Below are 53,622 nucleotides of genomic sequence, written 5' to 3'. Positions count from 1 at the left end.
ATGAACGACCCGGTGAACCCGCCCAGCAGTCCCGTCGCGACGCAGGGGCGGTCCATGGCCGTGAGCAACTGCGCGGCGTTGATGCCCTTCCCGCCCGCGTCGAACTGCGCCTCGTCGGCCCGCATCACACGGTCGGGAGCCATCTGCTCGTCGAACTGAATCGTCTGGTCGACGGCGGGGTTGTAGGTGACGGTGACGATCATGTGCTGACCTCCTCGACGGTCACGTCGGCGTCCGCGAGTGCCGTGGCGAGCGCCCCTGACGGGCTGGCGTCAGTGACCAGCAGGTCGACCTGGTCCAGATCGGCGAAGCTGACGAAGCTCCGGTCGCCGAACTTCGACGCGTCGGCGACCAGCACGACCCGGCGGGCGCGCTCGACCATGATTTCCTTGACGGCCGCCTCGTCTTCATTTGGCGTCGACAGCCCGGCGGCGCTGTCGAGGGCGTTCGTCCCCAGAAACAACAGGTCGAAGTTCATTCGCCCGATGGCTCGCTCGGCCATCGGGCCGACGAGCGCCCGGGTCCGCGGTCGGAGACTTCCACCGGTGAGTTTCGCATCGACGTCTCGCTCGGCCACCTCGGTGGCGAGTTCCGGCATATTCGTCGCCGCGACGTAGTCGGTGTCCGGAATCGCACGAGCGACTTCCATCGTCGTCGAGCCCGCATCGAAACAGACCACATGGCCCTCACGGACTTCCTGTGCGGCTCGCTCGCCGATGGCCTGTTTCTCCGCGTAGTGGTCAACCTCGCGCTGGCCGTACGGTCGTTCGGTCCCGGCGGAGGACGCCGGTACTGCGCCGCCGTGGGACCGCTTGATGCGGCCTTGCGACTCCAGGTCCCGGAGGTCACGGCGGATCGTCGCCTTCGAAAACTCGAGTTCCGCGGCCAGTTCCGACACTGAACAGCCGTCTCGCTCTGTCACCAACTGGACGATAGTGCGCTTTCGCTCGGCCGGGAGCATTCTCTCTGCTGTGATTGTTTCGCTTCGGTTTTACCTCTTTCTATCGGACCGTGCTTGTTTCTGCCCGGATAGAACGCGAGAAAACTGCCTACAGCTCGTCGATTACCGCGGCGGTCACGTCCTCAGTGGATGCGTCGCCGCCCAGATCCGGCGTTCGGGGACCCGAGTCGAGCACGGACTCGACGGCCGACCGGACAGCATCGCCCTGCTCGTCGTATCCGAGGTGGTCGAGCAGCATCGCGGCGGAGAGAATCATCGCCGAGGGGTTTGCGATACCCTCGCCGGCGATGTCCGGCGCGGAGCCGTGGACCGGCTCGAACAGCGCGTTCTCCTCGCCGATGTTGGCCGACGGCAGCAGACCGAGGCCGCCGACGAGGCCAGCGGCGAGGTCCGACAGCATGTCGCCGGCGAGGTTCGGACAGATGACGACGCCGTAGTCCTGCGGGTTCATCACGAGGTGCATCGCGAGCGCGTCCATCAGCGCGGTGTCGTAGGACGCGTCCCGGTCCTCGCCGACCGCCGAGGCCGTATCGAGGAACAGGCCGTCCGTGGTGCGCATGACGTTGGCTTTGTGGGCAATCGTCACATCGTCGTACCCGTTCCCCTTCGCGTAGCTGAAGCCGTACTCGGCGATTTTCTCGGAAGCGTCCTCGGTGATGACCCGGGTGCAGGTGGTGACGCCCTCGGAGATTTCGCTCTCGATGCCCTTGTAGACGCCCTCGGTGTTCTCCCGGATGAACACGATATCGGTGTCGGGCTGGACGGCGTCGAGCCCCGGATACGAGCGGGCCGGGCGGACGTTGGCAAAGGAGCCGACGACCTGCCGGAGGGGCAAGATGACGTCGGCCGCCGTCTCGCCGGCCGCGCCGAACAGCGTCGCGTCGGCGTCGGCCGCCAGATCGCGCGTTTCTTCGGGCAGCGCCTCGCCGGTTTCTGCCTTCACTGCGTCGCCGGCCGCACCTTCGACGAAGTCGAAGTCGACGGCGTCGATGGCCTCAAGCACTTCGACCGCGGCGGGTGTGACCTCCTGTCCGATCCCGTCGCCGGGAATAACGGCTATCTCGTGTGTCATAGCAGGAGGCACGTAGTCGGCCGGTGAAAGTGGTTCGGTTCGCCGTCTCACACGTAGCGCTCGGGCGGTGGCAGCGTCCGTCGAGCGGGAGTTTCCGGAGCGGATCCGAAGCGGTTGACTCCGGGGTCCGCCATACTCGTGGAACGCGTCAGCGGTGGACCGTCTCGACCCGGCGAGCCGGACGATGGCTCGGGGCCGAGACAGGGATGGCAGCGCGGTGGCACGGCTCCCCAGCGAGCGCATCGAACTGCTGGAGGGCCGAAGCGACGGGAACAGCGCGTCGCCAGGGACCGTGCGCACCCGAGTATTGTGGTGGTTAATATGTATTTACTACCACAACACTATGGAAACTACTGATACCGTAGATACTACAGATACAAAGTATACTATCGATACTATCGGTCCAGCAGGGACCACTACTGTCGAAACAACGATACCAAGCGCCGGTCACGGCAGAGGGTGGCTTAGCTCAGAGTTTGTGTCGGAAGGCGTGGAGGACGTTCTCGCCAGTCTCGGTCAGTTCCACCTGTTTCGTCCGGCCGACATCGTTGACTTCGATGTAGCCGTCCTCGACCAGTGGGTCGACGATGTTGGCGTTCAGCAACGCGAATTTCGCCTTCTCGTTTGCCGGGTCCGCGTCGTCGATGAACGAAAGCCCGGCGTCCTCGGCGAACCCGATGAGGTCTGATTTCTTGGCGGTGTAGGTGTTCGTGTTCGTCCGCTTGAGATAGTCCAGTACTGCGACCTGATCGCGGGAGATGGCTTCGATGGGGTACGACGGGAGGACCTCCGCGCGCTCCATGCCGCGAGTGAGTGGCTCCGCTGAAATCGGCGGGACGTGTTCCTCGGGATGGACGTAGTAGGCCGTCGCCGCCGTCGCCATACACGCGATAGCGCTTCCGATAGCCGCCACTTTCGGCCCGCTGGAGACGTTGACGCGCACGATATCTTCCGGATGGTCGGCGGTCAGCGTCGTCACGACCGCCAGCACGTCGTAGAGGTCGTGTAGATCCGCGCAGTGCAGGTCGACGCTGACACCGTTGGCGTCCAGTTCTTCGACGAGTGCCTGCTGGTACGGCGTCAGCCGTGACGGCTCCGTCGTCGCTGTGAGGAGGTACACGTCGTCAGCGTTGTGCTGGTGAATCGGTTCGGCGATCCGGTCGCGTTCGTGCCCCAGCGGCGCGATGTGTATCTCCCGAATCTGGTCCATGCAGGAAGAACGCGCCCCGCACAGCTATTGGTCTTGCCATCTCCGGGACAGAAGATCACTGGACGACCGCTGCGGCGGTATCGTCCGAAATCCAAAATAGCGGGCGTCGCTCAGTCGTCTGCTTCGAGCTCCGACCGCGTCTGATCGAGGTACGGCAACTGCGAGGCCGTCTCCTCGATAGCGTTCCGGTTGGCCTTCATCAGCGCCGTCGTGTCCCAGTTGCCCTCGACGAGGGCCTCTCGCTGGGCGCGGTCGACGCTGACGTTGATCTCGTTGTCGCCGTAGGTGACTGTCTCCGCCCGCACGTCGACCTCAATCTCGCCGTCGGGGTTGTCATCAACCCATTGCTGGAGCGCGTTGATCGTCTCGTGGTCGGCAGTGACCGTCGGGATGCCAAGCGCCAGACAGTTCCCGGCGAAAATCTCGGCGAAGCCCTCACCGATGATCGCGTCGATGCCCCATCGCATCAGGGCCTGGGGCGCGTGTTCGCGCGAGGAGCCACAGCCGAAGTTGTTGTTGACGACCATCACGTTCGAGTCCTGGAACCGCTCCTCGTTGAACGGGTGGTCCTTCTCGTTGTCCTCGTCGTCGAACCGCAGGTCGAAGAAGGCGAACTCGCCCAGCCCGTCGAAGGTGACGACCTTCATGAACCGCGCCGGGATGATCTGGTCCGTGTCGATGTCGTTCCCGCGAATCGGGATGCCAGACCCCTCGACGTAATCGACCGACGGGATGTCTTCAGTGGGGTCACTCATGCCAGAGCCACCTCCTCTAGGTCGCGCACGTCAGACACCTCGCCGGTGATGGCCGCGGCGGCCACCATCCGTGGGTTCATCAGGACGGTCCGGCCGTCCTTGCTGCCCTGCCGGCCGACGAAGTTCCGGTTCGAGGAGGAGGCACAGGCCTCGTCTCCCTCCAGTTGGTCCTCGTTCATGCCCAGACACATCGAACAGCCGGCGTTTCGCCACTCGAAGCCGGCTTCCTCGAAGATGTCTTTCAGGCCTTCTTCCTCGGCGGCGCGCTGGACGCGCTGGCTGCCGGGGACGACGAACGCTCGCACGTCGTCGGCGACTTCGCGGCCCTTGACGATGCGGGCCGCCCGTCGCAGGTCAGGCATCCGAGCGTTGGTACAGGAGCCAAGGAAGGCAACGTCGATGTCGTAGCCCTCCATCGTCTCGCCGGGCTCGACGCGCATGTGTTCCTGAGCGCGACGGGCGGTGTCGACCTTGTCGTCGGCCAGCGACTCGGGTTCCGGGATCGGATCGTCGATACCGATGCCCTGACCGGGCGTGGTTCCCCATGTGACGACGGGGTCCAGTTCGCTCGCGTCGATCTCGACGACGTCGTCGTATTCGGCGTCGTCGTCCGAGCGGATGGACTCCCAGTACGGCTTGAGTTCCTCGAACTTCTCGGGGTGCTCCTGGAAGTAGTCCGTGCCTTCGAGCCACTCGTAGGTGGTCTCGTCGGGGTTGACGTAGCCCGCGCGAGCGCCGCCCTCGATGGACATGTTACAGATGGACATCCGGCCTTCCATGTCGAGGTTCTCGATGGTCTCGCCGGCGTACTCGTAGACGTAGCCGACGCCGCCCTCGGTCCCGAGCCGACGGATGATCTCGAGGATGATGTCCTTGGCCTCGACGCCCTCGTCGAGTTCGCCGGTGACCTCGATCTTGCGGACCTTCTGTTTCTCCATCGCGATGGTCTGGGTCGCCAGCACGTCCCGAATCTGGCTGGTCCCGATACCGAACGCGAGCGCGCCGAAGGCCCCGTGGGTGGAGGTGTGGCTGTCGCCACAGACGATGGTCTTGCCGGGCTGGGTGATACCCTGCTCCGGGCCGATGACGTGGACGATACCCTGGTCGCCCGTCGTTGGGTCAGAGAACTGGATACCGGCGTCCCGGACGTTCTCTTCGAGTTCGGCCATCATCGTCTCGGCCGCGTCGTCGCTGTAGGGCCGGTCCTGATTGGCGGTCGGCACGATGTGGTCGACCGTCGCGTGAGTCAGGTCCGGGCGCGCGACCTCAAGCCCGCGCTCTTTGAGCATCCCGAAGGCCTGCGGGCTGGTAACCTCGTGGATGAGGTGCAGCCCGACGAACAGCTGGTCCTGGCCGTTCGGCAGGGTCGTGACCTTGTGCTGGTCCCATACCTTGTCGTACAGCGTTCCCTGGCTCATACTGTCTCGTCCCGTCCTTCCGTTCCGCGCTCGTACGCCCGAGTGACACCCTCGTCGGGTGCTTCGTGGTCGATGTCCTCCATCGTCTCGTCAGTCTCCTCCTCCGCGTCGCGTTCGCCGCCGTCGGCGGCCACGACCGGGCCGCGGCGAAACACCGCGCCGAAGGTCCCGTTCGTCTCGGGGTGGGTGTGCTCGATGCTGCCCATCGTCGTACGCGATTCGCTCTGTTCGCCGTCCATCGTATCCGTGTGTTCCTTAGTCATCTGCTGGGGCTTCTGTCTTCTCTGCGTCGGCGTCCTCTCCCCACGCGAACAGGTCGCGCAGGTTCTCGCCGACGGCTTCGATCTGGTGGTTCTGTTCTGCGTCGCGGTACTGCTTGTAGGCGGGCCGGTTGGCCTGGTTCTCGTTGATCCACTCGCGAGCGAACTCGCCGTTCTGGACTCTTCGAGGATTTTCTCCATCCCTTCGCGGTCGATGACTTCCTCGCCGCGGGTCAGGCCACCGTACTCAGCGGTGTCGGAGACGGAGTTCCACATGCCCATGTGGCCGCCCTCGTACATGAGGTCGACAATGAGCTTCAGCTCGTTCAGACACTCGAAGTAGGCCATCTCCGGCGCGTAGCCGGCGTCGACCAGCGTCTCGAAGCCGGCCTTGACCATCTCGGTGACGCCGCCACAGAGGACGGCCTGCTCGCCGAAGAGGTCCGTCTCGACCTCTTCCTGGAAGGAGGTCTCGATGACACCGGCGCGGGTGCAGCCGATGCCCTTCGCGTAGGCCAGGGACTCCTCTTTGGCGTTGCCGGTCGCGTCCTGATAGACCGCGATGAGACCGGGCGTCCCCTCGCCGCGTTCGTAGGTCCGGCGGACGAGGTGGCCGGGCGATTTGGGCGCGACCATCGTCACGTCGACGTCTTCCGGCGGTTCAATCTGGCCGTAGTGGATATTGAAGCCGTGCGCGAACTGGAGCGTGTCTCCGGCGTCCAGTTCGTCCTCGATGGCCTCGTAGACGGCCGGCTGAATCGTGTCGGGGACGAGCATCACGACGCGGTCCGCCTCGCCGGCGGCCACGTCGGGCGTCTCGACGCGGAGGCCCGCGTCCTCGGCGTCGGCCCACGACGAAGAGTCTTCGCGGAGACCGACGATTACGTCGACGCCGGACTCGTGAAGATTCAGCGCGTGTGCGTGGCCCTGCGACCCGTAGCCCAGCACGGCTACGGTCTCGTCGTCGATAGTCGATACGTCAGCGTCCTCGTCGTAGTAGACTGTTGTGGTAAGTTCGTCAGACATCTTTCTCTAGTGTTTTCGGGCCGCGTTCCAGTGCGGCGGCCCCGGTTCGCACGATTTCCTGCACATCGAACTGCTTGAACGCCTCGATGGCGGCGTCGATTTTCTGCTTGCTGCCCGTGATTTCGACGGTGACCGAATCGGTCGACGCGTCGACGGCCTGCCCGTTGTACATGTCGGCAACGGCGTTGACGTCGTCTGGCTTCTCGCCGCTGACTTTCACCAGTGCGAGCTCTCGCCGGACGGCCTCGCCTTCGAGTTCCCTGACCGAGACGACGGGCACGAGCTTCCGCAGTTGCTTTTTCGCCTGGTCGATTCCCGGTTCCGGTTCCTCGATGAGAATCGTCATCCGGGCTGTGTCGTCGTCGACCGTTGGCCCGACGGTGAGGCTTTCGATGTTGAACTGGCGTCGGCTGAACAGTGCCGACACCTCCGAAAGCACGCCCGGTCGGTGCTTGACCAGCGCGGACAGCACCGCCTGGCGCGGTTCGTGGGTCACTTCGGCCTCGGGATCGACGCGGATTCCCTGCGTGTTGCGTCGGCCCTTCGGGCGCATCCGTTCGTCCGGCGCGGGGCCTGGCATTCCTCCAGTCATTGTTAGATCATGTCCAGCTGGTCTTCGTTGAGCGCGAACAGGCCGTTGTCACCGCCGCTGGGGACCATCGGGAAGACGTTCTCCCCGGGGTCGATGTGGGCGTCGATGACGCTCGGGCCGTCGTAGTCGCGTGCTTCCTGTATCGTTTCCTCGACGTTCTCGTAGGATTCGAGCGTGAACCCGCGCGCGCCGAAGGCCTCGGCGAGCTTGTCGAACTGCGGGATCCACGGGTACTCGGAGGCCATCCGGCGACCCTCGTAGAAGCCGTCCTGCCACTGGCGGACCATCCCGACCGCCTCGTTGTTCAGGACGACGTAGGTGATATCGAGTTGCTCCCGAACGGCGACCGATAGGCCCTGAACGGTCATCAGGAACGAGCCGTCGCCGTCGAAGCAGACGACCTCCTGGTCCGGCGCGGCGAGTTTCGCGCCGATAGCGGCGGGCACGCCGTAGCCCATCGTCCCGAGGCCGTGGGAGGACACCCAGGTGCGGGGCTCGGTGTACTCCCAGAACTGGGAGGCCCACATCTGGTGTTGCCCGACGCCGGTACAGACGATGGTGTCGTCCGGCGTCATCTCCGAGAACTGCTCGACGACGTACTGTGGCTTCAACGGCTCGTCGTCGGGCGTGTCGTAGTCCATCGGGTACTCCTCTTTCCAGGTCTGGCACTGGTCGCGCCACTCGTCGGCGTCCGGTGCGCGCGGCATCGCGTCGAACAGCTGCCGGAGCACTTCCCGGGCGTCGCCGATGAGCGGGTAGTCGGCGTAGACGTTCTTGCTGATTTCGGCGGGGTCGATGTCGACGTGGATGACCTCCGCGTCGGGGGCGAAGGAGTCGACGCCGCCGGTCAGGCGGTCGTCGAAGCGCGTCCCGATAGCCAGCATGCAGTCGGTGTTGCTAATCGCCATGTTGGCGTAGCCGGTGCCGTGCATCCCGGCCCACTCCAGCGAGAGTTCGTGGTCCTCGGGGAAGCTCCCGATGCCGGGCATCGTCGTGATGACCGGGATCTCGTACTCCTTGGCGAACTCCCGGAGCGCGCTCGACGCGTTCGCCTTGATGACGCCGCCGCCCGAGAGGATGACCGGACGGTCGGCCTCGGCCAGCGCCTCGGCGGCCTCCTGGACGTCCTCGTCGTCGGCTTCCTCGGGCACCTCGTAGGTCTCCGGCGTCTCCGGCCTGCCGGGTTCGACCTCGGTTTCGCCCTGGGTCACGTCCTTCGGGAGGTCGACCAGCGTCGGCCCCTGCCGGCCGGCGTCGGCGAGCGCGAACGCTTCGCTGACGTCGTCGCCGACGGTGTCGGAGTCGGCGGCGAAGTAGCTCTCCTTCGTGATCGGCTGGGTGATGCCGACCGTGTCCGTCTCCTGGAAGGCGTCGTTGCCGACGAACTCCGTCGGGACCTGGCCGGTTAGTGCGATGACGGGGTCCGAGTCCATGTTGGCGTCGGCGATGCCGGTCACGAGGTTCGTCGCACCGGGGCCGGAGGTGGCGAAACAGACGCCGGGGTCGCCGGTGACGATTCCGTACGCGTCCGCCGCGTGTGAGGCCCCCTGTTCGTGGGCCATCGTGACGTGGTTGATGTCGGAGTCGTACAGCGCGTCGTAGACGGGCATGATCGCGCCGCCCTGGACGCCGAAGACGTAGTCTGTCCCGGCGTTTTCAAGCGCACGGATGACCGATTGCGCGCCCGTCGTGACCGGCTCCTGTTCTGGTTCTGACTCCGTTTCTTCCGCTTCCTTGGGGACGGATGCACGTTCGCTCATCGTGTCAGCCCTCCGTCTGTTCGTGTTCGGGGTCGATACCGCGGTGATGTGTATGCTGCGTGCATGACTGGTGACTCTGTGGTGTTCAGGCGAATCGATTCGGCCGGGGGTGAAAATGTGAAATGAGGGGCTATAGTGCCCCTACAATACGCACGCCGAGAATAGCGGTCGCGGTGCTGGCGGGTGGTCGAACCTGACGCCCAGCAGCCGCGGTCATCACATCCAAATGCAGTTCGTCCCGAATAATAAACGTTCTGTGATAGCTGTTGGCGGACAGCCACTCGGAACCGGGTACTCACCGGTAGCTGCTCACTCGTAGTGACGGCCGGAAGCGAGGTCATCGGCCTACGCCCGGACCTCCTCGCTCTCCTCGGTCACGCCGATCTCCTCGGCGAACCGTTCGAGCACCGACATGGTGACCTGTTCCTCCGCGCCGTACTCCTTGACGCGGCGGGTCACTTCTCTGACCTCCGCCTCGGTCGGGTCGTAGCCCGCGTCGACGAGCCGTTCCCGGACCGAGTGGGCCCCGGTGTGCTTGCCGAGCACGAGTTCGCGCGTGGCCCCGACCATCTCGGGGGTCATGACGCCCGGCTCGAACGTGTCGGAGTTCTCGATGACACCGGCAGCGTGGATACCGCTCTCGTGGGAGAAGGCGTTGCGCCCGACGACGGGCTTGTTCGCCGGCACCCCGATGTCGGATTTCTCCTCGACGATCCGCGATAGCTCCGTGATGCGGGTGGTGTCAATTCCGGTGTCGACGTCGTAGAGCGACTCCAGCGCCATCACGACCTCTTCGTAGGCCGCGTTGCCGGCGCGTTCGCCGATCCCGTTGACCGACACCTGCGCCTGGCTGGCTCCGGCCTCGAAGCCGGAGATGGCGTTGGCCGACGCCAGCCCGAAGTCGTCGTGCGTGTGCACGTCGATGTAGGCGTCGGTGCAGTCGTCGACGATCTCGATGAGGTCGTAGAACCGCCGCGGCGTGGCGACCCCACAAGTGTCCGGAATGTTGATCCAGTCCGCCCCCGCCGCGGACGTAGCCTCGATGACTTCGACGAGGAAGTCCTCGTCAGTCCGAGTCGCGTCCATCGGGGAGAACATGCACTCGACGCCCGCGTCTTTGATCATCTCGACACAGTCGACGGCAGTGTCGAGTGCCTCCTGACGGGTCGCATGCATGGAATCCTGCAACTGTACGTCCGACGTCGAGACGAAGGTGTGGACCATGTCCACACCAGAATCCAGAGCCGCCTCGATGTCTTTCTCGACCACACGCGCCAGTCCGCAGGTCGTCACTCGCGTGGACTCGGCGATGTCGCGTACTGCCTCGAACTCTGCATCGGAGTTGACGGGGAACCCGGCCTCGATGACGTGGGTGCCCATCTCGTCGAGCAGCGCGGCTATCTCGCGTTTGTCCTCGTAGTTGAACGACGTACGTGGTGACTGCTCACCATCGCGCAGCGTGGTGTCGAAAATCCGTGCGTCTGTAATCTCAGACGTGGAATCCAGTGTGCCCTGGAAGAACTCGATCCGCCGGAGATTCCGACGTGCCCTCGTTGTTGGACATAAGCACCCGTAACTGGATGCTTCCACTATTTATACTTGTCCATAAGGCGGTGATGCGTACACACGTCACACAGGTACGACCGCGGCCAGTGCGACTGCCGCGCGTCAGACAGGTGGGGAGGATTTTTGCTCTATCCGCCCATGTGTGTGGCTATGAGTGATTTCGAGGGGCTGGACCTACAGGCCGTGGAGGACCAGATGGATGAGGACCGTGATGGGGCCGGTAGCAATCGCGTCGTGCTCGGCGTTCTTGACGGATCGGAATCGCCCGACCAGTGGATCGACACCATCGAGAACGGGTCGGTACTGGTCCTCAACGTCGAGGGCGACCTGAACGAGCTTGCAGCCGGGTTCGCCCGACCGGTCCGCGAGGCCGGCGGCGAACTGATGCACTTCCGCGGGTTCCTGATTGTGACGCCGCCGGGGGTCAGCATCGACTCTGAGCGGCTGGATTGAGCGACACAACAGGCTGCATCCACCGAGCGGTGCTGTCGTGGGCGATACATTTCTCTGTGATGTCTATCGAAACCACGGGCGTAGCGATTTCGGCCGACGACAGAACAGCTAGCACGACCGCTCACGGCGAGAGCAGTCGCTGCAACAGGCCGTGCCACACGCGAATACCGTGGTTCCACGCTTGCCAGTAGGTGTCAAAGAAACGAGGGGAACCACTGTCAGTGTGGCGCGGTCGGGTCGTGATCTGGGTGTGGCAATCCGGGCAGCGGTAGTGCGTACTACCACACCGTTCGACCACAGCCCAGTCACCGTCGTACCTGCTCTGGTGCCCACAGTCCGGACAGAACAGCGTCGCCTTCGCGGGGACATCGTGTTCAGTCCGGGAGTCAGTCAGGGACATCCTCGACTCGAACGTGGCTCTCGATACGAAAAGAACCTACCTATGAGGGGCCTATACGGCTACTAGTACAGGGGGAGGTCATTATATTCGCATCCAGCGAGTGCATCCCCGAATATCACTGGGCGGCCACGCCGACACCAGCGGCCGCCTACGCTGATACCAGCGTCAGGTAGTGGCCGTCCCGGTCCCTGATTCGGACGCCCTCGTCGACCGATGTGACCGCAAGCGCGTCGTCAGCGACTTCCCTTGCCGTCGATTTCGGGTCTTCGGCAACGACGCCGAAGTCCACGTGGACGCCGCCGCGGGCGTCGGCGATGCCGAGCCGTGGTGACCACAACTCTAGGTCGAGGTCGCCGGTCGACAGCCTGACCCGGCCTTCGTCGCGGCCGTCGTCGACCAGTTCGAACCCTAGCGTGGTGTAGAACTCCACCGCCGAGGACAGGTCCTCGACTTCGAGGACGAGTTCGAACAGGCCGGTGACGCCATCGCCGTCGACCGCCCGCTCGCCGAGTTCCACGCAGTTGCCCTGCGGGTCGTAGAAGTACAGCGAGCGCGCGTCCCCGAAGGTGTGTTCGACCAGGTCGAAGCGCTCGTCCAGCCGGCCGTACCAGTCGTCGTACTCCCGCTCGGGAATGGTCAGTGCGTAGTGGGTGTGGAGCCCGCCGCGCGGAACCGTCCCCGGCGCGCGGAGCCTGAGTTCGGTGTCGCCGGCCGCGAGCACGGCCTCGTCTGGGCTCTCTGAGAGTACGTCGAGTTCCAGAAAGGCCTCGTAGAACGCCGTTGCACGGTCCGGATACTTCACCTCCAGTGTGAGCCAGGCGGGCGAGGAGAGCATATCGGTGCTTCGGCCGCCACCGACAAAGCCGCTGTGGACGACGTTTCGAAGGCGAAACAACCCCAGCACGCGAGTTTCCCGTTCTCGACCATTTATTCACGTCAGGCCCGTACAGAGGCGTATGCCAACCAACACGCAGGACGAAACGGCGGCGTGGCTGGAGACGAACCGCTGGGAGCGCGGCGTGAGCTACATTCCGTATCCCGACGAAATGATGGTCCGGGCGAGTCACGTCCTCAAGACGGATGCCGGCGTGTTCGTCGTCGACCCGATAGACGTCGACGGTATCGACGACCTGTTCGCCGAGTTCGGCGACGTGGCCGGCGTCGTCATCCTGTTAGACCGGCACAAACGCGACAGCGCCGCCGTTGCGAACCGACACGACGTGTCGGTGTACATCCCCGAGTGGATGTCGGGTGTCGAGGAAGACATCGACGCGCCGGTCGAACGCATGCACCGACAATTGCCGGGCACGGACTACGGCGTCCACAAGATTATCAAGAACACGTTCTGGCAAGAGGCCGCGCTGTATGGCGACGAGGACGATACGCTGGTCGTCCCCGAGGCAGTCGGGGCGGCGGACTACTTCCTCGCCGGTGACGAGCGACTCGGTGTCCACCCAATGTTGCGCCTGTTCCCTCCGAAGAAACTCTCCCGGCTGGACCCCGAGCGGGTCCTGGTCGGTCACGGAGAGGGTGTGATGGAAGGTGCCGCCGAGGACATCGCGTACGCGCTCCGCGGGTCGCGAGGCCGGACGCCGGGCCTGTACGCGAAGAACCTCAAGTCGCTCGTGCTCGGCTAAACCGACGGAAGCGACGCTGTTTTACCCGACCCGTGCGAAGGTGTGGCGTGGTCTACGTCACACGCGGACTCGTCGAGACGCTGTTACGGCTCGCCAGCGAGGCCGAACCTGACGACGTGACGATTTCGCTGGCCGTCACGCCGGCCGGAGAACTCCCGGATGCTGACTTACCGGACGAGACACCGGTGTTCACTGACTTCTATCTCCCCTCAGCCGGGGCCTCGGTGAAGGCGGTGTTCGGCGTCGACCTTGGAACGCCGGCCGGCCAGACACAGGGCCGATTCGTTTCCCACCCCGACGGGTACATGGGCGTCAGCAAGACCGACGACCTGCACGAGGTGATCTTCGTCGGCATCCCGCCGTGGGATATCGACGCCTTCGGAGCCTTCGACAGATCCGGGCAGGAACAGGAGGTCACGGTTCTCGACGTCGAGCCTCCGGAAAAGTATCCGCAGTAGCGTTCCGTCTCCGGAGCGGTTACTCCAAGTAGCCCAGGTCCCGCAACTGGTCGGTGATATCCTGGAACTGCGCTTCGGTCAGTTCGCCTTCCCGCTGGTGCTGGACGACGATACTCCGGAGCAGGAACCGAACGAGATCAGAGGTGCTGGAGAAACTCGTCCCCTCGATGGTCTCTTCGACGCGCTCCGCGAGGTCCTTCGGAATCGATACTGTGGTGTAATCGGACATATCGGCACGGAAGCGTGCCGGCGGGATATGCGTTGTGTCCCAGCTTACCGCGGGTCCGTGGCCTCAGTGTCGAACTGGCCCATCGTGGCGTGATTGGTCGGCGAGAACATCTTCGGCGCGCGGCGGGACTTGCTCTCCGCGTCGTCGAAGGGCAGCGTGGTTGTCGGGTACGAGTCGTCGTTTCGGGGGGTCGTGATTCGTGTTGTCATCCTGGGGGTCGTGTCGGCCGGCGTCTGTGGTTTGTGGGCAGTGCAGTGTGAGGGTCGCGTGAGGGGCGTACATCGGATACAAGCATTGAGTATCACCACCTTTTGCCCCATCCATAATAAATGTTCATGATGGAGCCGCGGAATATAATGTGTCATGGTAACGAACATCTTGATAGAAGATAACGCAGTCACCAACGGAGGCCAGGATAAAACTGCTTCCCAGACTGGAGACGCTAACGTGGCCTGTCTGTCCTGTGGCGGCCAGATGGAACGGCGCTGAAACGACCGGCTCAGACGACGAACTGAATCTCGTACTCAGTCAGGTTCTCGTAGCCATCGGCAGTGACGACGGCGATATCTTCGATTCTGACCCCGCCGACATCGGGGTCATAGAGGCCGGGCTCGATAGTGACGATGTGTCCCGGTTCGAGTTCGCCGCCATTCGGTGCCAGCCGTGGAAGCTCGTGGACGTCCAGCCCGACGCCGTGGCCCGTGCTGTGGATGAACCCTGTCTCCGTTCGGTCGTCATCACGCAACGTCGGCTCGCCGGCGTCCTCGTACACGTCACAGACAGCGTCGTGTACGTCTTTGCCGGTCGCACCGGGTTCCAGCGCATCGAACGCCGCTTCCATCGCCCGCTCGGTGAGGTCGTACCACTCCCGCACCGTCTCGCTTGGCTCGCCTTTGACGAACGTCCGCGTCATGTCGGCGTGGTACTTCGTCGCCTTGTCCTTCGGGAAGATGTCGATGATAACCGGCTCGTGGGCGACGAGCGGCCCGCTCCCAGAGTCGTGAGGGTCCGCAGCGTCCGCCCCGCAGGCGACGATAGTCTCGTCCAGCGAGCAGCCGTGCCGGAGCAGCGTCACCTCGATCTCCTCTTTCACCCGCTCGCTCGTCAGCGTCTCGCCGTCAATTTCGAGCGTGTCGTCCTCGGCAATCTCTGACGCCTCAAGCAGCGATTCGGCCGCCTGCATCGCCGCCTCGTTGGCCCGCTGTGCCGTCCGGACGTAGTCGACTTCGGTCTCGGTCTTCGTCGCGCGGATCTCCGTGACGATGCCGTCGGTGTCGGCCGTCACGTCGACACCACGTTCGCGCAGGCCGTCCGCAGTCCGGAGCGGGAACCGCGGGGGTACGGCCACGCTGTCCACATCGTAGGACGCGAGGAAATCCGCGAGGACGTGCGAGACTGCCTCCTCGGGACCGTACTCCTCGACCTTCTTCTGGTGGTCGAAATCGACGTACCGTTCGACGGTCTCGGCTCGCGATTCACGCTTGGCGCGACCGAACTCCAGACTCCGCGGGAAGAGGAGATGTGTGTCGCCGTCGTACAGCGTGATGAACGGGTCCGGCGCGTCGAAGCCAGAGAGGTAGTACTGGTCTGACACCTCGGAATCCGCATCGAGGAGGTAGCCGTCGACGCCGGCGTCATCGAGATATGCGTCCAGTGCTGCGAGGTCAGGTTCCATACGTGTCAGTCTGGCCCCCATCCCCATATACGTCTCCCACTGAGCCGCTCGGCGGCCCGACATATGGCCACGAATGGCATACCGATGCAGTTTGGCCGCTCATTTATTGACGGTCCAGCCCCTCAATACTAGTAATGAGTGACTTGTCCGGTGAAGACGTAACTGTCGTCGGTGGCGGCATCGGTGGCCTCTCCGCCGCGTGCTATCTGGCGGACGCAGGCGCGGACGTCTCGCTACTGGAGAAAAACGAGCAACTCGGGGGCCGCGCCTCCCGGCTGGAGGTGGACGGGTTCCGGTTCGACATGGGTCCGTCGTGGTATCTGATGCCCGACGTGTTCGAGCGGTTCTTCGCGTACTTCGGGAAAGAGCCACGCGATTACTACGACCTCCAGCGGCTCGACCCGCACTACCGCATCTTCTTCAAGGACGGCGACCGGATCGACGTGACCGGCGACAACGCCGAGATGGCCCGGAAGTTCGAGGAGTACGAACCCGGCGCGGGCGAGGCGTTCGAAGACTACCTCGCGACGAGCGAACGTCACTACGAGACGGCGATGAACAAGTTCGTCTACGAGGACCGCTCGGAGCTGCGCGACTGGATTGACCTCGATGTGATGACTGCCGCTCCGGTCGGGCTCCAGCTTATCGGCTCGATGCAGGGCCACGTCGAGGACTACTTCGAGCACCCGAAGCTCCAGCAGATCATGCAGTACACGCTGGTCTTCCTCGGTGGCTCTCCGCGGACGACGCCAGCGCTGTACAACATGATGAGCCACGTCGATTTCAACCTCGGCGTGTACTACCCCGACGGCGGCGTCGGCGCGGTCGTCGACGGCCTCGTCGAACTCGGCGAGGAACTCGGCGTCACCTACGAGACCGACGCCGAAGTCGACGAGATTTCCCGGCGGAAGGATGGATTCCTCGTGGAGACAGTCCACGGCGACACGACCCACCCCGACGAAGTGGTCGTCAACGCCGACTACGGCCACGCCGAACGGGAACTCCTGCCCGACCACGAGCGCCAGTACGACGACGATTACTGGGACGACAAAACGTACGCACCGTCCGCTTTCCTCATGTACATGGGTGTCGAGGGCGACGTGGAGCCCCTGAAGCACCACACGCTCGTCCTGCCGACGGACTGGGACCCCCACTTCGACGACATCTTCGACGAGCCCGCGTGGCCCGATGACCCGGCGTACTACCTCTGTGTGCCCTCGAAAACCGACGACACCGTCGCCCCAGACGGGCACTCGAACCTGTTCGTTCTGGTCCCAATCGCGCCGGGCCTGCACGACGGCGACGAGATCCGCGAGGAGTACCGCGAGAAGGTGCTTGCCGACATCGCTGACAACACCGGCGTCGACCTGCGCGACCGCATCGTCTACGAGAAGCAGTTTGCCGTCTCCGACTTCGGCGAGCGGTACAACGCCACGGAGGGCACAGCTCTCGGGCTGGCACACACACTCCGCCAGACCGCCCTGCTGCGACCCAACAACCGCTCGTCGGCCGTCGACGGCCTCTACTTCACGGGGTCGTTCACGACGCCCGGCATCGGCGTGCCGATGTGTCTCATCAGCGGCGAACACACCGCAGAGGCGCTCATCGAGGATATCGCCTGAGTAATGCCCGAACTCCCGACCGACCGCATCACCGCCGTCATTCCGCCGGAGGAGACGCTGGTGGGGTACCTGTTGCGGCTCTCCCGGCCGCGGTTCTGGCTGTACCTCGGCGGCCCGGTCATCGTCGGCGTCAGCTACGCGGCCGACGGCCCGGGCGAACTGTTCTCGCCGCTGGCTATCGCGCTGTTTCTGTACTTCACCATTCCCGGGAACGTGTTTCTCTACGGGGTCAACGACATCTTCGATGCCGACATCGACGAGCACAATCCCAAGAAGGACGAGGGCCGAGAGGTCAGCTACCGCGGTGACAGCGCCGTCACAGCCATCGTCGTCGCAAGCGGCGCGCTCGCGTTGGTGTTCGTCCTCGGGCTGCCGATGCTCGGGGTCGTGGCCCTGCTCGCCTGGGTTGCGCTCTCTGTCGAGTACTCGGCCCCGCCGCTGCGGTTCAAGACGACGCCGTTCCTTGATTCCATCTCGAACGGGCTGTACATCCTGCCGGGCGTCATCGGCTACGCCGCTATCGAAGGAGCGGCCCCGCCAGCGACGGCGGTCGCCGGCGCGTGGCTCTGGGCGATGGGGATGCACACCTTCTCGGCGATTCCCGATATCGAACCCGACCGCGAGGCCGGCATCCAGACGACGGCGACGTTTCTGGGCGAGTCAAACACCTACTACTACTGCGTGATGTGCTGGCTCACGGCCGCGTTCGTGTTCACCTACACCCACTGGGTGTTCGGCCTGATACTGCTCGTCTACCCCGGCCTCGTGTTCGGGATTCTCGGCATCGGCGTCGACATCGACGAAGCCTACTGGTGGTACCCCGCCATCAACACCGTCGTCGGCATGGTGTTCACACTCATCGCGCTGTGGGTGATGCTGTATGGGTAGCGGCGAGGACCGGACCATAGCGGGCTGGACGCTCCCCGAGACAAGGACCGACGCGACCGCGCAGTTCGACCAGTTCGTCACCGAGAACCGCTTTACCATCGCCGTCGTTTTCCCGCTCGTCGGCGCTGTCACCCTGCTTGCCAGCGCCGAGGGACTGTTGCCCGACCCGCTCGCGTTCAACCCCTACTTCGTCCTGTTCGGAACGTTCGTGATGCGGTTGCCTCTCGTGGCCGGTGTCTTTCCGCTCGTGGACCGCCGGGCCGGGCTGGCGCTGGTCGCGCTGACGCTCTACTCCTACGGCATCGAACTCGTCGGTGTCCGGACCGGCTGGCCCTACGGCGAGTTCACGTACGGCGTCGACCTTGGCCCGATGCTGCTGGGCGAGGTGCCGTTCGGGCTCCCGGTCTTCTTCTTCCCGCTGGTCCTGAACGCCTACCTGCTCGTCCTGCTGTTGCTCGGCAACAGGGCGGCGTCAACCGCGGTTCGGCTGCTGGCGACGCTGGCGACGGTCATGCTCGTCGACCTCGTGCTCGATCCGGGTGCCGTGGCAATCGGTTTCTGGACCTACGAGATGCCCCAGTTCTACGGCGTCCCGTGGCAGAACTACACCGGCTGGCTCCTCTCTGGATCGGTCGCCGTCCTGCTGTTCGACCTCGGGTTCGACCGTGCGGGGCTCCGACAGCGACTCCGGGATTGCCCGTTCATGCTCGACGACCTGGTGAGCTTCGTCCTGCTGTGGGGCGGTATCAACCTCTTTTATGCGAACTGGGTGCCTGTCGGCCTGGCCGCGCTGCTGGGGGCCGGCCTGCTGTGGACGGACCGCTTCGACTTCGACCTCTCGGAGACGCGGCTCGGTCGGGCCGTCTGGCGGTAACCTCCGGGCTCGCTGTCGCTCTCCCGACCACGACAGTGAGACAGGCCAAGCGTTTAAGCGACCGCGTAGGTAGGTGGACGTATGGAGCGAATCCCGTTCGGAATCCGGCAGCTCGACTCCATCATCAACGGTGGAGCGCCCGCCGGGAGCGTCGTCCTGCTGTCCGGCGAGGCCGGCGCTGGCTCCCGGGAGTTCATGCATACGAGCGCACTCATCAACGGGCTCGAACAGGTGGACGGGGAGTTGCACGACCTCTACTACGGCGACCGCTCGGCCGACGCTGTTGCCCCGGACGAAGTCCACTACATCTCCTTTACAACAAGCGAGTCGCAACTGGTCAGCGAGATGCGGCTGGCGATGGACGACGACGTGGTCGACAAGGGAAGCCAGGCGGTCGAGTTTCACGACCTCTCGGAGCGGTACTTCCACATCAGTCCGGTGCCGCGAGAGTGGTACGCCAGGGAGACCGCGTCAATCACCGACCTCCGGGCGCGCCACGAGCGGGATGACCTGCTCGGCACGCTCGGGATGGTATTGAACGACGTGGCGGCGAACAATCTCGTCGTCATCGACTCGCTGTCTGACCTCGTTAGCGCGACGGACGAGGAAGTCAGCTGGTCGGACGTCAGCTCGCTCGTCCAGGGAATCCAGAAGGCAGCCCACCAGTGGGGGGGCCTTATCCTCTTGCACGTCAATCCGGAGACGATATCGTCGACCCGACACGGGCAGCTCGTCGACGCATCCCACGGCACGATGGAGTTCGCGTGGGAGTCCGGCGGTTCCACCCGGGCTCGGACCCTCGTCGTCCAGCAGTTCCGCGGCGTCCTCTCGCAGATAGAGGACGAGGACATCGTGCAGTTCGAGACCGAACTGGGCGATGCCGGCTTCGATATCAGCGACGTGCGCAAGATTCGGTAGCGATAGTCGGCAGCAGAGATGCCCGTAACTGTCGGAAAAAGACAACGAGCCGCGTGCTGACGGTTCGCTCCCGCTCTCGGTATCTGAAATCGGCGACAAACCCTTATCAGTCTTGTTCGTCAAGAGTGTCGTAATGTCCTCCGAGTCGACTGATGACGGAGGAGTGTACGTCGAGCTATCTGCAGATCTAGACGAGTGGCTGACCGAGCAGGCCGAGACGCTCGGCGTGCCTCGCGACGCCGTCATGGAGCAACTGCTGGCCGCATATATGACAGCGGCCGACTCGGACGATGAGATGGACGACCTCATTCAGCCATCGGCGGACGAGTTGGATGCCGTCGTCGCCGCAACCGTGGACGAGAAGCTGAACGGCTCAGTCGAAGCAGCGACCGAGAGCGCTGTCAGTTCCCAGCTCCCCGATATCGTCGACACGGTGGAACGCCAACTCGCAGAGCGGTTCGACGCGCTCGAAGCGGACTTTCAGACGAAGATCGAAGACGTCCGCGAGCGCGTCGTGCAGGTCAAACGGGAGGCCGACGCGAAAGCGCCGGCCGACCACGGCCACGAAGAGTTCGACCGCATCGATGCACTCACACAAGAGATCGAAGATATCGAGGCGGAACTCGCCGCGCTTCGGGGCGACGTGACCGAGTCGCTCGAAACAGAGAACGAGCGAGTCGCTGACATCGACAGCCGACTCGACGATGTCGAAGACAAACTCACCCGCGTCGCCTGGGTCGTCAGCGACCTCCGCGACGACCAGGGCGGCCGGGACCAGAATCAGAAAGCGGTCGACCGGCTGAAACGCGCCGCGGCCCAGGAGAACATCTCGACGGCACGCTGTTCGAACTGTGACGAGCAGGTCGAGATCGGACTGTTGACCGAACCCCAGTGTCCACACTGCAACACGACGGTGTCGGACGTCCGGCCTGAGGGCGGCATTATCCGCTCGAAGGCGCGGCTAGTGGCCGCAGCACAGCTTGAACCGGGAGAGACCAATGAGTGACGACGAGCGAGACCCCTTCGAAGAGCTCGACCCGGATGACGACCGCGAGGGCGACCCGTTCGAGCGCCTCGGTGCGGGGCCTGACGACGCGGACGGCTCGGCAGACGCACGCCAGCCACCCGACGACGGTTGGCCGGGCAGCGAATCGAGCGACGAACCGGCCGACGGTGCGTCCGAGGCGGAACCCGATGCAACCGATGCTGACGACCTGCTCTCGGCTGTCGACACGGAAGAGTTCCGTTCAGATTCGGCACCTGAATCGGACAGTCCCCTTTCGGGGTCCTCACCCGACCCGGACGACCCCTTCTCGGGAATGGACGAGCGCGGCGAGGACCCTTCGGGAGCGGCGAGAGCGCGTTCGAGCGGGTCGACGTCGATCACATCGACGCGGACAAGGTGTGGGCGGAAATCGCCGAGGACGGCGACGACAAGACTACACCCGAGAGCCGCTACGCGGAGGTATCGAAACACCGCTACTGTGAGCAGTGTGAACACTTCTCCGCACCGCCGAACGCGCACTGCACGAACGAGGGGACCGAGATCATGGAGTTCCTCGACATGGAGACGGTCCGGCTACTGGACTGTCCGGTCGTCGCCGAGCAACACGAGATCGAGGACGAGCAGTAACGGCTTTTTGCCTCGGTGTCCGACGGGCGTGTATGCAGTTCTGCGACGACTGTGGTTCGATGATGCACGCCGACGGTGACGAGATGGTCTGTCAGTCCTGTGGTGCGCGAGTTACCAAAGACGAGGACCGCGCGGCCGAGTTCGTCAGCACGGACGAACAGAGCGGCGACGAACTGATAGAGACCGAGGAGGGCTCGAACTTCGAAGGGAAGCCCACGGCTGACGACGTGACCTGTGAGGAATGCGGACACGGGAAAGCGTGGTACACCATCAAACAGACCGGGTCGGCCGACGAACCGCCGACGCGCTTTTTCAAATGCCAGGAGTGTGGCCACCGGTGGCGGGAGTACAACTAGAGCAGCGAATCCAGAATCCGGAGCTCTTCCTCCTCGGATATCTTGTCGGAGTCCATACACGCGTGGACGACCTTGTGAACGAGTTCGGGCTCCTGAAACGGCTCTGGCGAGCCGCCGCCGTCCGTGACGGTTTCGACCTGTCCTTCGAGTTCAGCCAACTGTGCGGAGAGGTCCTCGACGGTTGACTGGAACGTAGTCAGCGTGGTGTTCACCTCGCCGGCCGCTGTCTCGACTTCCGTTGGCGAGCGGTCGCCGTCGTCGGGCGCAGTATCAGGGCCTGACGCTTGACTGTCGGCTCCGTCGGGGTTGTCTGTTGACTCCGGCGATTGGGTATCGGGTGTCTGGGTTTCTGCCTCGTCCGAGATCGTCGCTGATTCGGCTTCTCCGTCGCTGAACACGGCGTTTGCGAACGCTTCTCGGTTCGCCCAGTCGAACCCGTCGATCCCGTTGACGCGGTTGCTCACCGTCGAGGCAGTGACGCCGAGCTTCTCCGCGAGGTCCCGCTGGGACGCGGTGGGGTGTTTCTGGATTGCTCGGATCGTCTCACGTTCTGTCGACGAGAGGTCCGCAGGGGCTGGATATGACTGTGACTCCGTCGACGGTTCACTCTCTGACTGGGCGGCCGTTTCCGTCTCGTCGGCCTCAGCCGGGTCGCCGTGTTCCTCAAGAACTCGCTCGACCAGTTCCGCTGTTGCACTCGGTACTTCGGCCGCAAGCTCTGCGATGGATGCCTCGGGGTTCTCAGCCGCTACATCGAGTATTTGCTTGTGACGCATCGATTTAGGGGCCGTTCGGCCATTCGTTGATTTGCTCATTGATATCACCACGTAGGGATGGTACCGCCACCCGATCCCCCAACCTGATACACATTTGACTGAAACCAATGGAATTGTCAAAAGCTTTTGGTTAGTCACAAACATTAATTAAGATGTTATTTAATCTGACATCACCTGCCTCATCAGCGACACAGACTACCCAGATCGAGGAGACAGGTCTATTCCGGCCGAACTGGAATCAGTCGGTCAAAACTGAACCCGTACCTTCTGAAAGCATTTATCCGGGGCAGGGCAACGCAGAGCCATGTACCGCCGTCGCGTTCTGGCACTCTGCGGACTGGCTATCACCGGTGCAGGATGTCAGGGTGAAACCGAGGACACCGGGACAGTGACGCCGATGCCGTCACCAGGCGTCAGCGAAACCGACATTGGGTCGCCGCCCAGTGTGACCGTCACGGACGCCGTGGTGGCGCCAGGCGTCGTGATTCCTCGCACTGACTCTATCAGCGTTGAACCGACAGGCGGCCAGTTTCTCGTGCTCACGACGACCATCGAGGGCTCGGGAGTGGACCGGGGCGCGTTCTCGCTCAGATTCGATGGGTCGACGTACAGCCCCGAGACGTTCAGGAACGGTCTGTATCGCGACGGCGAGTGGGGCCGACAGTTCACCGAGGCCGGTGGGCCGCTGGTCTTCGACCTGCCCGAAACCGGCTCAGCTAGCGACGCCCGACTGTCTTGGCCCGGCGGGGAGTGGACGATGCCGAAGACAGTTCAGAACAGACTCGAAGCACCGTTGCCGTCGTTCGACGTTACTCTCGACGGACCGGAGCGTGTCACTGAGCCAGCCATGCCGACGCTTGAGATAACAGTCACGAACACGGGCGACACCGCAGGTCGGTACGTCCTCGCACTCAACCGAACCGGCCCACGCGTCGCCTACGCGCCTGTCGGCCGGTTTGATAGGGTACTGGAGCCAGGAGAAACAGCGGGTATCACGCACGACGCTAAGACACCGTACGTCGACGATACGGAGCCGCGTGAAGTCACGTATCATCTGCGGGCCCCGGACGATAACAACGACGCGACACACCGGATCAAGCCGGTCGACGAGGAAACCGCGACCGAGTCGTAGCGACTCATCGGTTCGAAAGCCGTCTTTCCGTCGCAGAAAGTCACCGGACAGCCGTGTGTTGGCGCAGGAGCGCCGCCTCAGACCCCTTCGAGGTCGGACCGGTACTCGTTGATCTGGTCGTCGGCGTCGTCGATGGCTTCGGTCACGTCTTCCGCGTCGCCACTGCTGAGGTCGTTGAGCGCCGACTGGATGCGGGCGAGTCGGCCGTGGTCCGGGCCGCGTTCGTCGGTCGCGAGGGAGTCGAGCTGGGCAGCGAGTTCGGCGAGGCGCTCGCTCGCCTCGTCGCTGTCAGTGTCTTCGGCCGCTGATTCGAGCAGTTCACTCGCGGACGCGAGTTCGTCGCGTGTCATACGTGGGGATTTACAGATGGGGACTAAAACGGTTCGGCTTACGGAAGTGGGTTTATTTAAATAGATCAGTGGGCATCGAGCAACCGGGCATGACTGGCCGGTTCGCTGCCATCGCGATAGCGATGACCTGTGGTCGACAGGACAGGAAACGTTTACCCCGCACCCGCCCGCAAACGCGCCATGGCGAATTTCCTCTTTTGTTCGTTGGACGCGGCGCTCATCGGTGACATCGCCTGGCAGGTCAGCCGGGAGGGACACGACGTCCGGTACTACATCGAAGCCGACAGCGATCAGGAGATCGCCGACGGGTTCGTACCGAAGACCGACGACTGGCGGGGCGACCTCGGCTGGGCCGATGTCGTCGTCTTCGACGACATCTGGGTCGGCGGCGACATCGGCACCGGTGAACTCACACGGGAACTCCGGGCCGAAGGCCACGCCGTCGTTGGCGGGACACCCAACACAGATGCGCTCGAAGAGGACCGCGGCTACGCGATGGAGGTCCTCGAAGACCACGGTGTCAACACTATCGAGCATCACGTCTTCGAGGACTTCGACGCCGGCATCAAGCACGTCCAGGAGAACCCTGCGCCGTACGTCATCAAACCGCTCGGGGAAGTCCAGAACGTCAAGCGACTGCTCTACGTCGGGAACGAGGACGACGGCAGCGACATCGTCGATGTGCTTCGAGCGTACAAGAAGGCGTGGGGTCACCGGATGAAAGGGTTCCAGCTCCAGCGGAAGGTCGAGGGCGTCGAAATCGCCGTCTGTGGTTTCTTCAACGGCGAGTCGTTCGTCGAACCGATCAACTTCAACTTCGAGCACAAGAAGCTGTTTCCGGGCAACATCGGTCCCTCGACCGGCGAGATGGGTACTTCGATGTTCTGGGCCGGCCGGAACGAACTGTTCGCGGAGACACTCGGCAAGGTGGAAGGCTGGCTCGCCGACGAGGGGTACGTCGGCAGCATCGACATCAACTGCATCGTCAACGAGGACGGTATCTATCCGCTGGAGTTCACGCCGCGGTTCGGGTACCCCACAATCACGCTCCAAGAGGAGTCGTTCGAATCAGAAACAGGCCAGTTCTTCCTCGATCTGGCGAACGGGCGCGACCCCGAACTGGAGGTCCACCGCGGGTATCAGGTCGCGGTTCGGGTCGTCCTCCCGCCGTTCCCGTTCGACGACCAGAAGACGTACGACGAGAACTCCCGCAACGCCGCGGTCGTCTTCGGATCCGACAGCCGCGAGGGCATCCACATCGAGGACGCGAAGCGCGTGCCCGTCGAGGGCACGGACCGCGCGACCGGCGAGAGAAGCGAGTCAGGAGCGGCGGTCGACGGGCAGTGGCGCGTGGCTGGCGAGAGCGGGATGCCGCTGGTCGTCACGGGCAAAGGCGATACGATGCAGGGGGCGCGGGAGCAGGCTTACGGGCGCGTCGACGATATCCTCATTCCGAACTGTTACTACCGCGACGACATCGGCGAGCGGTGGATAGAGGGCGACGGGGACCGCCTGCAGGCATGGGGCTATCTCGGCCCTGCTGTGTAGCGACGTGCAGGATAGCGTTCCTGTCTGACCGAGCTTTGGCACGCGCCGAACGTGGACCTTTATGTGTGTAACACATACCCATGATTGACGAATGGACGCACAAACTGAACGGTCGCCGCTACACGTCTCGCACACCGACCACGACGACGGCTGGACGGTCGCTGTCGACCTCGACTCGCTTCAGGTCAGCGACGACCATGTGACAGTCGATATCATCGGGACGGAAGCCATCGTTGCCGTCGACGCCCCGCACCTCCAGACGGAGTTCGACGTCGACCTGCCGGCCGCCGGCGCGGTCCAGACACTCAGAAACGGCGTGCTCACGCTATCGAAGCGGAGCTAGCGCTGTCGCGGGCCACTTGTTCAGCCGCAGTCTCGCAGTTGTGACAGCAGCACAATACGACGTGACTCCACAAGGAATTTGAGCGTGATGCTGGAAGCGTTCAGTGATGACCACCCCTCCCGACCAGGACCCGCCGACGGTTCTGGGCTCGGTGCCACCGCTTCGTGCGTGGATTCGAACGTTTCTCATCGGCCTCTGTATGGGCAGCGCGGACGGGGTCCCCGGTGTTTCCGGGGGCACAATCGCGCTCATCGCCGGGGTCTACGAGCGACTCATCGCCGCGATTACCGCCGTTACGCCGGGCCGCGTAATACGGTTCGTTCGCGCTCTCACGCCGCTAGACGGCGGTGTTGATTTGCGCGGTGCGTTTGCCGAACTCCTCGAACTCGACATCTGGTTCCTCCTCGCGCTGGTCGCCGGCGTCGGTACCGCCGTCGTCATCGTAACACACATCGTCACCGTCGCCAGCCAGGAGACGCCGGCGTTGCTTTTCGGCTTCTTCTTCGGCCTCATCGCCGCCTCCGCGGTGGTGTTGCTGCGCAGTCTCACGGTCGAGTCGCCGTTCCAGATAGGGGCCGGCGTCCTCGGGTTTCTGCTTGCGTTCTACGTGTCCGGCGTCTCGAACACCGCCGCCGACGGCGGCAGTCTCGCACTCGTCTTCATCGCCGGCATGATCGGCGTCAGCGCGATGATTCTGCCCGGCATCTCGGGATCGCTGTTGCTCGTCATCCTCGGGCAGTACGACAGGATGTCAATGGCGCTCGCCGACTTCGTGGACGCGCTCATTGCGCTCGCCACCGGCGGGCCAGCCGAAGACGTGACAACGACCGCCGTGCCGGTCGTGACGTTCATCGTCGGCGGGCTGGTCGGCCTGTTCACCATCGCACGCGTCGTCCGTCGGGCACTGGAGTACAACCGCCGGGCAACGCTGGCCTTCCTCGTCGCGCTCGTCGTCGGCGCACTCCGCGCTCCGGTCGTGAAGGTCCGGAGTGAAGTCGGCTTCTCGACGGACGTTCTCATCGCGTTCGTCGCTGCCGCCGCTATCGGCGCGGCCTTCCTGCTCGCGCTCGACTGGTACGCCGTCGACCTCGACCTGGATAAGATCTAAACAGGTTCAGAAGCCCCAGGCGCGGCGGTACTGCGGCGGCCCCTCTATCTCGTCGGTCGCGTCGAGTTCCCTCGCGGCATTCATCGTGAAGTACGGGTCCCGGAGGTGCTCGCGGCCGACGATAGCCATATCGGCCCGGTCGTTAGCGATAACGGCTTCGGCCTGTTCGGGGGTCGTGATGCCGCCGACAGCGCCGACGGCGATGTCCGACTTCGTTTCCTCTCGGATCCGCTCGGCGTACCGGAGCTGGTAGTTCGGGCCGGCGTAGTCGGGGCGGGATTCGGGGTGGATGCCGCCGCCGCTCACGTCGATGAGGTCCACGCCGATGTCGGCGAGTCGGTCCGACAGTCGCACGGAGTCCTCGACGGTCCAGGAATTGCGGTCGGGAAGCCAGTCCGTCGCGGAAATACGGACGAACACCGGCTTGTCGTCGGGCCAGACCTCGCGGACGGCGGTCGTGATTTCACGGACCAGTCGCGTGCGGCCCTCGAAGTCGCCGCCGTAGTCGTCCTCGCGGTGGTTCGTCACCGGCGAGAGGAACTGATGCAAGAGGTAGCCGTGGGCGGCGTGGACCTCTGCGACCTCGAAGCCGGCGTCGAGCGCGTGCTCGGCGGCGGCGCGGAACGAGTCGATGACCGCCTCGATGCCGTCCTGATCGAGCGCTGTTGTCGGCGGAGCCTCACCGTCTTCGTACGGCCAGGGGTCGTCACTCGGTCCGACGACTTCCCAGCCGCCGTCGTCGGGTTGGAGCGGGTCGTGGCCGTCCCACGGTCGTTCGATAGAGGCTTTCCGCCCAGCGTGGGCTAACTGGATGCCCGGTACGCTGCCCTGTTCGGTGATGAACTCCGTAATCGGTTCCAGCGCCGCCGCGTGCTCGTCGCTCCAGATACCCAGGTCCTCCGGGGAGATGCGGCCGCGGGCTTCGACAGCAGTTGCCTCGGTCATGACCAGACCCGCGCCGCCAACGGCACGAGAGCCGAGATGCGTGCGGTGCCAGTCGGTGGCGAGGCCGTCGCGGGCCTCACAGGAGTACTGGCACATTGGAGAGACCATGACGCGATTCGGGACTGTCGTCTCGCGGAGTTCCAGCGGTGAGAACAGTGCAGTCATCGACGGGGGTTTGCTGCCGAGACAGATAACCGCACTGGCGGCTGCAAGAGTCGTCGTTAGTGCCGGTAGCTCGTACTGAAAGGCCACATAGCTCGGCCTCTATTCAGTCAGTGAGGCACCGGTGTTCCGGGGCGCGACGACGCGAACCGTTCCGTCGACATCGGCCGCATCGAGTGCCAGCACACCCGCGTCACGGGCCTCCGATTCGTAGTCCGCTGTCGTCAGTCCCCAGACGGTTGGCCCCCAAGAGCTCTGGCCGGCCCCGGAGATGACCGGGGCGCTCGCCAGTGACTCGACGAGTGCGCCGGCTGGCGGGCGGTAGACGCCGCCCTGTTCGTCAGCGTACCACGCGCCGTTGAGTCGGCCCAGCCGCGCCGCGGCCTGCCCGAAGTCGTCGTGGTCTCTGGTGGCAATCGCGGGGAGCAGCCGCCGGGTCAACAGCGTCGAGATCTCGTCGGCGATGCCGGGGTCGGCGCGCTCGACGGCCTGCCGCATGCTCTGGTCCTCTGCTGCTCCGCTCTGGCCGGGGTCGGTGTCCGGGACGACGATGACAAAGCGCCAGTGTGCGGGGACGTGGTGATGGGCCAGCACCGGCGGCACGTCCCAGTCACCTTCTGTTGGGGGTTCGGCCGTGAACCGCTCCGTTGGGTGCCCGCCGTCGATGACGAACCCACCCGATTCAAACGCGGCCACGCCGACGCCGCTCCGGCCGCCCCGTCCCAGTTGCGGCGCGTAGGTCCGTGCGTCAGCGGTCCGGTCGTAGGCCCGAACGACGGCGATGAGCGTCGCCAGCGAGAGCTGGGTGCCACTTCCCAGGCCGACGTGTCGCGGGAACCGCTCCTCGACAGAGACGGCCGCGCCAGGTACGTCGAGCGCATCGACGACGCGCCGGACGTACGGTTCGGTCGCCGGGTCGTCACACTGGACTGTGTCGGCTCGTGTCGCCTCGACGGTCAGCCGCGGCTCGTCGAGGGCAAGCCCGACACCGCCATAGAGGCGCTCGTGGGCGAGCGAGAGGTTCTGAAACCCGAAATGAAGTCGCGCAGCGTCGTGACCGTCGGCATACCGCGGCGGAAGTTCCCGACGGAAAAGAACCTGCTGTCACCGGTGGGTTTCGCCGTGCTCTCATGTGGGACGTTAGCGTGAGTACAAGTTATTTAAGGTTGCCCATGGCCTCGGTGAAATATGAGCAATCAGGAGCGGCAAGAACGTCCGGAAAAAGACCCGGACCTGCGGAGTACCGAGGTGACGGAGGGATACGAGAAAGCCCCCCACCGCGCGATGTTCCGCGCGATGGGCTACGACGACGAGGACCTCTCCTCGCCGATGATCGGCATCGCGAACCCCGCCGCCGACATCACGCCATGTAACGTCCATCTCGACGACGTGGCTGACGCTGCCTACGAGGGTATCGACGACACCGAAGGGATGCCGATCGAGTTCGGGACCATCACAATCTCCGATGCCATCTCGATGGGGACCGAGGGGATGAAGGCGTCGCTCATCTCCCGCGAGATAATCGCAGACTCCGTCGAACTCGTCACCTTCGGCGAGCGCATGGACGGTATCGTTACCATCGGCGGCTGTGACAAGAACATGCCCGGGATGATGATGGCCGCAATCCGGACGGACCTGCCCAGCGTCTTCCTCTACGGCGGCTCTATCATGCCCGGCGAGCACGACGGCCGCGAGGTCACTATCCAGAACGTCTTCGAAGGTGTGGGCGCGGTCGCCGACGGAGAGATGAGCGAGGGCGAACTCGACGAGATGGAACGCCACGCCTGCCCCGGTGCGGGCTCCTGTGGCGGGATGTTCACCGCCAACACGATGGCGTCTATCTCCGAAGCGCTCGGCTTCGCGCCGCTGGGGTCGGCCTCTCCGCCGGCCGAACACGAGTCCCGCTACGAGGAGGCCCGCCGGGCCGGCGAACTCGCCGTCGAGGTGGTGCAGGAACGCCGCAGCCCCTCGGATTTCCTCACCCGCGAATCGTTCGAGAACGCCATCGCCCTGCAGGTCGCGGTCGGCGGGTCGACCAACGCCGTTCTCCACCTGCTCGCGCTCGCGGCGGAGGCCGGCATCGACCTCGATATCGAGACGTTCAACGAGATCAGCGCCCGCACGCCCAAGATCGCCGACCTCCAACCCGGCGGCGAGAAGGTCATGAACGACCTCCACGAGGTCGGCGGCGTCCCGGTCGTGCTGAAGGCGCTGAACGACGCCGGCCTGCTCCACGGCGACGCACTCACCGTCACTGGCAACACAATCGAGGAAGAACTCGAACACATCGACCCGCCGGCAGTCGAAGACCTCGATGTGGACTACCTCCACACGGTCGAGGACCCGATCCACGAGCGCGGCGCGATCCGCATCCTCTCGGGCAACCTCGCGCCCGACGGTTCGGTCATCAAGATCACGGGCGAGGACCACCTCCATCACGAGGGTCCGGTCCGCGTGTTCGAACAGGAGGAGGGGGCTATGGAGTACGTGCAGGAAGGCCGCGTCGAGTCCGGCGACGTGATCTGTATCCGCAACGAGGGGCCACAGGGCGGCCCCGGCATGCGCGAGATGCTGGGCGTGACCTCAGCCGTCGCCGGCCAGGGTCACGCTGAGGACGTGGCGCTGTTCACCGACGGCCGCTTCTCCGGCGCGACTCGGGGCTTCTCTATCGGCCACGTCGCCCCCGAGGCGTTCGTCGGCGGCCCCATCGCCGCGCTGGAGGACGGCGATACCGTCACCATCGACATCGACGACCACGAACTGTCGGTCGACCTCACCGACGAGGAGATCGAGCAGCGCCTCGAAGACTACGACCCTGAACCGACGTACGACAGCGGCGTGCTGGCGAAGTACCACAGCGACTTCGGCTCCGCGGCGAACGGCGCGGTGACGAACCCCGGCGCGAAGTGGGACTGAGACTGTCCCGAATTTCGCCACCACGAACATCGTACAGTAGTCACAGCCAACAGTGTGAGAAACCGACGACAGTGGCGTCAGGTGGCGGGTCGACTGACGAACGCCGCCGAAGCAGGTCGCTGGCAGAACTAGGCGCCGTCAGAACCGAACGGAGTCGTCAGCGTGGCGGCACAGACTTACGTCCGTGTGACCGTGATGAGCCCCTCTTTGAGCGCCGCTTCGAACCGCTCGTCCAGTGTCATCTGATCCCAGCCGTCCGGCTGGTCCTCTGTGGCGATCTCGGAAAGTGACTCGACCAGCGACCTGTGGAGGAACCGACCGTTCTCGCCGCACTCGCTGCAGGTCCTGATGATCGACCGAACCTCGAAGTTCCGCTCGACGGCGTCCTGGCATCGGGCGCACACGTACGTTTCGGACACACCTGACTATACGCCGCCCGGATACTCGGATGTTGTGAATCCTTTCAAGTGTGTGTCAGTATTGACTATCGACTGCCCCGTCAACGGCCCGTTGTCTCGAATATCACGCCACTGTTCTCTGGTCGGGAGACAACCATCGTGACATGAGATGGGCCTATAGCGAGCATTTCAGTTCACGTAACGGGGCAATCCGGAAGTCGGCTGGTTGCTTCGGGCAGCGGTGTCCAGTATCGGCCGGAGGGGTCGTTCCGCTGTTGTATCCTGTTTTATTTTCAACATGGCTGCTAAACTTATTTACAATCCCGGGACAAATCATGGGCGTGTTGATGTCCCCGCCGACAGTCCTCCTCATCGCTGCTGAGACTACTGCCGGAGAGCAGTTACGGGCGGCACTTGAACAGGCAGCAATCGACGCAACGGTCGAGACGACAGAGCCCGAGTGCGTCGATACGACACTGCTACGTACCGCGGTTGACTGCCTCGTCGTCCCGGTGACGTGTGGAGGGATGGCGGGCGGTCATCTGGCGGCGGCAGCCACCGGGCTCTACCCGAACCTCCCGGTGATCATGTACGGCAGTGAGGCGGACCGTGGTGACCACATTCGGACGGTCGACGGCGATCTTGGGTCGCCGGAACTGGCAGCCGCAGTCGGTGCAGCACTCGAAGACAGCGAGACGATGGCCGCCCGACCGGCTTCCCGGCCGGAGACGATTCTCGCCACGATGTTCGAACGGTACTCCGAGCACCTGTACGTGAAAGACGATGACCGGCACTATCTGTTGCTCAACGATTCGTCGTACGCCCCGCCGGAACTGCTCGGCCGGCGGGACGAAGACGGACTCCCCGCCGGGGCGACGTATCTGGATGCAGCACGCGGCGACGACCTGCAAGTCATCAACGACGGGGCCGACGTCCTCGACGTCCACGAGTTCTCGCCGTCGATGGGGAAACACCTCCAAACGTCGAAGATCCCCTGGTACGACGAGACCGACGAGCTAATCGGCCTCATCGGTATCACGCAGGATATCACCGACCAGAAAGAGCGCGAACGTCTCCTCAGACAACAGAACGAACGTCTCCGGAAGGTGGCGCTGCTGGCCGCACACGAACTCCGAAACGAACTCCAGGTGTCGACCGGCCATCTCTCGCAGGTCGAGGCCGACGACGAACACATCGACGCTGTGGAGCGTTCTATCGACCAGCTCTCCGGTATCGTCGACAAGGTCGTCTCGCTGGCGTCGAGCGACTCGCCAGCGTTCGAGCCCGAACAACAGTGGCTCTCGACGGTCGTCTGGGACGTGTGGAGTTCGCTATCGCTCGAAGCCGCATCGCTCGAAGTGACATCGGACAGGAGACTGCTGGCGGACGCGGAGTCGATGCGCCTGTTTCTCGAGATTCTGCTCTCGAACGCCGTCGAACACGGCGGCCCCGACGTCGCGATTCGCGTCGGTGCCACGTCTTCGGGCTTTTTCGTCGCGGACGACGGGCCTGGTGTCGACGTCTCGCCACCGGAGCGGGTGCTCGAAGCGGGGTACGCATCAGAGAAACAAAACAGCGGGTTCGGGCTCTACATCGCCAACCGGATCGCGAAAGAACACGGCTGGTCGCTGTCCGTCGATGACAGCGAGGCGGGCGGCGCGCGGTTTACCGTGACCGACGTGGAACGACCGGACTAGAGTTCGAACGTTTCGTCGCCGTCGAGGACGTGGACCTCGGCGTCGCTACCGGTGCCTTTGACCTCGTTCACGAAGTCTTGCGTTTCGATTTCGATTGGTGGGAACGTGTCGTAGTGCATCGGGAACGCGTGGTCGACGTCCAGCCAGTCGACGGCGACGGCGGCCTGCATCGGCCCCATCGTGAAGTGGTCGCCGACCGGCACCGCCGCAGCGTCCGGTTCGAGGAACGGCCCGATGACGTCGCGCATCTCCGTCATGAGACCGGTGTCGCCGGCGTGGTAGAACGTCGTCGACTCTGCGTCGCTGACCTGTGTCGGCTTCGTATCGGAGATGATGAACCCGCCCGGCATCCCGCCGCTCGCGCCGTAGCTGGTTTCCATGCCGTTCGTGTGGTCAGCCCGGTGCATCGTGACGAACGCGTCGCCGATTTCGACGGTGCCGCCGAGGTTCATCCCCATGCCACCGACGGCGTCGAAGTCACCGAAGTTGTCCTCGCAGTACTCGACGATTTCCGGCGTGGCCACGAGCCCACAGCCTTCATACCGGTCCACGTCGCCGATGTGGTCGGCGTGGCCGTGGGTCAGCAACACGTAGTCCGGGTCCAGTTCCTCGGGGTCCGTGTCCGTCTTGGGGTTATCGAAGAACGGGTCGATGAGCAATTCGGTGTCGTCGACTGTTACGTGCCACGTCGAATGGCCGTACCATGTGAGTTCCATGTCGGATGCACGCTACTCCCGGCGCATACTTAATAGTACACCGGGCCGGGTTAGGATTCGTCGTTTTCGTCCGGGCGGATTCGCGAGAGCCGCATCGCGTTCCCGGTCACGGCCGTCGTCATGCCGGCGTCGCCCGCGAGCACGGCGACCCAGATGGGGACGAGGCCGAACGGTACAGCGAGTGCAAGGCCGGCCTTGACCGCGAGACTGGCCCAGATGTTCTGGCGGATGACGCCGTTGGCGTCGTTGGCCAGTTCGTACAGGTACGGGAGCTTCGAGAGGTCGTCGCTCATGAGGGCGATATCAGCCGTTTCGAGGGCCGTGTCTGTTCCGGCGGCCCCCATCGCGACGCCGACGGTCGCGCTCGCCAGCGCCGGGGCGTCGTTGATACCGTCTCCGATCATCGCTACCCCCTCCTCGTACTCCTCGACGAGGCCGTCGATAGCGGCGACTTTCTCGTCCGGCAGGAGTTCCGCCCGGTAGTCGTCGACACCCACTTCCCGAGCGATAGCCCCAGCAGTGCGCTCGTTGTCGCCGGTGAGCATCACCGTCCGTTCGACGCCCAGGTCGCGGAGCCGGGAGACTGCGGCCTCCGCTTCCGGGCGCACCTCGTCGGCGACCGCGATGATCCCCTCGATCTCGTCGTCCGTGCCAACGATGACGACCGTCTTCCCCTCGGCCTGGAGTTCGGGAACAGTGTCTTCCAGCAAGTCTATGCAGTTGTTGCGCTCACAGAGCTGCTGGGCCGTTTTCGTGACGACACCGCCATCGGTAGTGGCGTGGACGTGTGAGAGATCGAAGCCGAGGTCGTCAAACAGCCCCGGCTTCCCGGCGTAGTGGGGCGTCCCGTCGATGTCCGCCCGGACGCCCTTGCCGGTGATGCTCTCGAAGTCGTCGACATCGGCGCTCTCCACGCCAGCGGTCCCCGCCTCAGCGACAATGGCCTCGCCGATGGGGTGTTCGCTGCGCTGTTCGAGCCCACGGGCGCACTGCAGGACTTCATCCTCGGTGTTCCCGTTCAGCGGGATCACGTCGGTGACGGTCAGTTCGCCTTTCGTCAGCGTGCCGGTCTTGTCGAAGGCCACCACGTCGACCGCGCCCATCGCTTCGAGGTGGTTGCCGCCCTTGATGAGCACGCCGTTCTTCGCGGCGCTGGTGATGCCCGAGACGACCGAAACGGGCGTCGAGATGACGAACGCGCAGGGACAGGCCAGCACAAGCAGGGTCAGGCCGTACACGACGGCGGTCGACCACGCCACGCCGAGCACGGCGGGGGTCGTCAGCGTCACGAGGACGGCGAAGGCGACGACGACTGGCGTGTAGTACGCCGAGAAGCGCTCGACGAACTGCTCGCGCTCGGTCTTGTTCGACTGGGCGTCCTCGACCATCTGGACGATGCGTGAGAGGGTATTGTCGCTGGCCGCCGCCGTGACCTGTACTTCCAGATACCCCTCCTCGTTGATTGTCCCGGCGTACACCTCGTCGCCCTCGGTCTTGTCGACTGGGACGCTCTCGCCGGTGATCGGAGCCTGGTTGACCGCGCTGGTCCCGTCGATGACCTCGCCGTCCATCGGTATCTTCTCGCCGGGCCTGATGACGACGACATCGCCGACCTGCACGTCGTCGACGGGCATCACCTGCTCCATGCCGTCACGTTTGACCGTCGCTTCGTCGGGCGAGAGGTCCATCAGTTCCGCCAGCGAGTTCCGCGCACGGTCCATCGAGTAGCGCTCCAGCAGTTCCGCGACGCTGAACAGGAACGCCAGCGTCGCGGCCTCGAAGTACAGCGCCTCGCCGAAGGCCAGACTGGCGGTGAGCGCGCCCAGGATGGCGATGGACATCAGCAGGTCGATGTCCAGGTTCCGGTTGCGCAGTGAGTAGTAGCCGCTACGCAGGATTTCCTGGCCGCCCGTCGCGACTGCGATGAGAAACAGAATGTCGGCGGCGTGCAGCGGCGACCCGAAGACGCTCCCGACCTGCGTGTTCGCGCCGGCCAGCAGGAACTCGAAGAGGAGGCCGACGGCGACGAACACGCCGCTGACCCACGTCTTCAGCGCCCGCGAACTGGTCCAGAGCGAGCCGTTTTCGTCCGTCTGCCCGGTCGCCGTGTCGTCCTCGCCTGTCGTCTCCGTGACCTCGTACCCGGCGCTCTCGATTGCCGCCACGAGGTCGCCCTCCGTCGTCGCGTTCCGGTCGTACGTGACGACGGCCGTCCCGGTAGTCGGACGCGTTTCGACGGCTCTGAGACCGTCAACCCTCCCCAGCGCGCTTTCGACCTTGCCGGCACAGGATGCACAGTCCATCTCCGGGACGCCGAACCGGAGCGTCTCGCCGCCGTCGTCTGCGACGCTGTAGCCCGCCGCCTCGACGCGCGCCGCTATCGCGTCCACGTCCGTCTCGGCCTCGTCGTACTCGACGGTGAGCCGACCCGTCGCTACCTGCGGGTCGACGGCCTCGATGCCCGCCAGTTCGCGGACGCTCGACTCTACCTTTCCCGCACAGGAGGGACAGTCCATCTCCGGGACGGACAGCTGTGCGATGTGGCTCCCATCGTGTGAGTCCGTTGCTGTCGGGTGATTATCGGTATTCGAGCAACTACATCCATCGCCATCCGAACAGCCGCCGGACTCCGTCATTACCGGTGCTAGGCTACCCGTTCTTATTAATTCAACTGCTAAAACCTGCGCTCTAAGTGGGATTGATTAATAAATGAATCCAGTTTTGTTATTAACCTAGCCGGCATCGGCCGCACTGTTGGCCGGCCTGGCTCAGACACTTCCCTCAGTCGAACGGCGTCGTCCGGGTCGGCTTTCCCTGTGCGTAGCGGATCCAGCGTCGCATATGTCGGCCGACCGCCCAGAACAGTACCACAGTCATCGCCAGTAGGGCCGACAGGAAGACGATTCCCAGCCGTATCGGCTCCTCGGTCGGGAGGCCGATGAGCAGTACGATTGTCCCGACGAGTGCCATCTCGACACCACATCGCAGACCGGGCAACACGAACCCCGGCGTCGGCGTTTTCGTTCCCGATGAATCCTCTGCCATGCCCCCCCGTATGCTATCGGGACGATTGTAGTTTGTGCCCGTCTTCGGGGCCGAACTGAAAGTCACGACACACCGCAATCGAGCACCCGGGTGCGGTAGAGAGACCCGACCGTGCCTTTTTCGCAGCCCAGGCCTACGCCCCAGTATGAAACAGTCTTTCACGCGCCGGGCGATGTTAGGGGCCCTCGGGACGGCCGTCGCGGCCACGGCTGGCTGTCAGAGCCCCGGGACCAGCAGCAATTCGGACGGTACCGCCCCCGACCCGTCGGGGTCGGCCGACGCGGTCGTGCAGTCCGACAGCGTCTACACCGACGTCTATCAAGAGGTCGCTGATGCCGTCGTCTCGATCAGGGTGTACGCCGAAGACTCGCGTGGTGGGCAGGGGAGCGGCTTCCTCATCGACGACGAACACATCGTCACAAACGAACACGTCGTCGCGGGCGGGGACGAGTACTACGTCCGCTTTGCCGACACCGGCTGGCGTTCCGCTTCCGTCGTCGGCGCGGACGTGTACAGCGACCTGGCGGTCCTCCGTATCGGCGCGACACCGGACGTGACACCTCTCTCGTTTGTGGAGACCGAGCCGACAGTCGGGACCGAAGTCGTCGCTATCGGGAACCCGTTTGGCCTCTCCGGCTCGGTGTCCGCGGGCATCGTCAGCGGCGTCGACCGCACGCTCCAGAGCGCGAACAACTTCTCCATCGCGGACGCGGTCCAGACCGACGCACCGGTCAACCCGGGGAACAGCGGCGGGCCGCTGGTCACGCTTGAGGGCGACGTGGTCGGTGTCATCAACTCCGGCGGCGGCGACAACGTCGCCTTTGCCATCTCGGCCCCGCTCGCCCAGCGTGTCGTGCCGTCGCTCATCCAGACCGGCGACTACGACCATCCGTACATGGGTGTTGGCCTCCAGAGCGTGTCGCCGCGGATCGCCGAGGCGAACAACTTAGACCCCGGGTCCGGGGTGTACATCACCCGTGTCGTCAGTGGTGGGCCAGCGGCGGGCGTCCTACAGGGAAGCGACGGGGAGACGACGATTTCGGGGACGGAGATTCCCACTGGCGGTGACGTGGTCAGACAGATGAACGACACGCCGACGCCGACGCGGCAGGCGCTTGGAAGCTTCCTCGCGCTAGAGACCAGCCCCGGCGAGACGGTCGACGTACTGATCGAGCGCGACGGGACACAGGAAACGGTCGAACTCACGCTCGGCTCGCGCCCGGAGCCGTAACGAGCGTCGGCGGCCGAATCTGCTGCTCCGACCGTGGTTACCGCGTCCGGAGCCCGCCCTGTTCGTTACGGCTGCCACCGGCCAGGACGTAGCTGACGGCGGCAGCGAGGGGCAGTGTCACCGGGAGCCCCGCGACGAGCAGGCTGATACCGAGGCCCCTATTGCCGAACACGTAGAGCGCAACGCCGGCCGCAGTGACCACGACGAAGTCCGCGATGGTCGCCAACGCGGCCAGTCGGAGGCGGGCCGCGCGGTCGGAGAGTTCGCCCGCCGCCGCTCGGTCGCGGTGCCACAGCAGGACGTAGCCGGCGAACAGTCCGGTCAGACCGGCCGACACGCCTACCGGGAGGCCGATGAGCAGTGAGAACTCTATCTGCGGTTCGAAGCCGGCGGTCACCGAGACGGTCGTGACGGCAAACGCAAGGACGCCGAGGAGCAGCGCGACGACGATGCGGACGTGCGTGTTCATACGTATCAACTGCACGACTGTCCACAAATAGTCCATCGCTGTCACAGAACAGAGTGTCGGGCGGTACTTCGCACAGCGGCCTGTTCCAGCCCATCGCGTCGGCTTATTCTAACGGTTCGGCGGCGTCCTGTTCGACCAGCGGGTCGGCGTTGTCGGCCGGCAGCGTCACCACGTCGTCCGTCGAGAGGTCGTACTCACGCTGGTCGACGCCGAATATCTCGCCCACGTCGTCCGTGATGCGGACCGTCCGTCGGTCCACGTCGGCGGTCCCAGCGGTGTCTGAACCGGCTGGTGACTGCGGTCCGCTGTCGGCGTGTGCCGGGTCCGCCGCCGGGCCGGGGTCGGACTCAACGCCGGGCTCGGCCGGAGGAACCGGCACGTCGTCACCGGCGGCCGGCACGTCTGCTTGGTCGGGCTGACTGTCGGCAGTGGGATTGCTGCCCGTATCCAGGTCGGGCGGCGGCGTCGGTGTGTCGGGTTCCTCCGCGGGCTCCGACTGGTCCCCGCCGCTGCCCATCATGTCAGCCGCGTTGACACCCGTGTTCGGCGTCGATGGCGGCTCGGGCGGGTCGGCCGTGTCGGCTGCCGGTTCGTTCGCCGTTTGGCGTGGCTCCGGGTCGGGGGCCTGTCGCTCGTCGGATTTCGGCTCGTCGCCGACCGCGCCGGTCGGGGCTTCCCCCGCGATGACGTCAAGGACGTGGCCCCGGTTGGACTCGATAGCCTCGACCATCGTCTCGAACAGGTCCCGCTCCTCGCGTGTGAGGCCGTCGTCCTCGGTCGGCATGTCCGCCGCGGCCAGCGACGCCATCTTCACGATCTTGCCGACGCGCCGTTCGTAGACGGCTTCGACGGTCTGTTCGGCAGTCTTAATATCGTCAGTCAGGCGGTTGACCTCGGGCGAGTCGAACGGGTCCTCGGCGCGCTCGGCCGCGCGGTCGCGCTCCGACCGAAGCTGTTGAATGAACTGCCCGGCGTCCTCGTAGAACGTCTCGCGCAGCTGCTGGAGCTGGTCGGTCTGGCGTTCCCGCGATTGGACGGACTGGAGTTCGTCTACGTTCATTCTTTCCCCTTCTCGGCGCGGCCACGGGCCATGAGAAACACGCCCACGTGCTCTGGTACAGTCTGATTACCCGCCTCCAGTGTAAAGCTATCGCCATCCAGTTCGACGAGGCCGCCGTCGGTCACCTCGACGGTGATGTCGTGGCCCCGGAACGTCTCCGGAACGGGGTCGACCAGCGGGTCGAACGCGTCGATATCCCCGCGGTCGATGCGCTGGACTTCCAGCCCGCTGCCGCCGTGCAGCGAGCCGGGCAGGCGAATGAGCCGGTTCGTGTCCGTCGTCACCGGTTCGTCTATCGGCGCGTTGTCCGCCGCGACAACTTCGTGCAGGAGAATCTTCGCCAGCTGGTAGAACGCGGGGTGGACGTCGATGTTGCCGGCTTCCAGCTGTTCGTAGTTCGACCGGGCCGCGTTCAGCGCCGCGGTCGCCTTCCCCTCGCCGATGCCGTCGTACTCCTGCAGTTGTTCGAGGGCGTCCGCCTCGTCCATCTCGAGCAGGTCGTCGACGACGGCAAGCATATGCCGGTGCGCGCGGGCGCTCCAGCCGCCCTCCGTCGAGAGCGTCCGCTTCTGTGCCGGACTGGACCGGCCGGCCGTGCCGGCGACGGACTCCTCGTCGACCAGTTCGTCGAACTCCAGGCCGATACCGCGGACGTAGTCGACGATCTCCCGGCGCGCGTCCCGTTCGAGGTGACGGATGCGCTCGTCGCGGACGTGGACGTGGTAGCCACGACCGCCGGAGAACACGACCGTCAGGTCTTCAAACCCGAAATCGTCCTCCAGAAAGTCGAGCAGCCTGAGTAGTGCGTCCTTGCACTTAGCGAGCATCTCGGCGTAGCTGTCCTCGCCAAGCACCACGGAGGGCAGGTGGTCGGCGTCGAGGTCGAACACGAGGTCCGAGGAGCGCCAGCCCTTGTCCGACATCGTCGAGGCGCTCGGTTCGTCGTAGCGGCCCGCGGAGAAGTAGACGTGGCGGGGCTTCCGGCGGCCGAGGAAGTCCTCGATCTCGCCGAGGTCCAGCAGCGAGCGATGGCGGACCATCGTCTCGCCGGGGCCGTCGGTCCAGGGAATGAACCCCCATTCACGTTCGTTCGCGGCCGGCGGCGGCGTTACGGACGCCTGTCGGTAGTGATCGCCGAACCGGCCACGGAGGTACGCGCGGGTCCGCTCTTCCATCGGCTACCTCGTTGGGGAGGTCCCTTGAAAAGCGTTCGCTTAGCTACGCAGGAACTTCGACAGTTTGTCCGTAATCGAGTCCTCGCCGAGCTTGAGGTAGTAGGCGTCGCCGCCGTCCTCGTAGTAGTTGTCGATGCGCCGCCGGATCTCGAAGCCGATGTGTTTGTAGAAGCCGATAGCCTCCCGATTCGTCGCCCGGGCGTGGCAGGTCACGCTGCCGTAGTCCTCGGCGACGCGGGCGACGAGTCGCTTGCCGAAGCCGTGGCCCCTGTACTCGTCGTCGACTGCGAGAAAGAGAATGTAGCCGTCGCGTCGAACCGCGGCGAAGCCGATGAGGCGGTCCTTGGACCGGTCGATGTAGAGATAGGTGGTCGACCGTCGGTAGGCGTCGCGAAAGAACCCCCGCCGCTGTCGCAGGACCCCGTCGGATTCGCGGATGTTTTCCTTGAGCCGCCACGCCGCGTCGACGTGTTCGTCGTCCCCGCGTTCGACGATCTGTGTCTCGATGTTGACGCTCACTGCCGTATAAGTAGTGGAGGCGTAGATATAATTCCACCGCCTACAGAGGTGGGCTGTCGAACCGGCAGGGAACGAACGAAGGATTAGGTAGCTAGCCCACGAATTGTCAGGCATGAAGACGCGTATCCCGAGTCTCGCCGGAACTGTCGCGCTCGTTCTCACTCTCTTTTCGCGACCCGCGGCGGCGCACGTCGACTACGTGACCGGGGGGCCGGGGGAGGCCCTCGACGCGGTGGCGTTTGCGATATCCGTGCTGTCGAACCCGGTGAACGCGGCCGTTTTCGTCATCTCGGGCGTGGCCGTGACCGTCGGACTCGCGACGTACCTCTGGGTTCGGCCGACGATTGCGGACATCGTCATCCTCCGGGACGTACTCGTCGGCTACGCGGACCTCGTCCCGTGGATGCTCCGACTCAGCGTGGGGCTGCCGCTCGTCGGCGCTGGCTTCCAGGGATACCTGTTCGCTCCCACAGTAACGTTTGACCCGACCACGAACCCGCTCGTCCGTGCCCTGTTTATCGGGCTGGGGTTCACACTCCTGTTCGGGCTCGCGACCCGTATCGTCACGACTATCGGGCTATTGACTTACGGGTGGGCACTGACCGTCGACCCGGGCGTCGTTCTCGCTATGGAGTACGTCCCGGCCTTTCTGGCACTGTTGATTCTGGGCGGTGGTCGCCCGAGCGCCGACCACATGCTCCAGCAGGTCGCCAGCACCGACGGGACCTACTACGGCCGTGTCGACCCGGTCCACTATCTCAAGGGCTTTCTCGACTCGGCGACGGCACCGTACCGCGAGTACGTCCCGGTCATCGTCCGGGTCGGCATGGGTGTGACGTTCATCTACCTCGGACTGTTCCAGAAACTCGCCGACCCCGGCCAGGCGCTCTTGGTCGTCGAAAAGTACGACCTCACCGCCGTCGTCCCCGTCGACCCCGGGATGTGGGTGCTCGGGGCCGGCCTGACCGAGATGCTGGTCGGTCTGGTCTTGATCTTCGGGTTCATGACTCGTGGGGCCGCGGCCGTCTCCTTTGTCCTGTTCACCACGACGCTGTTCGGCCTGCCTGACGACCCGGTACTCGCACACATCACGCTGTTCGGAATGGCCTCGGCGGTGTTTACGATGGGTGCCGGGCCGCTCTCCTTCGACGACTGGTTCGGTCGGCCAGCACAGAGCGACCGTGAGACCGTCGCTTCGGCGGACTGACTGGTCTACAGCAGTACCGCCGTCAGTTCGCGCCGTCCCACTGGTCTAGCTGGGTCCGGTTCCCGCTCGCGTTGTGGTATATCGTAATCGTGTCCCGGGCACCCACCCGCCGCTCGTAGGCGTTCCCGCTGCTTAACTGTGCGATATCGCCCCGGCCAATCATCGCGTCGGGCTCCCGGTTCGCCACCTGCGCCCAGGTGACCGTTCTGCTCGGCCCTTCGAATTCGACGTTCCCCGCCTCGAACTCGTCGCCGCGAGCGTGTGTGACGATGAGCAGTTCGTTGTCCTCGACGTAGTCGTAGCTGAAATTCGCCTGCGGGCCACCGCTGTCGTCGTCCTCGATGACGAGGACGTTCAGCCCGACGATAGCCGTCACGAGTAGTGTCAGTCCGATGAGTACGGCGACGCCGATGCCCTCTGTCATTCCGGCTGTGTCAGTGCTGAACCGTCCCATGACCGTCTATCACCCCTAATGTGAGACGGCGTTAAATGCTGTTCGACGGCGAGGGGAAGACACATATCGGTTCAACTCACAGCCACCGGTATGATAGACGAGACTGTCGAGGAGATCTCGGAGATGCAGACCCACAGTTCCTCCGTGGTCGCAGTCAAAGCCGCCCAGGCGCTCCGGGACCTGACTGACAGGGAGTACCCGACGGTCGAGGACTACCTCCGCTCGCTCGACCGGAACAGCAGCGCCCTCCGGCGGGCGAACCCCTCCCATGCCTCCCTCCATACCACTCAGCACAAAATCGTGACCACTGTCTCGGATGCGGACCCCGACGATGTGGCGACTGCCAAGGAACTGACTACCGAGGCTATCGACGACGTTGTCGAGTCGGTGGAGTCGTCGAAAGACCGCGCCGCTGCACGCGCCGTGTCGGAGATCGCTGACGACGACGTGCTGTTGACCCACGACTTCTCCTCGACGGTCCTTGCGGCCATCGACGACGCCATCGAGGCCGGCCACAGCTTCGAGGTGTACGTGACGGAGTCGCGACCACGCTTCCTCGGTCGAAAGATGACCCGCCACCTCTCTGACCGGGACGGCGTCGACATCACGCTCATCGTCGACAGCGCCGCCGGGCACTTCATGCCAGAGGTCGACCGCGTGCTCGTCGGCATGGACTGCATCGTCGACGACACGCTGTACAACCGCATCGGCACCTATCCGATTGCGACGGCGGCGGCGGACAACGACGTGCCGGTGACGGTCGTCGGGGCCGCCGCGAAGTACGTCGACGGGGCCTTCGCCTTCGAAAACGAGATCCGGTCACCATCTGAGGTACTCCGGGAACCCGCGGAGGGGTTCGAGGTCGCAAACCCGGCCTACGACGCCACGCCGACGCACCTGCTTGATACGGTCGTCACTGACGACGGAATCCACGAGTACTGATACTGTCGGCTGTAAGTCTGTGAAGAATTTCGCCACCCGGGGTGGCGAATATCTTAAAATAGTCACAGCCAACAGTATGAGGCGGACTACTGTTTTCCGCATCCGGCAAGACGAGTCCCCGGCAACGGAAATCGGGGTCGAAGGTTCTTGTTGCTGGCAGTGAAGAAGCCACGTATGGACGACACTGCCCTCCTCCGCCAGACGATCCGTCGGTGTACCGCCGTACTCGTTGCAACGCTCGCCACCCTTGGAGTGAGTCTGCAGAGTTCTTCAGAAGCGGGTTTCTTGCTCATACTGGCCGTCGTCTCAGTGGTGTATCTCGTCGTTGAGTTCATCAAAGTGAATCCGCCCGCTGAGAGTCTTGACGGCTCCTCGTCTACAGAGGATGAGGAGTAATTACGTAGTGGTCCTACCGCTGTTGGACGACGGTGTCACAGTCCGGACACCGGAGCTGTAGACTGTGTTCCGTTGCTTCGGCTGTCCAGTCGCCCGTCACTGCGCTCTCGTGGCCGCAGTTGGGGCAAAACAGCGATGTCTTGGACCGCGTCTGTGGCGGTGGGTCTGAGTCGACCGCGCTAGTCGTATAGATTTCGGTGGAGGTCATCAAGGAAAGGAACGCGCTGTACGCTGAAAAAGGTGTCGGCGAAATGTTTTATTGTTCACGCACAATGTGGAATTGATATAGTTTTAATCCATAGGAATATGGACGAACGTTCCAAATTTTAGCAATTACATATACATTCGGTCATCCGGCAGTAGGTCGGTATCGGCAGCGTCCAGCCGTTCTGCGAGCGCCTGGTAGTGGGCCTCGATGTTTGCGGCGAAGGCCTCCAGCGGACCGGTGTCGATCTGGATTGCATGGGTCTCTTTCAGCGCGGTGAGCAGTCTGATCGCGGCCGCGGCGTCGGGCGCTTGCGGATGCGTCGGCGTCGTGAACACGCCTGTCGGAAACGACTCATCGATACCTCGGGTGACAAGCTCCGCACTCAATCCGTCGAGGAACCCGTTCCCCATCGGTCTGATGGCGGTGTCGTCGAGATACGTTTCCTGGTACGCCGGCGTTGCGATGTAGAATGGGGCGTGGTCGTCCGGGCCGTGTGCGATGGGGACACCGGTGAGCATCGTCATGTTCGAAGCGTCCAGTTTTTGCCCAGCCGTCACGATTGCCTCAGCGAGCGACCCAGCCTGGGCCGGCGGCACGAACCGCTCACCGACTAAGACGGCAAACGATGCTGCTTCATCGACATACAGCCGCGTGTGATGTCTCGGCGTTCCGTTCTCGAATGGGGTGATGAACGGCGGTCCCGGCGTCCGCAGATGGCCGACTTCGCGCATCGAATGCTGGTCGGCGAGATAATCGACGGCTGTGAGGCCGGCCAGACCGTACTCCGAGACGCCGACTGCCAGCGTATCGACCGGTGGTCGGTCGTCCGAGAGGACCACCGAGATGTCATCGGAAGACATGTTTTTTCAGACGGGCCGCGCGGGGTAATACTGTCGGCTGTACGTCTGTGAAGAATTTCGCCACCTCGGGGTAGCGGATGTCTTGAAATAGTTACAGCTGACAGTATACGTAGTTCGGGAGGGGAACCCTTTTCTCGGGGCGGTGTCGATTCCATGGCATGCGTTTTGGCCCTGTCTGGCCCTTGCAGACACCCACTCCGACACCGACCGAAACCGCGACCGAAGTGGCTACCGACATCGGTGGGCTGTTGCCCTTCGATATTCCGATGTGGGTGGTGAACATCGGGGAGTCCCTGATCGTCGTCGGGCTGGCAATCGTCGTTTCAAGGCTTCTCGTCCGCCTACTCGGGCGACGTGTCGCCCAGCAGTTCCGGCGGCCAAGTCTCACCCGAACGGCACTGCGCGGCATCCGTGCCAGTGTGTATATCTTCGCGTTGTTGACCATTCTGAACATCTACGGCTTGCGGCTAACGGATATCGGTCTGTCCGTCGCTATCTTCTCGGCCGTGGTTGGTGTCGTGCTCGCCCCGATCCTCGGCAGTTACATCTCCGGCATGTTCCTGCTGGCCGACCAGCCCTACGAGATCGGTGATATGATCGAACTCGCCGACACTGGCCAGCGAGGCTTCGTCGAGGACATCACGCTCAGACACACGAAGATGTTCACGCTCGACAATACGTTTCTCGTCATCCCCAACGGGGAGATCCGCCAGCGGGACGTTATCAATTACTCGGCGGAGGACTCACGGACACGGCTGTCACTCGACGTCCTAGTCACGTACGAGAGTGACATCGCCGCCGCGCGGACCCTCATCGAAGCGGCGGCTCGGGAAGTTGACAACGTTATCTCCGGCGGGCCGGACATCCGCGTCGGCGCGGCTCGATACCCCGCCTCGCCGACTGTGTACATCAACAACTTCGCCGACCACGGCGTGTTGCTGACGCTCCGGTACTGGGTGACTGAACCGTACAAACTGCTCGCCGCACGTTCGAGGGTCCAGACGAACGTCTGGCGACGGCTCGAAGACGCAAACGTCGAAATCGCCTACCCGCACTCGCACCTGTACTTCGACGACACCAGCGGGGAGATGAACGTCTCACTCAACGACGGACTGAGCGGACTGAACAACGGTGGCCGGAGCCACACGGCCACTGGTGACTCTCCCGTCCCGCCGCGTCAGGACCCCGACGACCTCGCCGACGAGTGACGGCTAGACGGGGTATCCGGCTCGACGGTGACGATTTCGCAGTCGAGTTCCTCGCGAAGGAACTGTTCGACATCGGGGTCGTCAACCAACCGACGGATCATCTGTCGCCAGCGACTCGCCTGTTTGCTCCCGATGACGACAATGTCGGCGTCCTGTGCGGCGACCTCATCGAGAATCGTCTCTTCGACGAGCATCCCCGACCGGACGACGTACCGCGTCCGCGGGACGTGGCCGAACGACTGCTCGACGGCACGTTTGAGTTCCGTCCGGTCGACCCGGTGGCTGTTCTGGTAGAGATTAACGTGTAAGACGGTGAGGTCCGCGTCCTCCTCGTCGGCGATCTGAATGGCCTCCGCAAGCGTGGCTCGGGAGTTCTCCGAGAGCGGGTATCTGACTGGGACGACGACCTGTGGCATCGGCGAGATGTACCGTGCCGAGGTTTAAATCGCTAGCGACGAGTGAGTCGCCCGTCGACGGTCGGGGCGATATCCGTCTGGCGGACGTAATCGGCCAGCGCCTCGTACTGCACGTCGGCGACGCTGACACGGTGGGACTCGGTCAGGACCGGGAACTCCCGCTCAGTGTAGTAGAGGTAGTTGCTCGTCGCGAGCGTGTACGTCTCGGCCTCGCGGACCGGGCGCCCGTCCACCCGCAGTCGCTCGATAGTCTGCGTGTCGTCGTTCCAGATCAGTTCGACGCCGCTGAGGTGGGCGTGCCACCAGTCCGGTTCTCCGAACTCGACCTGTCTCCCGCTGCCCTGTCGACACAGCGTCCGGAGTTCCGAACCCGTCAGTTCAGCGACTGTCAGGGGTTCCTCGAAGGGGACGACCGAGACCATATCGCCGACCGTCAGCGCCCCGTCCAACGGGACCGTGTCGTTTCGGAGACCGCCGCTGTTCTGGAGGCCCACGTCCGCGCCCGTCGCCCATTGGTACGCGTCCGCGACGAGGTTGCCGAGGCGGCACTCACCGCCGTAGGTCGTCGCCCTGCTCCGGTCCAGCGGTTCCTCGACGTGCCCGATAATCTCGTCGAGTCCCGCCACAGAGAGTCTGTCCTCGATAGCCTCCGCGACGCGGTCGTCGACGGGACCGTCGGCAGTCTCGCGGAACTGCGCAGTCGGTTCCGGCCCGCCGAGGTCGACCTCGACGACGGTCTTGCCGTTGGCTCCCGGTCTGGTGAGCAGCGTTCCGGCGACGCGGCCGATCCGGCGCTCGTGGACGTGCCCGCCGAGGATGACGTCCACGTCGCAGGTGCGGGCCAGTTCCTCGTCGGTCCGGCCTAGATGTGAGAGCACGACAATAACGTCGGCCCCGTCCGCTCGAAGCGCGGTGGCTGCCTCGGCGACGGCTTCGATAGGGTCCGTGAACGTCAGCGTCGTCGCCTGTGGATTGGCCGAGGCCGTGTCGGGGTCGGTCACGCCGACGAAGCCGAGCTGTTGCCCGTCGACGGTCCGACTCGCCCACGGCCGGGTCAATCGTCGGGCGAACCGCTCGCCGTCCTCTTCGGCGTTCGCAGTCAGCCACGTCTGGGGCGACCTGGCGATGATGTCCCGCGTCGCGTCGAGTCCGTGGTCGAAGTCGTGGTTGCCAAGCGTCTCGAACGCGGGTGTCAGCGCAGTGAAGAGGTCCAGCGACTGCTCGCCGTCGGTGACCAGCGACAGCACCCCCGGCCCGGTGTTGTCCCCGGTACCGACCACCAGCGCGTCCGGGCCGTCGGCGGCGGCCACTGTCCCCGCAAACCGCCCGATTCGTTCGGGTGTATCGTACGCTTTCTCCACGTCGGAGTAGTGGATGATCCGGGGACTCACACCCACAGTGCAGGGGAACCAGCCACTAATGGTTTCCGCAGTGATTTAGCCGCTGGCCCGTCATGCGTACGTATGGACGCACTCGAAGGTCCCGACGGCGAGACGCTGTACGTCGACAGGAGCGACGGCGACATCGGCACGAAAGGCGCGTTTCACGTCGTCTACCGCGACGCCGACCGCGAGCGGCGCTGGGGCTACTTCTGTAGCAACTGTGAGACGTTCAACAACGCGATGGACTCGATGGGCCGCATCCGCTGTAACGACTGCTCGAACCTCCGCAAGGCTGAGGAGTGGGACGCGGCCCACGAGTAACAGTCGGGTCCGGGTGACAGACCCGTGCTGTTCCGCGTTTTTCGACGGCTGTGTCGCCGGCCGAACTGTCAGCCACATAGCTAGTGGGAACGTTTATCAGATAGCCGGTGGTACTGACTCTCAGATGGGGGCCGTTACCACATCACTCGACGAGCAGGCCCGGTCGATATTCGACGACCTCGGATACACCGTGTCGCGCACTGGCACCGAACTGCGAGCGGAACGCGACTGGCGCGTCGTCACTGTCTCAGTGCTCGACTCGCAGGACCCGATACCCGAGAGCGGCGACTTGCGCTGTTTCGTCACACGAACGGGCGAGGCAACGCACCTCAGCCGCCGTCTCACTCGACGAGACGTATCCTATGACTGGGCTGTCATCGGTATTACCGAGGACGGTGACTACGAGGTGGTCCGTCACCCCGGCGACACAACAATGTCGGCTGACGCCAACACTTAGGGGGCTCTCCGTCCACCATCCGGCGTGCAAGTCGGTGTCATCAATCGAGCGCTCGAACAGCTAGTCACGAATGTCGTCGACGCGCTCCCGCGTCTCATAACTGGGTTCGTCTTTCTCGTAATCGCCGCAGTGGGCATCAAAGCCATCATGGTCGTCGTACGGGCGGTTCTGAAGCGGTCGCTGCCCGGCGAGTCACCCGTCTATCGACAGTTTCTCGGGGTCATCGTGCTCGTGTTCCTGTGGTTCGGCGTGGCGCTATCCTTCCTCTCTATCGTCGGCCTGACCGCCATCGCCGCGTCGCTGGGCACGGCGACCGGCTTCCTCGCGCTCGGCGTCTCCTACGCGCTCTCGGAGATGATCAAGGACGCCGTCGCTGGCGTCTACCTCCTCCGCGACCCCGACTTCAACCCAGGCGACACGATCACAGCCGGCGACACCACCGGTGAGGTGGCCGCCATCGAACTCCGGAAGACGCGGTTCCGGGTCGACGGCGATACTGTCGTCAGGGCTAACGCGGCCATCGAAGAACGCTGGACGAAAGTCGATTCCGAGGCCTGAGCGGGCCGAGGCCCGCGCTATCCCGTCACACATGGAGTTTAAGCGTATTGCCGTCGTACTCGGCGTATGTTCGTCGGGCACGCGCTGTTCGCGTTCGCCCTCGGAGGCCTCGCCGCGTGGTGGCTTGGACTCTCCCGCGAGCGTGCGGTCCAGTTGGGCGTCATCGCTGGCCTGTTCGCCGCGGTTCCCGACGTCGACATCGTCTACGCCCCCTTCGGGCTGCTCGTCGGAGCCGCCGAGAATCTGACGGCGGACGGCTTCTGGGAGACCGCGAACGTCGTCCACCGCGGGCCGACGCACTCGCTCCTGCTGGGGGCGGCACTCGCTGTCGCGGCCGGTCTCTGGGCGACCGAATCACGGCCCGCCCGAATTGCATCGCTGGCAATCGGCGTCGCAGCGACTGTTCTCACAGGCGTACTCAGCGGCCCCATCGCAGGACTCGTGATGCTCGTGTTCGTCCTGGCCGTGCTCGGTGTCGCCACGGTCGCACAGTCCCGCGATATCAGCCCCCGAACGGTGGCCGGGCTGGCCCTACTTGGACTGCTCACCCACCCGTTCGGTGACCTCTTCACTGGCGGCCCGCCCCCGTTCTTCTACCCCTTCGACGTGACCCTCGTCGCCGAGCGGGTGATACTCCACCCCGACCCGACCACGCACCTCCTGGCGGCGTTCGCTATCGAACTGGCGACGGTCTGGCTCGCCGTGTGGACCTACGTCCACCTCCGTGGATACACGCTGACCGAACTCGTCCGCCCCCGGGCAGCGCTGGGAATCGGCTACGGGGCGGCCGTCCTGTTCTTGCCCGCACCGACGCTCGAACGGTCGGCGCACTTCGTGTTCAGCGTCCTCGCACTGGGCGTCGTCGGAGCGCCGACCCGGCCGTTCAGTGACGGCGTCGACTGGCTGGAGACCGTCGTGACGGGGCTGGCGGCGGTGACCATCGCTGCGCTCGCGTATGCCATGGCGTATGGGGCTATCTGAACAGCCCACGCCGCCGGCATCGGTCGATAGGGTTTTCGAGTCGCGGCTCACCTGACACTATGAGCCGAGACGTAGCGCGGTTGCTCCGGGACAGGCGCGTCAACGCCCTCGCGGCGTGGTGCATCGTCGCCATGCTCGCCGCCGTTTCTGTGACGAGTGCTGTTCAGGCCGACGTGCTGTGGGCCGGGTTCGCGGCTGCCGTCGCGGCACTGGCGCTGTTTCCGCCGGTTCTATTGCGTAACCGGGACGCCATGCTCCCCTGGGAAATCCTCCTGCTGGCGGCACTGCCCGTCGTCGGTCGCCTGTTTGCGACGCTCTCGATGACCGGTAATCTCGCGACCTACCTCTCGGTCGCCGCCATCGCGCTCATCCTCGCCGTCGAACTCCAGCTCTTTACCCCCGTCCGGATGACGCCCCGGTTCGCCGTCGTCTTCGTCGCCATCACCACGATGGCCACCGCCGGCGTCTGGGCGGTCGTCCGCTGGGTGGCCGACCAGTTCTTCGGGACCACCTTCATCCTCGATCCGACGGTGTCAGAACACGTCATCGAGGAAGCGGTGATGTGGGAGTTCGTCGCGTCGACCATCGCCGGTATCGGCGCTGGCGTGGTTTTCGCGTACTACGTCCGACAGCAGGCCGGGACCAGTCGCGTCCCCGAGGAGGTCCAGCCGGACGTATGAAGGTCCGTGACCGCCTCCGAATCAGTCCGGCGACACAACAACTGCTCTCGCGAGCCCTGTCACTCGCACTCATCGGGCTCCTGGCGGTCGGTATCGAGCGGGGCAACGTCGGCATCATCGTCAATTCGGGCGTCGCAATCCTCGTCACACAACTCCCGGCGCTGCTGGAACGGGACTACGGCATCACGCTCGACCCCGCGCTGACGCTGTGGATTACGTCGGCGGCGTTCTTTCACGCACTCGGAACTGTCGGATTGCCTGGGTCCGAAGAGAACTTCTACGTCACCATCTGGTGGTGGGACCACTTCACCCACGCCCTCTCGTCGTCGGTCGTCGCCGCGGTCGGATACACGACGGTCCGTGCGCTCGACGAGCACACCGACGAGATATCGATTCCCTCGCGGTTCATGTTCGTGTTCCTCCTCCTGTTCGTGATGGCCTTCGGCGTGCTCTGGGAGGTCATCGAGTTCTCGATTACGCTCGCCGCGTCGGCGACCGGGAACGACACGATTCTGACACAGTTCGGTCTCAGCGACACGATGCTCGACCTCGTGTTCGACGCTATCGGTGCCATCATCGTGGCAATCTGGGGGACCGCACACCTCACCGGCGTGGTCGGTCACGTCGAGACGTTGCTCGACCGGCAGTCTCAGTGACCTGTCCGTACTTTTATGACATGGACGTGTGAATCAATCTCACGCATATGGTTTTCAAGAAAATCACGCTGATCGGGACCAGTTCGGAAAGCTTCGACAAAGCCGCTGACGACGCCATCGAACGCGCGGAGGCGACACTTGACAATCTCAAGTGGGTCGAGGTGGAGGAACTCGGCGTCGAGATCGCCGGCGTCGAGGGCCGCGAGTACCAGGCCGAAGTCGTCGTGGCGTTCGAACTCGAAGAGTAGCTACGTCCGGAAGGACTCGCCACAACCGCATTCGCTGACCACGTTCGGGTTCTGGACGTGGAACCCGGCCCCCTGCAGGCCGCCCTCGTAGTCCAGTACCGACCCCTCGATGTAGTCGATGCTGGCGTCGTCGACGAACACGCGGAGCCCGTTTCGCTCGAACACTTCGTCGTCTTCCTCAGGTGCGTGTTCGAATCGCATCCCGTAGGAGAGTCCGGCACAGCCGCCCTGCTGGACGTACAGGCGAAGCCCGGATTCTTCGACGTCCATTCCCTCGCTTTCGAGGAGGTCCAGTGCCTCGCCCGCTGCCTGCTCGGTGACGGCTACGTCCTCGCCTCCGAGGTTCGGATCGCCGTCGTCCGCTGTGCTGCTCATACACAAGTATCCACGCCCGAACGTGTTAACAGTGACGCCGGTGGAACGGCTCGGAGGGATACGTCCTGAGTTGACCTGCGAGAAAGTCCCAGGAACCGCTTTACTCCTCGAACCGTTTGCGGACGCTCTCGGCGTGGGCTTCCAGCCCTTCGGCTTCGGCGAGAGTCGTGATCGTGTCCGAAATATCGCTCAGCGAGTCCTCCGAGAGGCGCTGGACAGTCGTCGACCGGACGAACGTGTCTACGGCGAGACCGCCGGTGACCCGCGCGTTGCCGCCGGTCGGCAAGACGTGGTTCGTCCCGGTCGCGTAGTCGCCGGCTGCAACGGGGCTGTACGGGCCGAGGAACACGGACCCGGCGGAGGGAATCCGTTCGAGGAGCGATTCGTCGTCAGCGGCCTGAATCGAGAGGTGTTCGGCGGCGTACTCCTCGGCGAAGAGGACGGCTTCGCTCATCGAACGAGCGAGGAGGACGCCAGATGCGTCGTTGTCCAGTGCGGCGCGGATGACTGCCTCGCGCTCCCGGCCGTCAGCCTGCTCGTCAACGGCATCGACGACCTGCTCGGCGAGGTCCGCGTCGTCGGTGACGGCGACGACAGAGGCGTTCTCGTCGTGTTCGGCCTGTGCAACGAGGTCTGCCGCGACCAGTTTCGGGTCCGCGTCGCCGTCGGCGACGACCATAACTTCGGAGGGGCCGGCCAAGAAGTCGATTGCCACGTCGCCACGGACCTCGGCCTTCGCCGCTGTGACCCAGCGGTTGCCGGGGCCGACGACGATGTCCGTCGCGCTGACCGTCTCGGTCCCGTAGGCCAGCGCCGCGATGGCCTGTGCGCCGCCGACCTGGTAGACGGCGTCAGCGCCAGCGACGTGGATGGCGGCCAGCGTGACGGGGTTGACCTCCTCGGCTGGCGGGGTGGCGACG

General features: G+C 64.3%; 60 protein-coding genes and 3 pseudogenes (1 of these 63 only partly in view). 28 read left to right on the top strand and 35 right to left on the bottom strand.

Annotated features, from left to right (window positions below):
* From pfkB to GJ630_RS08165, 11 genes and pseudogenes are all read right to left on the bottom strand, one after another.
* Window positions 1–203 carry the beginning of a 1-phosphofructokinase gene (pfkB, locus tag GJ630_RS08215; RefSeq protein ID WP_129754990.1) on the bottom strand. The gene continues 706 nt to the left of window position 1, outside the view, so only the first 203 of its 909 coding nucleotides appear in the window; it begins with the start codon at window positions 201–203; its stop codon lies beyond the left edge, outside the window.
* Window positions 200–961, bottom strand: coding sequence for an HTH-type transcriptional regulator GlpR (gene glpR / locus GJ630_RS08210; protein WP_014039978.1), 762 nt, complete (start codon window positions 959–961; stop codon window positions 200–202). Before glpR ends, pfkB begins: the two co-directional genes overlap by 4 nt.
* A gap of 88 nt (window positions 962–1,049) precedes the next feature.
* Window positions 1,050–2,033, bottom strand: a complete 984-nt coding sequence (locus GJ630_RS08205) for an isocitrate/isopropylmalate dehydrogenase family protein (RefSeq protein ID WP_014039977.1) — start codon at window positions 2,031–2,033, stop codon at window positions 1,050–1,052.
* A 469-nt stretch (window positions 2,034–2,502) separates the two neighbouring features.
* The gene (locus GJ630_RS08200; RefSeq protein ID WP_050037792.1) at window positions 2,503–3,243 is read right to left on the bottom strand and encodes a DUF6293 family protein; all 741 of its coding nucleotides are present in this window, start codon (window positions 3,241–3,243) and stop codon (window positions 2,503–2,505) included.
* A 110-nt stretch (window positions 3,244–3,353) separates the two neighbouring features.
* Complete coding sequence (gene leuD, locus GJ630_RS08195; RefSeq protein WP_191449677.1) at window positions 3,354–3,998, bottom strand: 3-isopropylmalate dehydratase small subunit; 645 nt, start codon at window positions 3,996–3,998, stop codon at window positions 3,354–3,356.
* Window positions 3,995–5,416, bottom strand: coding sequence for a 3-isopropylmalate dehydratase large subunit (gene leuC, locus GJ630_RS08190; RefSeq protein WP_146417402.1), 1,422 nt, complete (start codon window positions 5,414–5,416; stop codon window positions 3,995–3,997). Before leuC ends, leuD begins: the two co-directional genes overlap by 4 nt.
* Window positions 5,413–5,679, bottom strand: a complete 267-nt coding sequence (locus GJ630_RS08185; protein ID WP_023843192.1) for a hypothetical protein — start codon at window positions 5,677–5,679, stop codon at window positions 5,413–5,415. Before GJ630_RS08185 ends, leuC begins: the two co-directional genes overlap by 4 nt.
* Window positions 5,672–6,702, bottom strand: a pseudogene (gene ilvC / locus GJ630_RS08180) (ketol-acid reductoisomerase). The gene GJ630_RS08185 and the pseudogene ilvC overlap by 8 nt, the downstream one beginning before the upstream one ends.
* Window positions 6,695–7,282, bottom strand: coding sequence for an acetolactate synthase small subunit (ilvN, locus tag GJ630_RS08175; protein ID WP_191449676.1), 588 nt, complete (start codon window positions 7,280–7,282; stop codon window positions 6,695–6,697). Before ilvN ends, ilvC begins: the two are co-directional and overlap by 8 nt.
* 14 nt (window positions 7,283–7,296) lie before the next feature.
* Complete coding sequence (ilvB, locus tag GJ630_RS08170; protein WP_191449675.1) at window positions 7,297–9,054, bottom strand: biosynthetic-type acetolactate synthase large subunit; 1,758 nt, start codon at window positions 9,052–9,054, stop codon at window positions 7,297–7,299.
* 345 nt (window positions 9,055–9,399) lie between these two features.
* Window positions 9,400–10,644 carry a LeuA family protein gene (locus GJ630_RS08165; protein WP_014039970.1) on the bottom strand — a complete coding sequence of 415 codons (1,245 nt, stop codon included), beginning with the start codon at window positions 10,642–10,644 and terminating at the stop codon, window positions 9,400–9,402.
* Window positions 10,645–10,770: 126 nt separating this feature from the next.
* On the opposite strand from GJ630_RS08165, the gene GJ630_RS08160 reads away from it, so the two are divergent.
* Complete coding sequence (locus GJ630_RS08160) at window positions 10,771–11,073, top strand: DUF5779 family protein (protein WP_005535188.1); 303 nt, start codon at window positions 10,771–10,773, stop codon at window positions 11,071–11,073.
* A gap of 121 nt (window positions 11,074–11,194) precedes the next feature.
* On the opposite strand, the gene GJ630_RS19970 is transcribed toward GJ630_RS08160, so the two are convergent.
* Window positions 11,195–11,473: a hypothetical protein gene (locus GJ630_RS19970; protein ID WP_004962635.1), complete on the bottom strand. Its 279-nt coding sequence runs from the start codon at window positions 11,471–11,473 to the stop codon at window positions 11,195–11,197.
* Between the two features lie 148 nt (window positions 11,474–11,621).
* Window positions 11,622–12,308 (bottom strand): VOC family protein, encoded by a 687-nt coding sequence (locus tag GJ630_RS08150; protein WP_191449674.1) that lies wholly within the window; start codon window positions 12,306–12,308, stop codon window positions 11,622–11,624.
* 121 nt (window positions 12,309–12,429) lie between these two features.
* Between GJ630_RS08150 and GJ630_RS08145 the strand changes: the two genes are divergently transcribed.
* A complete protein-coding gene (locus GJ630_RS08145; RefSeq protein WP_014039966.1) occupies window positions 12,430–13,110 on the top strand; it encodes a hypothetical protein in 681 nt (226 codons plus the stop codon).
* Window positions 13,111–13,157: 47 nt separating this feature from the next.
* The gene (locus tag GJ630_RS08140; RefSeq protein WP_014039965.1) at window positions 13,158–13,568 is read left to right on the top strand and encodes a hypothetical protein; all 411 of its coding nucleotides are present in this window, start codon (window positions 13,158–13,160) and stop codon (window positions 13,566–13,568) included.
* Between the two features lie 19 nt (window positions 13,569–13,587).
* Here GJ630_RS08140 and GJ630_RS08135 read toward each other — a convergent pair whose 3' ends face one another.
* The 3 genes from GJ630_RS08135 to GJ630_RS08130 all read right to left on the bottom strand — a co-directional run bounded on the left by GJ630_RS08135 (window position 13,588) and on the right by GJ630_RS08130 (window position 15,472).
* Window positions 13,588–13,797, bottom strand: a complete 210-nt coding sequence (locus tag GJ630_RS08135) for a ribbon-helix-helix domain-containing protein (RefSeq protein ID WP_008309988.1) — start codon at window positions 13,795–13,797, stop codon at window positions 13,588–13,590.
* Between the two features lie 44 nt (window positions 13,798–13,841).
* Window positions 13,842–14,006 (bottom strand): hypothetical protein, encoded by a 165-nt coding sequence (locus GJ630_RS19490; RefSeq protein ID WP_008309989.1) that lies wholly within the window; start codon window positions 14,004–14,006, stop codon window positions 13,842–13,844.
* A 290-nt stretch (window positions 14,007–14,296) separates the two neighbouring features.
* On the bottom strand, window positions 14,297–15,472 hold the full coding sequence (locus GJ630_RS08130) for a Xaa-Pro peptidase family protein (protein ID WP_014039964.1): 1,176 nt from the start codon (window positions 15,470–15,472) through the stop codon (window positions 14,297–14,299).
* Between the two features lie 134 nt (window positions 15,473–15,606).
* Here GJ630_RS08130 and crtD point away from each other — a divergent pair, with 134 nt between their 5' ends.
* The 7 genes and pseudogenes from crtD to GJ630_RS08095 all read left to right on the top strand — a co-directional run bounded on the left by crtD (window position 15,607) and on the right by GJ630_RS08095 (window position 21,763).
* On the top strand, window positions 15,607–17,094 hold the full coding sequence (gene crtD / locus GJ630_RS08125) for a carotenoid 3,4-desaturase (RefSeq protein ID WP_146417406.1): 1,488 nt from the start codon (window positions 15,607–15,609) through the stop codon (window positions 17,092–17,094).
* A 3-nt stretch (window positions 17,095–17,097) separates the two neighbouring features.
* Complete coding sequence (locus tag GJ630_RS08120) at window positions 17,098–17,982, top strand: prenyltransferase (RefSeq protein WP_191449673.1); 885 nt, start codon at window positions 17,098–17,100, stop codon at window positions 17,980–17,982.
* On the top strand, window positions 17,975–18,856 hold the full coding sequence (gene cruF / locus GJ630_RS08115) for a bisanhydrobacterioruberin hydratase (RefSeq protein ID WP_014039961.1): 882 nt from the start codon (window positions 17,975–17,977) through the stop codon (window positions 18,854–18,856). The genes GJ630_RS08120 and cruF overlap by 8 nt, the downstream gene beginning before the upstream one ends.
* A gap of 81 nt (window positions 18,857–18,937) precedes the next feature.
* The gene (locus GJ630_RS08110) at window positions 18,938–19,774 is read left to right on the top strand and encodes an HTR-like protein (protein WP_014039960.1); all 837 of its coding nucleotides are present in this window, start codon (window positions 18,938–18,940) and stop codon (window positions 19,772–19,774) included.
* Window positions 19,775–19,907: 133 nt separating this feature from the next.
* The gene (locus GJ630_RS08105) at window positions 19,908–20,780 is read left to right on the top strand and encodes a hypothetical protein (RefSeq protein WP_191449672.1); all 873 of its coding nucleotides are present in this window, start codon (window positions 19,908–19,910) and stop codon (window positions 20,778–20,780) included.
* Window positions 20,773–21,407: pseudogene (locus GJ630_RS20505) on the top strand (hypothetical protein). Before GJ630_RS08105 ends, GJ630_RS20505 begins: the two are co-directional and overlap by 8 nt.
* 32 nt (window positions 21,408–21,439) lie before the next feature.
* A complete protein-coding gene (locus tag GJ630_RS08095) occupies window positions 21,440–21,763 on the top strand; it encodes a transcription factor S (protein WP_014039957.1) in 324 nt (107 codons plus the stop codon).
* Here the strand turns inward: GJ630_RS08095 and GJ630_RS08090 are convergent.
* Entirely contained in the window at window positions 21,760–22,539 is a 780-nt protein-coding gene (locus tag GJ630_RS08090) for a winged helix-turn-helix domain-containing protein (RefSeq protein WP_014039956.1), read from the bottom strand. The genes GJ630_RS08095 and GJ630_RS08090 overlap by 4 nt on opposite strands.
* Before the next feature lie 304 nt (window positions 22,540–22,843).
* Between GJ630_RS08090 and GJ630_RS08085 the strand changes: the two genes are divergently transcribed.
* Complete coding sequence (locus tag GJ630_RS08085; protein ID WP_191449671.1) at window positions 22,844–23,671, top strand: hypothetical protein; 828 nt, start codon at window positions 22,844–22,846, stop codon at window positions 23,669–23,671.
* Window positions 23,672–23,748: 77 nt separating this feature from the next.
* Here GJ630_RS08085 and GJ630_RS08080 read toward each other — a convergent pair whose 3' ends face one another.
* Complete coding sequence (locus GJ630_RS08080) at window positions 23,749–24,021, bottom strand: hypothetical protein (RefSeq protein WP_008310011.1); 273 nt, start codon at window positions 24,019–24,021, stop codon at window positions 23,749–23,751.
* 180 nt (window positions 24,022–24,201) lie between these two features.
* On the opposite strand from GJ630_RS08080, the gene GJ630_RS08075 reads away from it, so the two are divergent.
* The 3 genes from GJ630_RS08075 to GJ630_RS08065 all read left to right on the top strand — a co-directional run bounded on the left by GJ630_RS08075 (window position 24,202) and on the right by GJ630_RS08065 (window position 27,020).
* The gene (locus tag GJ630_RS08075; protein WP_050037782.1) at window positions 24,202–25,569 is read left to right on the top strand and encodes a phosphoribosylamine--glycine ligase; all 1,368 of its coding nucleotides are present in this window, start codon (window positions 24,202–24,204) and stop codon (window positions 25,567–25,569) included.
* A 91-nt stretch (window positions 25,570–25,660) separates the two neighbouring features.
* The gene (locus GJ630_RS08070; RefSeq protein WP_008310015.1) at window positions 25,661–25,912 is read left to right on the top strand and encodes a hypothetical protein; all 252 of its coding nucleotides are present in this window, start codon (window positions 25,661–25,663) and stop codon (window positions 25,910–25,912) included.
* A gap of 106 nt (window positions 25,913–26,018) precedes the next feature.
* The gene (locus GJ630_RS08065; RefSeq protein WP_014039952.1) at window positions 26,019–27,020 is read left to right on the top strand and encodes a DUF368 domain-containing protein; all 1,002 of its coding nucleotides are present in this window, start codon (window positions 26,019–26,021) and stop codon (window positions 27,018–27,020) included.
* Window positions 27,021–27,026: 6 nt separating this feature from the next.
* Here GJ630_RS08065 and GJ630_RS08060 read toward each other — a convergent pair whose 3' ends face one another.
* Together GJ630_RS08060 and GJ630_RS08055 are read right to left on the bottom strand one after the other, a co-directional pair.
* On the bottom strand, window positions 27,027–28,130 hold the full coding sequence (locus GJ630_RS08060) for an NADH:flavin oxidoreductase/NADH oxidase (RefSeq protein WP_191449670.1): 1,104 nt from the start codon (window positions 28,128–28,130) through the stop codon (window positions 27,027–27,029).
* A 99-nt stretch (window positions 28,131–28,229) separates the two neighbouring features.
* Window positions 28,230–29,194: pseudogene (locus tag GJ630_RS08055) on the bottom strand (beta-ribofuranosylaminobenzene 5'-phosphate synthase family protein).
* 121 nt (window positions 29,195–29,315) lie between these two features.
* Between GJ630_RS08055 and ilvD the strand changes: the two are divergent.
* Complete coding sequence (gene ilvD / locus GJ630_RS08050) at window positions 29,316–31,043, top strand: dihydroxy-acid dehydratase (protein ID WP_064288443.1); 1,728 nt, start codon at window positions 29,316–29,318, stop codon at window positions 31,041–31,043.
* A gap of 176 nt (window positions 31,044–31,219) precedes the next feature.
* On the opposite strand, the gene GJ630_RS08045 is transcribed toward ilvD, so the two are convergent.
* Entirely contained in the window at window positions 31,220–31,462 is a 243-nt protein-coding gene (locus GJ630_RS08045; RefSeq protein WP_023843189.1) for a hypothetical protein, read from the bottom strand.
* Window positions 31,463–31,788: 326 nt separating this feature from the next.
* On the opposite strand from GJ630_RS08045, the gene GJ630_RS08040 reads away from it, so the two are divergent.
* The gene (locus GJ630_RS08040; RefSeq protein ID WP_044952180.1) at window positions 31,789–33,138 is read left to right on the top strand and encodes a PAS domain-containing sensor histidine kinase; all 1,350 of its coding nucleotides are present in this window, start codon (window positions 31,789–31,791) and stop codon (window positions 33,136–33,138) included.
* On the opposite strand, the gene GJ630_RS08035 is transcribed toward GJ630_RS08040, so the two are convergent.
* The 3 genes from GJ630_RS08035 to GJ630_RS08025 all read right to left on the bottom strand — a co-directional run bounded on the left by GJ630_RS08035 (window position 33,135) and on the right by GJ630_RS08025 (window position 36,899).
* Complete coding sequence (locus tag GJ630_RS08035) at window positions 33,135–33,854, bottom strand: metal-dependent hydrolase (protein ID WP_014039946.1); 720 nt, start codon at window positions 33,852–33,854, stop codon at window positions 33,135–33,137. The two genes, GJ630_RS08040 and GJ630_RS08035, sit on opposite strands and share 4 nt — an antisense overlap.
* 50 nt (window positions 33,855–33,904) lie before the next feature.
* Entirely contained in the window at window positions 33,905–36,490 is a 2,586-nt protein-coding gene (locus tag GJ630_RS08030) for a heavy metal translocating P-type ATPase (RefSeq protein ID WP_191449669.1), read from the bottom strand.
* 145 nt (window positions 36,491–36,635) lie between these two features.
* Window positions 36,636–36,899 carry a hypothetical protein gene (locus tag GJ630_RS08025; RefSeq protein WP_014039944.1) on the bottom strand — a complete coding sequence of 88 codons (264 nt, stop codon included), beginning with the start codon at window positions 36,897–36,899 and terminating at the stop codon, window positions 36,636–36,638.
* A 145-nt stretch (window positions 36,900–37,044) separates the two neighbouring features.
* Here GJ630_RS08025 and GJ630_RS08020 point away from each other — a divergent pair, with 145 nt between their 5' ends.
* Window positions 37,045–38,130, top strand: a complete 1,086-nt coding sequence (locus GJ630_RS08020) for a S1C family serine protease (protein ID WP_191449668.1) — start codon at window positions 37,045–37,047, stop codon at window positions 38,128–38,130.
* 37 nt (window positions 38,131–38,167) lie between these two features.
* Here the strand turns inward: GJ630_RS08020 and GJ630_RS08015 are convergent, their stop codons facing one another.
* From GJ630_RS08015 to GJ630_RS08000, 4 genes are all read right to left on the bottom strand, one after another.
* Complete coding sequence (locus GJ630_RS08015) at window positions 38,168–38,599, bottom strand: hypothetical protein (RefSeq protein WP_044951753.1); 432 nt, start codon at window positions 38,597–38,599, stop codon at window positions 38,168–38,170.
* 103 nt (window positions 38,600–38,702) lie between these two features.
* Window positions 38,703–39,659 (bottom strand): hypothetical protein, encoded by a 957-nt coding sequence (locus GJ630_RS08010; RefSeq protein WP_064288439.1) that lies wholly within the window; start codon window positions 39,657–39,659, stop codon window positions 38,703–38,705.
* Complete coding sequence (priS, locus tag GJ630_RS08005) at window positions 39,656–40,834, bottom strand: DNA primase small subunit PriS (RefSeq protein ID WP_191449667.1); 1,179 nt, start codon at window positions 40,832–40,834, stop codon at window positions 39,656–39,658. Before priS ends, GJ630_RS08010 begins: the two co-directional genes overlap by 4 nt.
* Window positions 40,835–40,873: 39 nt before the next feature.
* Window positions 40,874–41,353, bottom strand: a complete 480-nt coding sequence (locus GJ630_RS08000; protein WP_008310038.1) for an N-acetyltransferase — start codon at window positions 41,351–41,353, stop codon at window positions 40,874–40,876.
* A gap of 112 nt (window positions 41,354–41,465) precedes the next feature.
* Between GJ630_RS08000 and GJ630_RS07995 the strand changes: the two genes are divergently transcribed.
* Entirely contained in the window at window positions 41,466–42,560 is a 1,095-nt protein-coding gene (locus GJ630_RS07995) for a DoxX family protein (protein ID WP_050037777.1), read from the top strand.
* 22 nt (window positions 42,561–42,582) lie between these two features.
* Here GJ630_RS07995 and GJ630_RS07990 read toward each other — a convergent pair whose 3' ends face one another.
* Window positions 42,583–43,014, bottom strand: coding sequence for a type IV pilin (locus GJ630_RS07990; protein WP_023843188.1), 432 nt, complete (start codon window positions 43,012–43,014; stop codon window positions 42,583–42,585).
* 90 nt (window positions 43,015–43,104) lie between these two features.
* Between GJ630_RS07990 and GJ630_RS07985 the strand changes: the two genes are divergently transcribed.
* Both GJ630_RS07985 and GJ630_RS07980 read left to right on the top strand, forming a co-directional pair.
* Window positions 43,105–43,956: a translation initiation factor eIF-2B gene (locus tag GJ630_RS07985; RefSeq protein ID WP_014039936.1), complete on the top strand. Its 852-nt coding sequence runs from the start codon at window positions 43,105–43,107 to the stop codon at window positions 43,954–43,956.
* Between the two features lie 174 nt (window positions 43,957–44,130).
* Window positions 44,131–44,352 carry a hypothetical protein gene (locus tag GJ630_RS07980; protein ID WP_014039935.1) on the top strand — a complete coding sequence of 74 codons (222 nt, stop codon included), beginning with the start codon at window positions 44,131–44,133 and terminating at the stop codon, window positions 44,350–44,352.
* 13 nt (window positions 44,353–44,365) lie between these two features.
* Here GJ630_RS07980 and GJ630_RS07975 read toward each other — a convergent pair whose 3' ends face one another.
* Window positions 44,366–44,560 (bottom strand): hypothetical protein, encoded by a 195-nt coding sequence (locus GJ630_RS07975; RefSeq protein WP_014039934.1) that lies wholly within the window; start codon window positions 44,558–44,560, stop codon window positions 44,366–44,368.
* Between the two features lie 125 nt (window positions 44,561–44,685).
* Window positions 44,686–45,420 (bottom strand): proteasome assembly chaperone family protein, encoded by a 735-nt coding sequence (locus GJ630_RS07970; protein ID WP_064288436.1) that lies wholly within the window; start codon window positions 45,418–45,420, stop codon window positions 44,686–44,688.
* 158 nt (window positions 45,421–45,578) lie between these two features.
* On the opposite strand from GJ630_RS07970, the gene GJ630_RS07965 reads away from it, so the two are divergent.
* On the top strand, window positions 45,579–46,628 hold the full coding sequence (locus GJ630_RS07965) for a mechanosensitive ion channel family protein (RefSeq protein WP_050037774.1): 1,050 nt from the start codon (window positions 45,579–45,581) through the stop codon (window positions 46,626–46,628).
* Here the strand turns inward: GJ630_RS07965 and GJ630_RS07960 are convergent.
* Together GJ630_RS07960 and GJ630_RS07955 are read right to left on the bottom strand one after the other, a co-directional pair.
* Complete coding sequence (locus GJ630_RS07960) at window positions 46,598–47,044, bottom strand: universal stress protein (protein ID WP_014039931.1); 447 nt, start codon at window positions 47,042–47,044, stop codon at window positions 46,598–46,600. The genes GJ630_RS07965 and GJ630_RS07960 overlap by 31 nt on opposite strands.
* Window positions 47,045–47,076: 32 nt before the next feature.
* Entirely contained in the window at window positions 47,077–48,435 is a 1,359-nt protein-coding gene (locus tag GJ630_RS07955; protein WP_371727201.1) for a bifunctional UDP-sugar hydrolase/5'-nucleotidase, read from the bottom strand.
* Between the two features lie 72 nt (window positions 48,436–48,507).
* Between GJ630_RS07955 and GJ630_RS07950 the strand changes: the two genes are divergently transcribed.
* From GJ630_RS07950 to GJ630_RS07920, 7 genes are all read left to right on the top strand, one after another.
* Window positions 48,508–48,747, top strand: coding sequence for a DUF5816 domain-containing protein (locus tag GJ630_RS07950; protein WP_014039929.1), 240 nt, complete (start codon window positions 48,508–48,510; stop codon window positions 48,745–48,747).
* 124 nt (window positions 48,748–48,871) lie between these two features.
* Entirely contained in the window at window positions 48,872–49,204 is a 333-nt protein-coding gene (locus tag GJ630_RS07945) for a hypothetical protein (RefSeq protein WP_050006866.1), read from the top strand.
* 24 nt (window positions 49,205–49,228) lie between these two features.
* Window positions 49,229–49,762, top strand: a complete 534-nt coding sequence (locus tag GJ630_RS07940) for a mechanosensitive ion channel domain-containing protein (protein ID WP_014039927.1) — start codon at window positions 49,229–49,231, stop codon at window positions 49,760–49,762.
* A 66-nt stretch (window positions 49,763–49,828) separates the two neighbouring features.
* Entirely contained in the window at window positions 49,829–50,743 is a 915-nt protein-coding gene (locus GJ630_RS07935; protein WP_050037771.1) for a metal-dependent hydrolase, read from the top strand.
* Between the two features lie 59 nt (window positions 50,744–50,802).
* Entirely contained in the window at window positions 50,803–51,423 is a 621-nt protein-coding gene (locus tag GJ630_RS07930) for a hypothetical protein (protein ID WP_064288432.1), read from the top strand.
* Entirely contained in the window at window positions 51,420–52,079 is a 660-nt protein-coding gene (locus GJ630_RS07925) for a hypothetical protein (protein WP_014039924.1), read from the top strand. Before GJ630_RS07930 ends, GJ630_RS07925 begins: the two co-directional genes overlap by 4 nt.
* 47 nt (window positions 52,080–52,126) lie before the next feature.
* Window positions 52,127–52,327: a dodecin gene (locus tag GJ630_RS07920; RefSeq protein ID WP_004593332.1), complete on the top strand. Its 201-nt coding sequence runs from the start codon at window positions 52,127–52,129 to the stop codon at window positions 52,325–52,327.
* Here the strand turns inward: GJ630_RS07920 and GJ630_RS07915 are convergent, their stop codons facing one another.
* Window positions 52,328–52,702, bottom strand: a complete 375-nt coding sequence (locus tag GJ630_RS07915) for an iron-sulfur cluster assembly accessory protein (RefSeq protein ID WP_004516609.1) — start codon at window positions 52,700–52,702, stop codon at window positions 52,328–52,330.
* Window positions 52,703–52,802: 100 nt separating this feature from the next.
* A partial coding sequence (hisD, locus tag GJ630_RS07910; RefSeq protein ID WP_191449666.1) for a histidinol dehydrogenase occupies window positions 52,803–53,622 on the bottom strand: 820 nt, incomplete at its 5' end.

This window comes from Haloarcula sp. CBA1122 (genome assembly GCF_009741785.1).
Taxonomy (GTDB): Archaea; Halobacteriota; Halobacteria; order Halobacteriales; family Haloarculaceae; genus Haloarcula; species Haloarcula hispanica.
Note: the sequence above shows the minus strand (reverse complement) of the source record. Positions and strands in the feature narration are given on the sequence as shown.

Bases quoted from the DNA above. Each gene is read 5' to 3' on its own strand.
- glpR (WP_014039978.1), bottom strand. From the start codon at position 961: ATGCTCCCGGCCGAGCGAAAGCGCACTATCGTCCAGTTGGTGACAGAG.
- GJ630_RS08205 (WP_014039977.1), bottom strand. From the start codon at position 2,033: ATGACACACGAGATAGCCGTTATTCCCGGCGACGGGATCGGACAGGAG.
- GJ630_RS08200 (WP_050037792.1), bottom strand. From the start codon at position 3,243: ATGGACCAGATTCGGGAGATACACATCGCGCCGCTGGGGCACGAACGC.
- leuD (WP_191449677.1), bottom strand. From the start codon at position 3,998: ATGAGTGACCCCACTGAAGACATCCCGTCGGTCGATTACGTCGAGGGG.
- leuC (WP_146417402.1), bottom strand. From the start codon at position 5,416: ATGAGCCAGGGAACGCTGTACGACAAGGTATGGGACCAGCACAAGGTC.
- GJ630_RS08185 (WP_023843192.1), bottom strand. From the start codon at position 5,679: ATGACTAAGGAACACACGGATACGATGGACGGCGAACAGAGCGAATCG.
- ilvN (WP_191449676.1), bottom strand. From the start codon at position 7,282: ATGCCAGGCCCCGCGCCGGACGAACGGATGCGCCCGAAGGGCCGACGC.
- ilvB (WP_191449675.1), bottom strand. From the start codon at position 9,054: ATGAGCGAACGTGCATCCGTCCCCAAGGAAGCGGAAGAAACGGAGTCA.
- GJ630_RS08160 (WP_005535188.1), top strand. From the start codon at position 10,771: ATGAGTGATTTCGAGGGGCTGGACCTACAGGCCGTGGAGGACCAGATG.
- GJ630_RS19970 (WP_004962635.1), bottom strand. From the start codon at position 11,473: ATGTCCCTGACTGACTCCCGGACTGAACACGATGTCCCCGCGAAGGCG.
- GJ630_RS08150 (WP_191449674.1), bottom strand. From the start codon at position 12,308: ATGCTCTCCTCGCCCGCCTGGCTCACACTGGAGGTGAAGTATCCGGAC.
- GJ630_RS08145 (WP_014039966.1), top strand. From the start codon at position 12,430: ATGCCAACCAACACGCAGGACGAAACGGCGGCGTGGCTGGAGACGAAC.
- GJ630_RS08135 (WP_008309988.1), bottom strand. From the start codon at position 13,797: ATGTCCGATTACACCACAGTATCGATTCCGAAGGACCTCGCGGAGCGC.
- GJ630_RS19490 (WP_008309989.1), bottom strand. From the start codon at position 14,006: ATGACAACACGAATCACGACCCCCCGAAACGACGACTCGTACCCGACA.
- GJ630_RS08130 (WP_014039964.1), bottom strand. From the start codon at position 15,472: ATGGAACCTGACCTCGCAGCACTGGACGCATATCTCGATGACGCCGGC.
- crtD (WP_146417406.1), top strand. From the start codon at position 15,607: ATGAGTGACTTGTCCGGTGAAGACGTAACTGTCGTCGGTGGCGGCATC.
- GJ630_RS08120 (WP_191449673.1), top strand. From the start codon at position 17,098: ATGCCCGAACTCCCGACCGACCGCATCACCGCCGTCATTCCGCCGGAG.
- cruF (WP_014039961.1), top strand. From the start codon at position 17,975: ATGGGTAGCGGCGAGGACCGGACCATAGCGGGCTGGACGCTCCCCGAG.
- GJ630_RS08110 (WP_014039960.1), top strand. From the start codon at position 18,938: ATGGAGCGAATCCCGTTCGGAATCCGGCAGCTCGACTCCATCATCAAC.
- GJ630_RS08105 (WP_191449672.1), top strand. From the start codon at position 19,908: ATGTCCTCCGAGTCGACTGATGACGGAGGAGTGTACGTCGAGCTATCT.
- GJ630_RS08095 (WP_014039957.1), top strand. From the start codon at position 21,440: ATGCAGTTCTGCGACGACTGTGGTTCGATGATGCACGCCGACGGTGAC.
- GJ630_RS08090 (WP_014039956.1), bottom strand. From the start codon at position 22,539: ATGCGTCACAAGCAAATACTCGATGTAGCGGCTGAGAACCCCGAGGCA.
- GJ630_RS08085 (WP_191449671.1), top strand. From the start codon at position 22,844: ATGTACCGCCGTCGCGTTCTGGCACTCTGCGGACTGGCTATCACCGGT.
- GJ630_RS08080 (WP_008310011.1), bottom strand. From the start codon at position 24,021: ATGACACGCGACGAACTCGCGTCCGCGAGTGAACTGCTCGAATCAGCG.
- GJ630_RS08075 (WP_050037782.1), top strand. From the start codon at position 24,202: ATGGCGAATTTCCTCTTTTGTTCGTTGGACGCGGCGCTCATCGGTGAC.
- GJ630_RS08070 (WP_008310015.1), top strand. From the start codon at position 25,661: ATGGACGCACAAACTGAACGGTCGCCGCTACACGTCTCGCACACCGAC.
- GJ630_RS08065 (WP_014039952.1), top strand. From the start codon at position 26,019: ATGACCACCCCTCCCGACCAGGACCCGCCGACGGTTCTGGGCTCGGTG.
- GJ630_RS08060 (WP_191449670.1), bottom strand. From the start codon at position 28,130: ATGACTGCACTGTTCTCACCGCTGGAACTCCGCGAGACGACAGTCCCG.
- ilvD (WP_064288443.1), top strand. From the start codon at position 29,316: ATGAGCAATCAGGAGCGGCAAGAACGTCCGGAAAAAGACCCGGACCTG.
- GJ630_RS08040 (WP_044952180.1), top strand. From the start codon at position 31,789: ATGTCCCCGCCGACAGTCCTCCTCATCGCTGCTGAGACTACTGCCGGA.
- GJ630_RS08035 (WP_014039946.1), bottom strand. From the start codon at position 33,854: ATGGAACTCACATGGTACGGCCATTCGACGTGGCACGTAACAGTCGAC.
- GJ630_RS08030 (WP_191449669.1), bottom strand. From the start codon at position 36,490: ATGACGGAGTCCGGCGGCTGTTCGGATGGCGATGGATGTAGTTGCTCG.
- GJ630_RS08025 (WP_014039944.1), bottom strand. From the start codon at position 36,899: ATGGCAGAGGATTCATCGGGAACGAAAACGCCGACGCCGGGGTTCGTG.
- GJ630_RS08020 (WP_191449668.1), top strand. From the start codon at position 37,045: ATGAAACAGTCTTTCACGCGCCGGGCGATGTTAGGGGCCCTCGGGACG.
- GJ630_RS08015 (WP_044951753.1), bottom strand. From the start codon at position 38,599: ATGAACACGCACGTCCGCATCGTCGTCGCGCTGCTCCTCGGCGTCCTT.
- GJ630_RS08010 (WP_064288439.1), bottom strand. From the start codon at position 39,659: ATGAACGTAGACGAACTCCAGTCCGTCCAATCGCGGGAACGCCAGACC.
- priS (WP_191449667.1), bottom strand. From the start codon at position 40,834: ATGGAAGAGCGGACCCGCGCGTACCTCCGTGGCCGGTTCGGCGATCAC.
- GJ630_RS07995 (WP_050037777.1), top strand. From the start codon at position 41,466: ATGAAGACGCGTATCCCGAGTCTCGCCGGAACTGTCGCGCTCGTTCTC.
- GJ630_RS07990 (WP_023843188.1), bottom strand. From the start codon at position 43,014: ATGGGACGGTTCAGCACTGACACAGCCGGAATGACAGAGGGCATCGGC.
- GJ630_RS07985 (WP_014039936.1), top strand. From the start codon at position 43,105: ATGATAGACGAGACTGTCGAGGAGATCTCGGAGATGCAGACCCACAGT.
- GJ630_RS07980 (WP_014039935.1), top strand. From the start codon at position 44,131: ATGGACGACACTGCCCTCCTCCGCCAGACGATCCGTCGGTGTACCGCC.
- GJ630_RS07975 (WP_014039934.1), bottom strand. From the start codon at position 44,560: ATGACCTCCACCGAAATCTATACGACTAGCGCGGTCGACTCAGACCCA.
- GJ630_RS07970 (WP_064288436.1), bottom strand. From the start codon at position 45,420: ATGTCTTCCGATGACATCTCGGTGGTCCTCTCGGACGACCGACCACCG.
- GJ630_RS07965 (WP_050037774.1), top strand. From the start codon at position 45,579: ATGCGTTTTGGCCCTGTCTGGCCCTTGCAGACACCCACTCCGACACCG.
- GJ630_RS07960 (WP_014039931.1), bottom strand. From the start codon at position 47,044: ATGCCACAGGTCGTCGTCCCAGTCAGATACCCGCTCTCGGAGAACTCC.
- GJ630_RS07950 (WP_014039929.1), top strand. From the start codon at position 48,508: ATGGACGCACTCGAAGGTCCCGACGGCGAGACGCTGTACGTCGACAGG.
- GJ630_RS07945 (WP_050006866.1), top strand. From the start codon at position 48,872: ATGGGGGCCGTTACCACATCACTCGACGAGCAGGCCCGGTCGATATTC.
- GJ630_RS07935 (WP_050037771.1), top strand. From the start codon at position 49,829: ATGTTCGTCGGGCACGCGCTGTTCGCGTTCGCCCTCGGAGGCCTCGCC.
- GJ630_RS07930 (WP_064288432.1), top strand. From the start codon at position 50,803: ATGAGCCGAGACGTAGCGCGGTTGCTCCGGGACAGGCGCGTCAACGCC.
- GJ630_RS07925 (WP_014039924.1), top strand. From the start codon at position 51,420: ATGAAGGTCCGTGACCGCCTCCGAATCAGTCCGGCGACACAACAACTG.
- GJ630_RS07920 (WP_004593332.1), top strand. From the start codon at position 52,127: ATGGTTTTCAAGAAAATCACGCTGATCGGGACCAGTTCGGAAAGCTTC.
- GJ630_RS07915 (WP_004516609.1), bottom strand. From the start codon at position 52,702: ATGAGCAGCACAGCGGACGACGGCGATCCGAACCTCGGAGGCGAGGAC.